Here is a 51,426-nt window from a genome sequence, read left to right as displayed (position 1 = left end):
AGGTGCCGCTGGCCGTAGAACACGGACACGGCCGTGACGGCCTGGTCGTCGCGGTCCAGCTCCAGAGCGAGCGCGGTCGCGGAGTCCATGCCGCCGGACAGCAGGACCACGCTGTGGTCACGGGCTGTACTCACGTGGGGGTTCCTTCCTTGCGGGGCTGCAGGGCGGCCCAGGCGCGGGCCGCCGTCTCGTGCTGGTCGATGTCGGTGAACGCCGCGTAGACCTTCGTCCCCGTGTCCCTGCCGCGGGCGAGCCCCGGCGGCGCCGAGACGCGGTGGCGACGGATCAGGTAGTCCTCCAGCAGGGCGCGGGCCCGGCCGCCGGCCTCCATGACCCTGTTGCGGTCCTCGATCCAGCTGCGCTCGGTGGACATCGGGTCCATGAAGTGCGGGTCGGCGAGGTCGGCCATGCTCACGCCGTGGCGCGGCAGCAGCCGGGCCACCTGCTGGCGCTCGGCGGCCGAGCGGTACTTCGGCTGGACGATCTGGGCGCGGTGGGAGTCCCACAGCCACAGGCGCCCGTAGCGCACGCACGCGGTGACTGCGGAGGAGTCGCAGGAGTACAGCGGCACCGCCGCCGTGGCGCCCGAGGTGACGCCCAGGGCGTGCACCCGGGTGCCGTAGCGGCCGGCGATCTGGGTGTGGAACGACAGCCACGTGCCGATCTCGTGCCGCCGATGCTTGAGTGAGACGAGGCCACCGAACGCGACGTACCGCTCCCTCTCGCACATGCGGTGCAGGTACTCCAGCGGGCTGTTGGCGTGGAACACCGGGATCAGCGGCACGCCGGTGTCCTTGGCCAGCAGCCGGGCGTGGTTGGCCGCCGACGCCTTCGGGTCACCGATCGAATCGAGGGTGAACGCTGCCGTCGCCCAGGGCTGCCACGAGCGCAGCCACGCGGCGTACTCGTCGACGTCACTGCGCGCACCGATCGTCATCGCCGAGAACGCTCCGGAGTCGAGGATCATGTCGGGCCGCACGCCGCCGGCCGCGGCGGTGATGCGCTCGACGACCTCGGCCGGGTCGTAGCGGCGCCCGCGCTCGAAGGAGAAGAGGTGCCTCGAAGGCATCGCGGCGTCACCCGGCCCCGGCGATGCGCGACTCCGCGGCGAGCATGCGCCGGGTCTCGGCCCACGCCTTCGCCGCGGTGACGTGCTGCGTGATGTTGACCATCGCCGAGTACACCTTCGTCCCCGGGTCCCGGCACAGCCGCAGCGACTTCGGCGGCTCGACCTGGTGTCGGCGCGTGATGTAGTCCTCGAACCAGGCCCGGCAGTACCCCGCCGAGCGCAGGATCTTCTCCACGTCGGCCGGGTAGCTGCGTACCGTCGACCCGGGCTTCATGAACTCGGGGTTCGCCAGCTCCGCCATCGTCAGGCCGTGGCGACGAAGGAACGGCGCGACCTGCTGGCGGTCGCGCGGGTCGCGGTACATCGGCTGGAGGGGGACCTTGCGGTGGTGGTCCCAGATCCACAGGCGCCCGTAGCGCACCGTCGTGGTCGACGTGCTGGAGTCGCAGGAGTACAGCGGCACGTCCATGGTGGCCAGCCCGGACACGCCGAGGGCGTGGACCTTCGTGCCGTGCCGGGCGGCGATCGCCGCGTGCCAGGCGATCCACTTGCGGATCTGCTCGCGGCGCTGCTTGAGGTTCGCCAGGCCGCCGAAGGCGATGTAGTCCGCGGACTCGCACATCTTGTGTAGGTGCTCGACGCCGCTGTTGGCGTGGAACACCGGCAGGATCGGCACGCCGGTGTTCTCCGCGAGCAGCCGGGTGTAGTTCAGCGCGCTCGAAGCCGCGTTGCCGATCACGTCGAGGTTGAACGCCACCGTCGCCCAGGGCTGCCAGGAGCGCAGCCACTTCGCGTACGCCTTGAGGTCGATCGTCGCGCCGATGTTCATCGCCGAGAACGCCCCGGAGTCGAGCATCATGTCGGGCTGCACGCCGCCGGCCGCCTCGGTCAGGCGGCCGACGACGTCCTGGGGCGGGATGTCCTTGCCGTAGTGGTACGACAGCAGGTGCCTGGGGCGCGAGGTCATCTCATACCCCCGCGGTCTCGTCCCATCCGGCCTTGCGCAGCAGGTCCAGGAAGCGGGCCGTGTCGGTGTCGTCGTCGGCGTCCGTCGTGAGCTGGAGGAAGCCGTCCCGGGCGTGCGGGGGCACGCGGAACTTCAACTCCGGCCACAGGTCGGACTCCTGCGGCACCGCGTCGTCGCCGGCCGCCCCGATCGCGTCGTCCAGATCCATGGCCGGCGCGAGCAGCTGCTCCAGGTGCATCAGGTCGCCCTGCTCGTAGCCGGTACCGGCCAGGCCGCCGTCCCCCTCGCTGATCTGTGCGAGGAGGTCGTACAGCGCCTGGTCGTCGTACGTCGACAGATCGCTCGTGCGGTTCGCGGCAGCGACGATCTTGCGGGCGGCAGCGTCGTCGACGTCCACGAACGCGACGGCGATGTCCTTCGAGCCCAGGTCCTTGACGGACTCCCAGGTGTGGTTGCCGTGCAGGATGTGCCCGCTGGAACGCTGCACGATGACGGGCGCGAACATCCCGTTCTCGTCAAGAGAAGCTCTGATCATTCCGGTATCGCTGCGCCGGGGATTCCCCGGGAACGGCTTGATGGAATCGACCGGCACGATTTCGATCTTCTGAGCCAGGAACCGCATGTCCGCCTGTCCTACACATCGCTCCGAAAAGGGCCGATCACCTTGACGGCCCATAACGGGACGGTAGAACCGGAAATTGTTCACTGGGGGGAGGTACGGCCATACGAGCGAAGTACCCTCGTGTCACGGAAAACACGGTGGAGATCAAATTCCGGAGATCAAAAACAGGCCGGTTGATCAATTCCTGAATTTGATCAGAGAATGCCTTCCGCGGCGCCCCTCATGATTCCTCGACCGGAAACGAGTCAGCGCGCCGCGCCGGGTTCAGCACCCCCTCCAGCTGCTCCAGGTACACCCGCTGCCCGATCGCGTTCGGGTGGTAGCTGTCCGAGGCCGGCAGCACCATCGGGTTCACCCACGGCTGCGCCGAGCACACCGCGTGGTCGCCCCACTTCTGCCGCGGATCGAGGAAGTCGGCGCCCTCCATCACCGCCGCGTCGCGCGTCACCGTGTCCAGCATCTCGGTGGCCTGGTCCAGGGCGGAGCGCTTGGCCAGGCTCAGCGACGCCGGGCACTCGGACTGCGTGTCGAACAGCAGCGGGTAGCCGACCACGATCAGCCGCGCGTGCGGCGCCCGCTCCCGCACCGCCCGGTACAGCGGGCGCAGCAGCGCGGGGAACTCCTGGCGCATCCGGTTCTGGAGTTCGTAGCTGATGGCCTGGCAGTCCTCGTCGGTACCGAAGGTGCACCGGGCCACCACCGGCACGAAGGCCGCGTCGTTGCCGCCGGCGCTGAGCGTCACCATCGTGGCGTCCGGGGACAGCTGCGGGACCTGCTCGTCGAGGACGTCCTGCACCAGCGCCCCGGAGCAGGCCAGGAACTGGAACGCGCCCGCATGGTGGGCGCCGGCCCACAGCGGCCCGTACGCCCGGGGCGAGCGCAGGCAGTTCCCGGACGTCTCGTCGTAGCCGCCGCTGCCGGTCCCGGCGCTGAAACTGTCGCCGAGCGCCGCGTACTTCACCTGCGGTTCGGGCGTCGAATCCAGCACGTGCGGGAGAAACCCGGCCAGCACCACGGTGAGCATCCCGACGACAGCGGTCACGAAGAACAACAGGCCACGGCGCGGAAGGCGAGCAGGCAGCACCACGAGAAGGACTCCTTCGGTCGACCGGGCCGCCCACCCGGTACCGCCAGCATGACCCAGTCCGAGGTCAGCGCCGCCGCGCCAGATCACGCCGGTGTTCCGACACCAGGGCGTAGCAGCGCAGCGTCTCGCTGACACCCGGGTCGAAGTACTCCTCCAGCACGGCGAGCCGTTCGTCGTCGGCCCACGACCCGGCGCCGGCCGCCGACTCCGGGTCCGGTTCGTGGCCGCTGACGCACGTGTAGGCGAACGCGTGCGTCCACGCGTTGGCCGCCTCCGGTGCCGGCGGCCGCCAGGCCACGAGCCGCAGCCGCGGCCCGCACCCGAGGATCCCGAATGTTGCCGCTGCGCAGCGGCGCGCCGTCACGGCGGGGTCGGTGTTCGGCGCGACGTCCGCGACGTCCAGCGCGGTGTACTGCGCCCCGTGGCTGCCGCGCCAGACCCAGATGTCGCGGCTCTCGTTGGTGACGATCAGCGCGATGCGCCTGCGCTGCGCGGGGGTGGAGGGGAGGGTGGTGGGGGTCGGTTGGACGCTGGTCCACGGCAGGGTGTTGGCCATGATCCAGAACGTAACGGGGTGCCGTGGCATGCCCCGGACGGGCGTGTGGGTGTCGCTGCGCTGACCGGGAAGGTAGTCCGTTCGGACGATTCTGGTCAGCCTGCGGCGAACGTCGCCGGCACGTTGGCGGCCTCCCCGGGGACGCCGTTCCAGAGGCCGACGACGCACCGCTTGCCGGTCGAGTTCAGGTTCCCGAAGTAGATGTTCGACACCAGGGGGATCAGGCCGGCACGGAGCTTGCCGTGCTGGAGGCCGCGGCCGAACACGCCCTCTTCGGACGGCGAGGCGAAGACCAGGTCCTCGTGCACGTCGAGGCACGTCGCCCCGATGCTCTCGTAGAAGGCGACGGCGCCCTTGTCCTTGGGGCGGAAGAACCACACCATCAGCCGGTAACGGCTCGTCAGGCATGCGTGGACGGCGGCCTCCATCAGCCGCAGCCCGATGCCGCGCCGACGATAGGGTTCTTCGACGGCGATCTCGGACAGCTCGGCGACGACGCGCGGGAAGAGGTCGGCGTAGTGGTCCCCGAGCAGGGGCCGCGCCTTGGTGACGACCTCGTGTGCCCACCTGGCGGCGGCGGGACCCACCATGGCCGCGCCGACGAGCCTGTGGTCGCTGGCTTCGGCGACGACGATGTGCACCAGCGTCTGTCCGCCGGCGGCGGGGTCCCCGGCGCGCAGCAGGGTGCGCATCCCGGACGCTGTTGCGAGGTGCTGGGGTTCGGCGATGCTCAGCAGTTCGACGACGCGGTCGGCTTCTTCTGCTCGGGCGCTGCGGATGGTGATGTGGTCGGTGTCGCTCATGGGGGTCAGCGTGGCAGAGCGCACCGTCGCGTTCCAGCGCTTCGGGCGCCGATACGCTCGGCTGGTATGAGCGATGACGTACGCGACCCTTGGCCGTTGTGGTGGCTCTCCTTCTACGGGGAGAAGCAGCACCTGGGCGTCGCCATCGTGCCCGGCCGCTCGGTCTCGTCGGCTGCCGCGCTGGCCTGGGAGATCGAGGTGCACCCCGGCGGCCAGGTTCTCGGTGTTCCGCTGCCTCCGGGGTCGGTGGCTCCGAAGTGGCAGGGGCGGCTGATGCCGTACAGCGAAACCGAGGACATCCCCATGCAGAGGGTGGAGCGGCAGCACTGGTACGGCGCCCTCGCGCAGCTCCAGGAGCCGGACGTCGACGGGCGCGTGCTCGACGACTGGGTGCTGGACGCCGTGTACTTCCCGCTGCCGCTGTGGCGCCTGGATGGCGACGAACGCGTGAAGGTCGGTGAGGTGCTGGATGCCGAGTGGGACGGCACGCGCTTGCAGGCCACCGGGGTGCTCGGCGACGACGCTGCTGCGACGCTGGCCGTCGCGGCCCACAACGGCGAGTTGAGGTATGCGCGTGCGGAGCTTGGGCCGGGCCCGGCCGAGGTCAAGAGCCTTGTGCTGTGCGGTGTCACGCTGACGAACGCGGCGCAGTTCCCCGGCGATCCGTACTGCCGGTGGGGAGTGCTGTAGCAGGGCGTGCCCGAGGGGGTGCACGGCCGGCGGCCGTCCCGGGGCGCCCGGTGCTGCTCGCGGGTCAGAAGGGGGCTTCCTCGGGCTGCGGCTCCAGCCACTGGCGTACGTGGTCGAGGGAGAGCAGCTTCTCGACGTCGGGGCGGTCCCTCTCGGGCGTGGGGTGCAGGGTCCAGGGCGTCGAGTAGCCCGAGCCGGTCTGGCCGAGGACGCCGACCACGGGCCCGGCTCCGATCCAGGTGTACCACTGGTTGACGAGGCCTCCGGAGCGCACCACGAGATCGCGGTGGACGTCGTCGTCGGTCGCGATGTCGGAGCGCAGGCAGTCGCCGTGGGTGGGGTCCTGGAAGTAGGACAGCGGCCGGACGGCGAGCAGGCGGCCGGCGAACTTGGCCGGGTGGAACAGTCGTGTACGGGTCATGCTCGAACCGGAGCACCAGGTCGTGATCGTCTCAGCTGGACACGCGGCCCGATCACCCGTACGGCGGCGGTTCCGCGGCGCGGGACTCTGGCGCGCTCAGCGCGGGCTCAGACTTCCCCCCAGCCGTCGCGCAGCACACGCCGCAGCCCTTCCACCAGGGCGACGCCGTGGCTGGCGAGCGAGTCGAGGTCCCACTCCTCGGAGCTCGGGCCGGTGCGCTGCTCGTCGTAGTCGACTCGCAGGACGCGCCAGCGGGATGAGACAGGGTCGTCCTGCGCCTGCGGGTCGTGGCCCAGGCGCAGAAGCTGTTCCTCCCAGGCCGTCAGGGTCTCGGACGGGTTGGCACCCTGCATCTGCACCACCTGTTCGCGCTGGATGGCGGTGACCGGGACGTTGGTCTGGGCGGCCAGGAGGTAGAAGGCCATCGCGAGCGCGGACGCCGCGGCCGCCAGTTCGCCGTCACCGTGGGCCATCTCGTAATCGAGCGGCCCGTCCTCCCAAGCGGGTCGGGTGCTCAGAATCATGCGGGTGCGGTCCCATGCGGCGTCCCACGCAGCCGGGCCCCCCGCGCCCTGCCAGGCGGCGGACTTGATCTCCAGAGTCGTCATGGCGCGATCCTCCCACCGCCGCAGGGCACACTGGTAGTACCGCAGAGGGACGCTGATGTCGGCGTTCTGCTGCCGGGTCGCAGCTGCGGAAGCTAAGGTCCGCGCGTGGACGACTTTTTCTCCCGCGTGCAGCAGCGCGAACACGCCTGGCCGACCGGTCGCCGCGACCTGCATTGGCACATCCTGCCCCAACCCCAGGCCGCCGAACAGCTCGTCGGCCCCTACCGGGACATCGCCGCGACCCCGGGCCTGCACCCAGTGCCGCCGCAGTGGCTGCACATCACCGTCCTCCACGCCGGCGTGGTGGACGACGTGACCGACAACGAACTCACGGCGATCGTCGGCCGGGTCCGGGATCTCGCGGCCGACATCGAGCCCTTCGATCTGATCCTGGGCCGCGTGTCGGTCGGCAACGTCGCGCTGGAGAGCGCTGGCTACCCGGGCGCGCCCGCGCGGAGGCTTTGGGAGATGACCGCCCGTGCCAATCGCGAGGTCGTCGGCGACCGGTGGCCGCTCATCCCCACCCAGTGGTACCCGCACAGCTCGATCGCCTACGCCGGACCCGATGGCCACCTTGCCGACCGCACCACGCTGAAAGCCCGCTTGTCCGATGTGGAGGCAGCCCCCGTTACTGTGCCCGTCACCAGCATCTCGCTGGTATCCCAATGGCACGACGGCCACTCCTCCATCCGCTGGAGCCACCTCCTCGACGTCCCGCTCGGCGCTCCCGCCGGCACCCCCTGACCCCGACCAGGACGGACCGCCCCATGCTCGTGCTCGACGTCCTGTACGGCTGCCGCGCCACAGCGGCAGTCACCGGCCCGGCCCTATGGGCACAGGCTTGGGACCGCGCCCTCGTTCTCGTGACCCCGATCTGGACCGGACAACGGATGACCATCGAGGGGCCCATCCTCGCCGATGGCGGAGAAGCCCTCGCTCTCGGCCTCTACCTGATCGCCGCCGAGACCGATACGGCACCTTCGCAGGTCACACGCTCCCAGATCGAGGACCTTCTCAACCGCCACGACGGCACCGGCCGCGACATCACCACCGTCTGGGACACCCGCCTGCAAGCCCTCGGTCACGACCTCACCGACACCGCGGATCCCATCACCACCACCTGGGCTCGACTGCGCCGCGACTGCAGTCCGCCCCTGGACGCTCCCGACGCTGTCTGGGACGACTCGTTCGCCCGCTTCGGCCCGGCGTTCCTCCAAGGACTCCGCTACACCCTGGCGCCGCGCTACCAACTGGCGTTCTGAGACCGACATTCGCGCGCCCATCCCGGCCGCCGGGACAGGGCTCCGCTGCGTTCAGCGCCCGTTCCTACCGAGGTCCCCAGGCCCCTGTGGACGGCGGCAGCCTTGTAGTCCGCCTAGCCGGTGAACCGCGCGACGCGAGGGGGAGCGTCGCGGCCCGGTGTCATGGGAGATCCTGCGTCGGGACCAGGAGCAGGCCGCCGGACAGGTCCAGTGCGAGCAGTCCGCGACGTGCCTGGTCGTGCAGAATCCAGGCCGCGGAATCCGGATCGATCCAGTCCGGTACGAGGACTGTCGCCGGGTCCGCGGGGGTGGCTGGCGAATCGTTCCGCTCGCCCGGCAGTGGCGAAATTTCGGCGAGGACGGAGGGGACCTTCTTCATGCCACCAACGGTAGTTCGACGGAGGTCCGTGCGCCGGGTGAGCGGCCCGTGGTGGGGGCGTGATGTGCGACTTCTGCTGACGCATCATCCGATTCGGTGAGGTTGGGTCACGGGTTGCAGCTCAGGGAGCGCTTTCTAGCTCCAACGCTACGAAATCTTCGCCGAAAAGATCGTGCACGCCGGTAAGTTGAGAGGTATCCCGAAGCAATCTGGGGACAAGCGGTCTGGTTCCGAAACTGGGGTTGAACGGGATGCCTACCGTTGGTGGACCGCCTTCGGCGAGCGCGTGCTTCCCAGCTTCGAAGACGAGGAAGAAGGCGTAGTCCTGGGTGTCGTCGGTCGCGCGGTACACGAGTTCGGGAAGGCCGGCGGCCGTGAGGCCGAGGGTGTAGGTCAGGCCGCCCGGGTCGGTGATGACGGCAAGTCCGAGTTCCGCGATGCACCGGACCGCTTGGGCCCGGGTCGTGTTGGTGGGGTCGGTGGGTAGCCAGCGCACGAGGTCCATGGCCTCGGCCTGGGGGTACAGGTGGCACAGCTCTGGGAGAGTGCAGGTGCGACGAGGTCGCAGGCGCGCGTGCATGGGATTCGGTGGTGGCAGGAGTTCAAGGACGGTTCCGGCAACGGCGTTTCCGACGTTGGCGAGCAGCACTTCGGCGGCCTGGTTCAGGACGCTCTCGTTGAAGGCCGAGTCCTTGGAGTCGATGGCCAGTTCAGGCATTCCGTACTCCGTGAGGCCGGCGGTGTAGGAGGTTTCGCTGTTCGGATCGTGGAGGACGATCCAACCGCGCGTAGCGATGGTCATGCGGGCATGAGCGGGTGACGTGTGGCTACTCTGCGTGCACGTCAAGCCCCGGTTTTGCCCTTCGCTGTGGTGACTGGGCATGACCGAACGATACGGGGGAGTTGATCTGATGTCAGGGCTGGCGCGGTGTGGCGAAGGTAAGGTTGACGCTAAAATTCTAGGTACCTAGAGTTAGACGTTATGCATGGTCCACGCATGACGCCGCACGTCCTTTCGGTTCTGGAGACGTTCGTGGGGCTCGGATCTCGCCGTTTCGGCGAGGAGTTGGTGAGGGTCACGAATCTGCCCTCCGGAACCATCGTTCCGATCCTCTCGCGCCTGGAGCGGGCCGGCTGGCTGGCCGCCTCCTGGGAGACCCCCGAGGAGCGTGAGGCGGAGGGTGCCGGCTGGCGTCCGCTCAGGAAGTACTTCGAGCTGACGAACGAGGGGCTGGCAAAGGCGACGGTCGCGCTCCTTGAGCGCAAGGCATGTCAGAAGAGCCGATCATCTGTCAAGACTTCGAAGCAGCGGATTCTGCGGTCCCGCTAGAAGTCAAGATTTCAACATTCCCCATCAGGATCCTGAGTAAGGATCACAGTGCAACATTGAACAGACTCCTGACCCGCGATTAGCAACTCAAATCGAGGGCGACAAAAACGGACTTTCAGACCTTCCGGTCAAACGATGACCTATGCGGACAACATGATGGGCGCTGGGCTTGACAACCCACCATCCCACTGTCCGACAAGTACACGAGACTGACCACGGCACCACCGCACCACCCGACGATCCGATGACCACACCAGAGGACCAGACGATGACCACGCTGACCGCCCCCGAACTCCGGCCGGCCAAGGACTTCCCCTCCGACCCGGCCGACCTCGCCATCCTCGTCACCGGCGCACAGCCCCTCTTCGCCCGCGACTGCGCGGACACCATCGAGCGGTGGGACGTCCAGATCCGCTCCGGCTACATCGAGGAACTGGAACTGGACGGCGACGAGATCGGCAACCTCACCTTCTACCGGCTGCGCCACGACGGCGACAACCCGATGTACACGGCCGCCGCCGACGAGTCCGAACTGCTCGAACACGCCGTACGCGACGTCGTGATCCACGAACCGGTGAAGCTGGCGACCGGCCGCTACCTCCGCTACACCAACCAGTTCCAGGGCACCTTCGCAACCTTCGTCAGCGGCATCAGCATCAACTGCCAGGACCTGCTGATCCTCACCTACATCGACATCGAGAAGCGCTGGGACGGCTTCGGGCTCGAGGAACTGGCCATCGCCGAAGCCGTCCGCAAGCTCGGATCCGGCTGCTGCGCCGTCCTCGCCATCGGCGCCAGCGACGACGACGAGCACGCCGAGAAGAACCGCCGCACCCTCTCCCACAGCGGCTTCCGGACCTACCACGGCGACATCCTGGTCCTCGACCCGCGCACCTCCGACGCCCAGGGCCGTCTCCTCACCCAGCGCGCCCGTCTCGACCGCATGGTGGAGCAGTGGAACGCCCGCGACCGCGACGAGGAGTGCTCCGACTGTGGCTGACCTGACCACGTCCGACCTGGAACGTCGCGCCACCGCTCCGGCCCAACTCGCCGAGTGGGAAGCGAAGTACGGGCCGGACGCGGCTGCCCGCCTGGCCGCCGCCGAGGAGGCCAAGCGGGCAGCCCAGAAGGCGATGGAGAAGGGGAACACCACCCGCAACCGCACCACCGCCTTCCGCACCTGGGAGCGCTACTGCGCATGGGCCGGCACCCCCGTCGAAGAGGCAAGCGGAGGCGCCGTCGCCGTCTGGGTGATGTGGATGCACCGGCAGGGCAAGCTGGACGGCACCGGCATGGCCCCCGGCTCCGTCCAGACCATGCTGTTCGCCGCCGTCTCCGAACTGCGCGATCGCGGCATCAAGGTCTCCCGCGACGACGTCGCCGATGCCAAGGCCATCGCCACCGCCCTCGCTGTCGAACTGGCCCAGGCCGGCGAAGTCCGCGGCCGAGGCCAGGCGCCGGCCGCCACGGTCGAGGGGCTGCACCAGATCGCCGAGGCCGCACCCGACAACCTGGCGGGGCTGCGCGACAAAGCCCTCGTCTTCACCGGAGTCAACTACGCCTCCAGGGCCTCCGAAATCTCCGACCTCCGAGACGGCCACGTGTCCTTCTTCCCCGAGGGCATGAAGGTCAACGTCGTCTCCGGCAAGACCCTCCAGTCCATCCGCCACCCCAAGATCCCCTACGCCAAGGAGAAGGCGATCTGCCCGGTGCGCAGCTACAGGAACTGGCGCGAGGAACTCGGCCGCCGCGACCCCACCGACCCCGCTTTCCACAGCATCGACCGCCACGGCAACGTCGGCCACGGCCTGCGCCCCGGCGGCGTCACCGAAGCCATCGCCCGCATCGCTGCCTACTCAGGCATCGAACTGCGGTGGACCGGCCACAGCCTGCGCGCCGGCCTCGCCACCATCGCCCGCCGCGCCGGCAAGACCATCGAACAGATCGCTGCCCAAGGCGGATGGTCTCCCACCTCACGCAAGCTGTTCTCTTACCTACGCGAAGTCGACGGTTGGACCGACAGCGCCGCTGCCGGACTCGCCTGACTCGAACAGCGAGCAGTCCAGTAAAGTGACCTGGAACGACCGCATAGTTGAGAAGAACTGCTGGTCAGGAATTTCCAACCCGCACGCGCGGGGATCCGGCCGCTCAGCAACTCACCGAGTGGGGCAAGCTCGGTTCCGACCCGCACGCGCGGGGATCCGCCTCGCGCTGATGCTGCGTCAAGTTGATCTAAAGTTTCCGACCCGCACGCGCGGGGATCTGCCCTCTGCCACGGGCCACTGACAACGAGCAAGCTCTTCCGACCCGCACGCGCGGGGATCTGCCCGTACCACGCCCGTACGGGACGGGGATGCGGATGCCCGATCCGCACGCGCGGGATCTGCCGGAAGGAAGCAGCGTTCCGTGACTGGACGGCCTTCCGACCCGCACGCGCGGGATCTACCCGCGAGACCGAGCTCCAACCCGGTCTTCTCCCTCTGACCCGCAGGCGCGGGAATCCGCCCACCAGGCGCTGCCTGACCTGGCGAAGCGGTCCTCCGTCCCGCACGCGCGGGGATCTGCCCCACGCCGCCCTGGCGCGTGCACGCACCCTGGCCTCCGACCCGCAGGCGAGGGAATCGACCGAGGTAGGGGCCTGCCGCTGGTGAGTGCGGCATCTCTGTCCCGCAGGTGCGGGATCGCACAACCGTGGCACTTCGGGACGTCCTCTACCGCGTCCGGGCCCGCAGGTGCGGGATCGGTCATAGGATTCCGACCCGCACGTGCGGGGATCTGGCGAGGGTTCGTCGTAGAGTGTGCCGAGGATGTGTCTCGGTTGAGTCCCCGTCATGCTGTCGACGGGGACTCTTCCTTCTTCTGCGCGGCCTGTTGCCTGGCCTTCGCGCGTCGGCGTTGCCGTGGGGTTTCGCCGCCCCACACCCCGTGGTTCTCGCCTCCCAGGCGCCCGGCGGCGCGGCACATCTCCAGCAGCGGGCAGCGCGGGTAGCCCTCTTCGTCGCCCCGGCAGCGTCGTGCGGCCAGTTCGAGGTGCTGCTGACGGGTGGAGTACCAGATGTTCGGGTCGTAGCGGCAGGCCAGGTACGGCTGGACGATGGCTTCGGCCATCAGCTTGAGCAGCACGGCGGCAGCGCGCGACCGCTGGCGGCTGCCGGCGGGGGGCTTGCACGCGGTGCTGGTCATACCGCGATCCTGCAACGGACGCGGGACAGGACGGCCCCGGGGAGGCTGTCCTGCTCGTTCGCGGCGCCCCGAGCTGACGGGCTATGGTTTCCGTCTGCTGTCGGCCGTCTGTGTGGAGGGGGTCGCGATGCCGAAGCCCAAGAAGCCGTTCGTCCCGACGCGTCGGGAGCCGCACCGGTGGTGCTCGCTGCTGCACCGGATTTCGGGCGCGGCCGCGATGGTGATGTGGGGACCGATCCTGCTCCAGGGGTTCGCCGCGTTGCTCTTCGTGGTGGCGATCGCTGTCGGGTTCGTCGTCCTGGTCTACCTGCGCAAGCTCATCCACGCCAGGCCCAACCAGCGCCGTGGGCAGATCGACCTCCTGATCAAGCCCATCGGTGAGGCGGAGGTTCCCAAGCTCCCCTCGGAGACCACGATCGCACGCAAGGGCCGGGAGCCGGTGGACCCCGCCCTCGTGCATGCCGGGTGGGCTCGGGCGGCGGCCGTCATGGACATGGTGCCTCTCGCGGGCATCCCGGTGGCCGTGAGCGTGCTGATCCCTTCGGGGCCGAACAGCGTTCTGGACTTTCCAACCGGTGGTCTGCTTGGCCTCGTGGTTGGCGTCGCCGTCGTCTTCATCGGGTCCACGTCCTACGCGCACCACAGGGCGACCGAGCCGCGGCGTCCGCGTCGGGTGAAGGGGCTCGTGCCGCAGGCCAACGGGTCCTGATCAGCCACAGTCGGCGATCCCGGACACGGTCGGGCGGTGGATCGGACTCGGACGTGGAGGCTACGGTCGGCGCCACGAGGCCGGCCGCGCGGTGCCGGCCGCCGCTGCGAGGAGGAAGCCGTCGTGGGCGAGCGGGACAAGCGCGGGCGGGTGTGGGCGGCGACTGCCGTGTGCCCGTGCTGCGAGGGGCGGCCGTCCGAGATCGGGTGCCTGCACTGCCACGGGCAGGGGATCACGGACGACGTGGCCGGGTGGGAGCCGCACGAGCTGGAGGAGCTTCCCCGGCCGAAGGCCGTGATGCCGGGGCGCTGCGGGGACTGCGCGACGCGGTTCGGGTCGCCGGAGGAGGAGGGCGGTGATCCGGCGTGCCGCGACCTGACGAGGCCGTTCTTCTGCCACTGGGGCGGCGGCTTCCGGGAGGTCGAGGGCCGCTACGTTCCGGTCGCGCAGATGCCGGACGGGACGCCGGTCGGGGCGCTGGTGTGCGCGGGCTGGTGGAATTATCTGACGGGGCGTCAGCACGACGACGATCGGGGGTACCAGGAGCCGGGGGAGCAGCGGGCCGGCGCCGAGGGGGATGTCCCGCGGTGACGGGGGCGTCCCGTCACTGGCTGCCTTCGCCGGGGAAGGGGCGCAGCGGCGGGATGCGGGGCGGCTGCTGGACGAGGCCGCGGGCCGCGCGGTGCGGTGCGGGGTTGTGCGGTGAGCGGGCGGCGGTGGCGTAGGTGGTGAGGGCGGCGAGGACGATCTGGGCGTCCTCGTCGTAGAGGTCGCCGAGGTTCAGCCAGTCCGTGCCGATGATGGCGGCGGCGCGCAGCAGGGTGATGTCGGAGGTGCTGGCGGCGGGGAAGATGGCCGGGGCGGCGGGGTGGCCGGCGGCGGACAGGATCCGGTGGAAGCTGATGGCGCGCTGCCCGGTCTCGGGGACGTACACGGTGTGGGGGAGCAGGGACAGGACGAGGGCGGTGTCGGTGAGCCAGCGGCCGTGGCGGTCGAGCAGCAGCAGGGCCGGCCGGTAGCCGGGTCCGGCCTGCGGGGGGATGGCGCGGCCCAGGGCCCGGCCGGCCTCGCGCAGGTCCTCACTCACCGGTGCGCCCGGGGGCAGGGGCGTTCTTGCGGGGACGCCCTGGCCCTCGCCGTGGCGGGGGCTGGTCGGCGAGGGCTTCGCAGGCGGCCTGGAGCTGCGCCTGCCCGGCGCGTACGAAGACGTCGGCGGTCTCGTCGTCGAGGGGGGTGGGGCCCAGGCCGCGGCGCAGCGAGTTGGTGAAGTGGTGCAGGGCGCTGGAGAGGTGCCCGGTGATGGCGATGGTGCGGGTGTTGTCGTCGCGCAGGAAGGCGGAGACGGGCAGTGTGGCGAGGGTGCTGGCGGCTTCGTGGAGGGAGGCGGCGACCATGGCCCGGATGCGCATGATGCTCTGCGGGTCGTCCAGGTCGAGGCTGAGGAAGCTGGCCGGGGGCGGGTTGCTCTTCACCACAGTGGGGGCTCCTCGTGGGTGGCCGGCGGGGCGGCCTGGTGGCGGCTGCGGTGGATGGGGCAGTACGTCTGCAGGGGGGCCTTGTCGAGGACGAGCCAGCCGTCGCCGGTGAGACGCCGGGCGACGTCGAGGGTGAAGCAGGGCTCGGGGAGGACCACGCTGGAGGCGCATTTCCCGCCTTTTTCGCGGTGGTTGCAGGTGATGACGATGGTGACGCTCATGATGCTTCTGCTTTCGCATTCCACGGGTGGCAGGAATGCTGACACAGGGCATTGCAGAATTTGCAGGTGTGGCGGCAGCGTCCGCACAGCCAGGATCGGACGGCGGCGAACCGGTTGAATCCGAACCGGCCGAGGACCCGAATTGAGTGGTCGCATGCAGTTGAGGTGTAGCAGTGGGATTCGCACATTTCCAGGACGGATGCGGGGAGGACTTCGTCGGTGGACCCGGGTGCGCAACCTGGTTGTGTGCGTTGCCAGTTGGAGGCGTGTTCCAGCAGGTGGAGGTACTTCTCCTCGGTGGTGTGGCCGTCCCAGATGTTGTCCGGGTCGTTTTCCTCGGCGTCGGGGACGTGCCCGAGGAGATCGAGGTCGTTGATGGAGATGTGCCAGAAAAGCCAGCGTCTTCCGATATAGATTCGGAGGAGTTTCCAGTTTGGGTCTTCGTCTTCGGAGGGTTGCAGTGCGGAGGGGTAGAACCGGGTGAGGTACGCGCAGAGGTATACGCGTTCGCGGTAGGCGCCGTCGAGTTGTTCCTGCGTGATGGTCATGGATTTCCTCGTGGGTGTGGGGTCCGCCCGTTTTCCACGGTAGAGGGGTGGCGCGGCGCCCTGGCCGCGGCGGCGTGGCCCGGCGCGTCACGGCGTCGGGGAGGATCGCAGCGGTCGGTGGCGTCACCGCGGTGGGCGCCGTGCGGGCGCCGGCAGGGTGCGGGGGGATGCGGGGCGTGAAGGGTCCGAGCGCGGCGGGGCCGGCCCGTTCGCGGTGCTGCTGCATCCCCGGGGGCGTCGGCCGCCGGGGGACGGCGGCGGCGCGGGCTCGGTGCGCACGCGGGGTGCGCTCTACCGGTCGAGGAGGGGGAGAAGGTCGTGCTGGGGGGCTTCCGTGGCGGCGCGGTCGCGGCAGCAGCCTGACGGCGTGTCAGCGCCGCCGGTGCACGGGCCGAGAGAAGGCGCGTTCTCGTCGGTCTCGCAACTCGGCTCGGGCTGAGCCCGGTTGAAGTCGGTGACGAGCTTCTGGACGGCGGCGGCGGCCCGCTTGAGGCTCCCGGCGGTGGTGTCGGCGGAGGCGAGGGCCATGCAGAGCTCGCGGACGGCGCCGTCGCGCAGGCTCAGGCGCGTGACGTGGCCGGCGGGGGTGTGCATGACCTCGATGGAGTGGTCGATGCCGTGCGCGCCGAGCAGCCCCACCAGGTGGATGGCGGCCATGGCGGGTTCGTCGGTCAACTCGCCATGGTCGTGGGCGTGTTCGGCCAGCTCTCCGGCGAGCTGGTGGGTGTAGGCGTCGTCCTGCTCGGGCATCGGTGTCTCCTCGTGATCACTTAGCTCCGAACAGTAGCGGAGGGGCGTGACACCTCCCGGGGGGCGGCGAGTCGCAGGCGGGTGCGGTGGCGGGTGGCCAGGCGCAGCGCGGTCGCCCGGTCGGGTCCTTCGTAGACGGTGTGGGGTCCGACCGTCACGGCGGCGTCCGCGCACAGCAGGGTGGCGAGGCACCCGGTGAACCAAGTCCCGTCCGGTTCAAGGACGGTGAACACCGGGCCCTCGCTCTTGTCGTTCTGGTCGTCGTCGGGTGGCACCGGCGCGGGAGTGCGCCGGTGCGTCACGTCGGGTCCTGGTCGAACAGCGGGAGCTGGTCGGCGGTCGGGCAGCGCCGGCCCCGGCGCCCGGAGGCCGGCCGTGCGCGCTCGCGCGGCGCGCTGCGCTGGGGGGCGATCCGGGCGACTTCGAGCTTCGGCTTGGCGTTCCAGACCTCTATTGCCGCACCGATGTTGAGGTAGCCGTCCGGCGGGATGAGCAGGGTGTAGTACCCGAAGCGGCTCCCCGGGTCGCTGACGTCCTCGCGCAGCAGCCCGAGGGCGACCAGGAGTTGGAGCGCGACCGTCGCCCGGGAGGAGGAGATGTCGCTGAAATCGCACGGGTCGTCCCAGGCGTAGGGGACGTGGACCGTGCGGTTGTCCGGGCGGATCGACACGTTCCAGCCGACGAGGAGGATGTCCGCGGTCGGCAGGACGCGCAGCTCGCGCCGGTAGTCCTGGAAGAACGCGCCCAGCAGGTAGCGCCACTCGGCGGCGTCGACCGCGTCCGGGCCGGGGGCGGCGTGCGTGTCGAGCTGACGCGCCGTCGCCCCGGCCGGCACGGACATCGGGGAGGGAAGCACCCGCAGGTGGCGGCGCCCGGCCATCAGCTGATCATCCCCTCTCTGGTCCCGGTGACGTCCGCCTCGGCGCGTAGCTGCGCGAGCCGGTCGGCACGCTGCTGGCGCTGGAGTGTCTGCTGCTCCAGCTGCTCCGCGGTGAGCTTACGGGCCCGGCGCCCGCTGGAGCCGAGGGTCAGGATCTTCTGGGGCTCCAGGGCTACGCCGTTCGCACGTTCGCCCTGGTCAGGGGCGCTTTCAGGGTCCGTGGAGGGGTGCTGTTCCATGACTTCTTCCGGGTGAGATGCGTCGTTGTCCACTGACGCGCGGTCCCCGGGGAGCTGAGCTTCTCCAACTACATCAGCCATATAGGGGTCCTGGTAGTGGTCAACCTGGTTAGGCCCGCACGTGCTGGCATCAAACCCCGCACGTGCGGGCAAGTGGATGTCAGCACGTGCGGGGTTCTCCGCTGTTTCATGATCATCCGTGTTGTCAGCACGTGCGGGCATCGGGAATCCCGCACGTGCAGTCATCTGCGCGTTGTCCACAGCTTCGTCCACAGGCGGGTCGTCCTGGTGGTCGATCAACTCGCTCGCGTGTTCGCCTGCGCGGGCCTGGCGGGCTCTGGTGGCCTCGCGCTCCAGGCGCCGGCGGTCCCCGCGAAGGACGGGCAGCGCTTCGTTCCAGTCCGGCTTGGCACCGGCCAGCACGGCGTACCCGCGGATCCGGCCGGCCTGGGTGCGGTTGAGGGCGACGACCCCGGCGGCCTCGGCCGCGAGGTAGTACCGGGTCACGGAGTCGGGGGAGACCCGGGTGGCCTTGGCGAGCCACCGGCCGCCGACGGTGTTGGGCCCGATGTTCGTGCCGTCCGGGTTGGCCTTCTGGCCGAGCTGCATCAGGAACAGCAGGAAGGCGGGGCCGAGCGACCTCCACTCCCCGCCGTTGGGGATCTCCTGCGCCCACTGGCCGACCTTGGTGCGGAACTGGTTGGCGGGACTGCTGTTGTTGACCACGTCCGGCCAGGTTGTTCCCGGGCCTCCCCAGTACTCCGGTCCGGGGTGCGGTGCATCGCTGGGCTGGCGTACGCTCGTCACGGAACGTCCGCTCCTTCCATCTCGGTGGTGAGGGAGTGGCAGACGACTTGGCGGACCATGGGCGGAACACCCAGTCGTTCACCTCGGAGGCCCCGGCGCGTGCCGGGGCTTCCGCGTTTTTCGGGGGCGCAACCCGTACAGTGAGGCACCCCTTCGTGCTGGCCACCGAGACTACTTCCGGTGACTGATCAACTACGGTGTGGATCATCCCCACGATACACCCAGCTGACACGGCGTCCGCTCACCAGATTTTCTGAACGCTGGCATTTTTGAGCGATTTTCTCCATCATGTAGCGCATGACTACCGTCGATACCCCATGCGGAACATCTGCGGAACTTCAGTTCCTCCCGCTTTCCCAGCGTTTCACCTGGTCTGTCCACGCCGTGACGAAGGCCTTCGCCATCACGACCGCCGACCTCGCGCGCCTGCTCAAGCTGTCCCCACAGGCCATCAACCACCGCTTCGGCGGCCGGTCTGACTGGTCACCGGCCGACATGGACCGCATCGGGCAGCTCATCGGCATCGACCCCGCCGAACTCGTCCGCGGACCCGACTCCTGGTTCCAGCGGCTCCTCGCCAACGGCCAGCACGCCGCCATCCGGCAGCGCCTCGACGACCTCCCCGCCCACGGCGACACCACCGACGACAAGGACCAGCAGCAGTGAACCCGCCGCCCCTCACCCCGACCGCCGGCGCCGGCCGACCACGCCGCGCCCCCGACGACGCCGAACTCAGCGGCTGCGCCTACACGCTCTACCAGCTCGCCTCCCAGGAGCAGATCGAGGAGCTGGTCAACGTCGCCGTGGGCTGGAACCTCGCCTTCGGCCCCCCCGGAATCGCCAACCTCTGCGCCCTGCTGACGATGGGCATCCTCGAGGGAACGCCCGCCGACCAGCGCAGCCGCGGCGGCGTCCCCCAGCTCCACAAGATCAACGCCGCACCGGACAGCGTCGGGCGCGCCCGCAACCTCCTCGCGGTGAAACTCGCCGAGGCCGGCCGCCCCGTTCCCACCCTCCGCGAGGCCAACGACGCCCTCGTCTCCGGCCAGCAGGCCACGGCGAACGCCCAGTCGATCATCGACCTCATGGCGCCCCCGGCCGCCGGCCCCGCCTTCACCGCCGCCCCGGCCGGCAACCCCGCCGACCCCGGCCGCGACGTCGCCCTGCGCATCGCCACCGCCAGCGAAGCGGACGGCATCAACCTCGTGCTGCGCCTGGCCATGGCCCTGGGAGCGCTGACATGGTCCTCCTGATCACCCCCGGCGAACTGCACCGCGCGCTCGACGGGCTCCTCGCCGGCGTCCACCGCGCCAACCCCGACATCACGATCCAGACCGCCTACATGTGGCACCGCACCCACGGGCCCAGGGGAACCGCGTTGCTCCTCCAGCGCCTGGTGACCATGCTCGACACCCAGACCCCCAAACGGCTGCGCGACAAGGACGACCTTCCCGACCTCGACCGCATCCTGCCGCTCGCCGTCACCGCCGCCGAGGCCCGCGAGGACATCGCCGCCGTCGTGGAGATCAACGAAGCCGCGCCGCCCGTCCCGACCCTGGACGAGGCCGCCGAGGTGATCGAGCGCCAGGCCGTCGAACGCGGCCGGATCCGCGAGCTGCTGCGCCTGCACCACGACGACAAGCCGCAGCGGGTGATCACCCGCGGCACCGAACTCGCCGCCGACACTACGACCGCCATCGCCCTGCTGGGGATCTGCGCCACCCTCGTGGCGCGCGCCGGCGTCCTGGATTCCTGACCGGGGAGGGATCATGATCGTCGGAACGGGCACCAGCGGCGACGACGGGCAGCCGCTGCTGCGCATCGGGCTGCTGGACTCGGAGGTACGGGCCGTCCTCGGCGGCGGGCACGTCTGGCAGTGGGTGCCGCCCATCGGCCGCGCGCCCGGTTTCCACCTGCACCTGCACGGCGGAGCCACCGAAGCCGACCTGGTGCGCGCCTTCGCGCCGACCATCACGGCCGACACCGAGGTCGTCGACTACACCGCAAGCCAGTCAGAAAATCAGCCCTGATGCACCGGCCGCTCTGCCGGCCGCCTTCCGCAGGGGGGTGGCGCGGGGAGAGCGAGGGCTGTCCGCCGGGGGGTGGCGCGCGCCGTCCGCGCGCTACCCCTTCCTATCGCAACGCGCCCCTTCGCGACGAATCCCGGTACCGTTTCCGGTGTTTGGCCGTCACGGCGCGTTCAGATGTACCAAGGTTGGCGGTTGACGGTGCAACGAACAGCGCGGTGGTTCCTGCCCGCGCCGAAGAGGGGGTCATGGGCGTGCCGGACCGGTCGGGCGACACAAGGAAGCTGATCAACCCCGGCATGACGGAAGCGCAGATCGCCAGGGCCGACGACGAAACCTGCACGCGCCTGCGGCAGGAGGCCGACGATCCGCAGATGTCGTTCAACCGGGCCAAGGCCGCCCTGATGGACGCCTTCGAGGGGTGGATCGAGGAGATCACCGGCGTGGACGGCGAGAAGGCGGTGAGCGTCGGCGGCCTGGCGGACGAACTCCTCGAAGCCGCGTCCGCGGTATCGGCCGCGGTACGCGCGTCGAAGGACACGAACTTCGCGGACGCCTGGGGCCCGGCGGTCAGCTGCCTGTCGAAGGCGGCCAGCCACGTGAGCCTGGCATCGACCGCGAAGAAGGGCACCGAGCTGAGGCGGCTGCAGATGTGCGCGGCGACGACCTGGACGCAGCGCGCCGAGACCGTCGCCCAGGCCGCGGCGAAGGCCGGCTTCGTGATCACCGGGGGCGTCCCGGACCGCGGCCCGGTGGCCGAGGGGAGAATGACCATGGCCGACTTCCGTATCCTCCCGAAGAGTCCTTACATGCCGCGCTACAGGATCTGAGGGGAAGCCAGCCGGTGTACGAGTACGAGGTCAAGCCCGGGTTGCCGGACGTCGCCGCGCTGCGGCAGGCGTTGAAGCTGCTGGAGATCCCCCTCGATCCGCAGATGCTGGAGCTGGACGATCTCGGCGAGGAGGAGACCCGGCTGCGGCTGCTGAGCGTCCTGTCGACGTACGCGACGTTCTACTGGCGCGCCCAGGAGGTCGCCGTCGACGCCGATGACGAGCTGATCGACCGGGCGATTGGTCTCGCGCACAACCAGTTGACACTGCCGCAGCTGGATCGCCGTCTGGCGCTGCACACCAGCTACTCTTTGATCATCACGAATCTGGCGTGGGCCGGCGTGGCGCTCAACAGCTCCGACCCGTACAACCGCGGGGTGCCAGGGGCGGCGGCGCGGATCATCCAGCCGCTGGTGCACCTGCTCGGGATGCTGAGCCAGGCCGCCTACGAGCAGCCGACGACGATGCTGGAGGACTTCGGGCAGACACTGGTCGAGCTGGACGGCGCCGACATCGTCCGGGAGCTGACGGAGCTACGGGACGCGGCCGTGATGCTGCGGGAACGGCTCATCGCCACGCCGGGCGGGTGAACCCGGGCCCTTCCCGGGTTTGGGAGGATCCCAGGGAGAAAACCAGCCCTGATGCCTGCGGCGGCTCACAGCCCCGGCGGCGCGCGACGTGCGCGCAGGCGACACGCCGGTGGCCTGCCGGCAGCCGACCACGGTCGGCAGCCCCGCCCGGCCGCTAGGGTGACGGGCACCGGCCGGGTCACCGGTTGGGATGATCGACAGCAGATCGGTTGCGTTTCCGTCACCCGGCGCGGCCCCGGACCGGCTTCACTCCCCGGTTCGGGGCCGCGCCGGTTGTCGTGGGGTGCCGGCCGCGCTCGCGCCAGCGGCGGTGTGAAGGCGGCGGCGCCCCGCTCAGCGGGGCACCACCGTCCGGAGGCGGCGCCGAAGCGCAGCTGCTCCCATCGGCCGGCCCGCTGGAAGATGTGCGTCTCCCGGGATGGCCGCGGCCACCTTACCGGCTCGGCCCCGGGGACGGGGAAGGGGCCCCGGCTTCGGCCGGGGCCCCTTCGTGCTGCCCGAGGGCGCGGGGTGCGTCAGGCGCGGCGCCCGCCGCCCTTGGTGATCGGCTTCTGGCCGCCGATGGGCTTGTTGTTGCCGGTGTTGGCGACCGGGCCGCGGCCCTTGGCCTCGGGCGAGGACGCGGTCGGGCCACGGCCAGCCGGGTTGCCGGCGCCGTGCCAGATCGGCATCCCGTCGCCGTGACGCTTCGTCTTGTCCCAGGTGACCTTGCCGCCGACGCCGGTCTGGGAGCCCTTGCGGTGGTCGGGAAGGTTGATCTTGGGGTGGGTGGCCATCGGGGCCTCCATGCTGGTCGGGGTCCGCCCGCTCCATCATCGCCTGCGGCCCCGCGCGCGGTGTCCAGCGGCACCCGGCCGCCGTCGCTACGGTGCGGGCATGAGCGAATTCGAGGAACTGCTGCTCGCCGCGCTGTCCGACCCGGCCGAGGCCGGCGCCCCGGTCCCGCAGGTGGTGGTGGTTCCGGCGTGGATGGACCTGGCGGCCATGGAGTGGATCCTGCGGAACCTGCGCCGGCGCGGGGCGGTCGACCTGTCGGCCAGCGGGCTGCTGGTGATGCCGGCCGTGGTGGGGAGGCCCCCGCTGCTGCGGCGGTTGGCGCGCGCGGCAACCCGGCGGTGCAGGAGGTCCTGGAGGTGGTGGTGGCCGGCCTGGAGCAGCAGCCGCAGGCGGGCCTTCGCGGGACTGTCCGTCGTCGGGCGGCCGGGTCCCCGGCGTCCCCACGCCCCCGGCTGAGCGGGGCGGAACTTCCGGACACTTCGAGCGGGTACGGAACTCACGGCACACCCCCGGCTGAGCGGGGCTTGTGCGGGGTCGGAACCCGTGGGGAACCCTCCGATGGGCACACCCCCGGCGAAGCGGGGAACCCGGTGCTTCCAGTGTGGATCTCCACGGGCGCCGGCGCCAGGCGAGGGACCGGGTGCCGGCACCACCTCATGATCAAGTAGGTTCCGGGATCCCCCACGGATTGCTCACGAGGGGTAGGGCACCGCCGCCGCGCCGCGCGGCGGAAAGCGGATCGGGCGGGGGTGCGGGGCGCGGGGCGTGGCGCGCACCCCCGCTGAGCTGGGGTGATGCACCGAGTAGTGACAGCGTGGGGCGTGGCGCCCCATGATGGTGACCATCAGCTTTGCTCATCACGAGACGGACGGGACGGGGACGCGATGAACGCGACGCACCACACCACCACCGCGCAGCACCACCACGGGGGCGGCGCCCCCACCACCACCCCGGCGGGTGGGCGCGGTGCGGTGCGGGGCGGGCGCCCCGGGGTGCGGGCGGCGGCGGTGGCGCTGGTGCCGCTGGCGACGCAGGCGTTCGAAGCGCACGTGGGGCGCGAGTGGCGGTTGGTCACGTTGGTGCCCGTGGTCGTGATCGTCGTGTGGTGGGCGGCGGCGAACTGGTGGGCGGCGCGTCAGCACCGGATGGTGTGCGTGGTGCGGGGGCTGCGTCAGGCTCCGCCCGTGGTGGTGCCCCCGATGCCGACTGAGCCGCCGACCGTGGGTATGCCCGTGGTGCGTCGTGGGGCGCAGCGGCGGCGGGGGGCGCGGGTGGTGGTGCGATCGCTGGCGCCCGTGGCGCCGGTGCAGCTGCCGTTGTTCGTTGAGCCGGTGTTCGCCGAGTAGTGACCTACCCCCGCCCCTTCGATAGCGTTTGCTCATCACCAACCGATTGGAGTCCTGAAATGCCGAAGCCCACCATGACCGCCGCCGAGCGGGACGCGTTCGAGCTGGTGCAGGAGCGCGTGGACGAGATGCTGTGCGACGGTCTCGCGGAGAACGTGCTGGCGGTGCGCGCCCTGGCGCTGCCCGCGTCGCAGAAGCTGGCGATCCTGGCGAACGTGCGGGGGCTGCGGGACATCCCCGCGCTGGCGGAGTTCGGTTCGCTGGCGGCCGTGAGCGAGAGCGCGGAGCAGGAGCGGGCGTCGGCGGGGTTCCACGCGGCGCAGGCCGCGGAACAGCGCGCGCTCGTCGAGCAGTGGACCGAGCGCGCGGAGGACGCGGAGAAGCGGGCGGAGCGCGCGGGCAAGCAGTCGGTGAAGTGCACGACGACGCGGGGCGCGAACGCTGCGCTCACGCGGCGGGACATCGCCCGGGGCGAGGCGGCGGCGGCGCGGGAGAGCGCCGAGGACGCGCGGCGGTCGGCCGCGTGGCACGCCCGTGAGGCGGTGCGCGTGGGGGCGGTCGCCGACCGCCTGGGGGAGATCGCGCGGGTTAAGCGGTCGGAGCTGGCGGGGTCGGAGCGGGCGGCGCAGCGCGGCGGGGAGCGGGAGCGGGCGGCCGTGCTGGCGGGGATGGCCACGGGGACGGCGCCCGTGGGCGCGGGGCGGCCGGTGGGGCGTCCGGCGGAGCGGGAGCGCGCCGGCAGTGAGCGGCGGTCGGCGGCGGGGGCGTTGAAGCGGGCGCACGAGCGGGCGGCGGCCGAGCTGTACGCGGACGCGGAGCGGTTCGACCGGTGGGCGCGCGGCGCGGACACGGACGCGATGCGGGCGGTGAACGAGCGGCGGGCGCGCAACGCGCAGGAGGCGGCCGAGCTTCACGAGCTGGCGTCGCTGGGGGAGGAGGTGGGGGAGTCGGTGCCGGAGCTGACCGACGCGCAGACCGCGCGGCTGGCGCCGGTGGCGAACACCCCGGAGTGGTTCGCGCCCGTGGTGACCCGTGCGCGGGTGACTCCGGCGATGATGCCGAAGCGGCGGGCGCTGGCGGTGGTCGGTGCTGCGCCCGTGGACATGGCGCGGCCCGCGTGGGTGACGGCCGCCATGGTGGAGCTCGCGGCCGAGCTGGGGGGCGCGTCGACGGCCGCCGAGTGGCGCGTGGTGGCTGACATGCTGGCGCTCGCGGCGTAGTGCGCCGCTGGCGGGGCGTGGCGCCCCGCTGTGCGCCCCCGTGGGGGCGTGGTGGGCGCCTGGGGCGTGCTGCGCCCCGTGGGGCCGACACGGGGCCGTGTGCGGCTCCGGGGTGGCGGGTAGGGCGCAGCCCCTGCCGAGCGGGGTAGTGACCTACCCGCCGCCGATCGATAGCTTTTACTCATCAGGAAGCGCGGCGCACCGGGCGCCGCGCGGAACATGACAGCGATTCAGGAGCACCGATGGCCCGCTACACCCGCACCGCCCGCACCGCCCCCGAGCCGCTCGCCCCGAGCGTGGGCGCCGGACGCTACGCGCTGAACGGCCGCGCGTACCGCATCGACCGCCCCACCGAGGGCCGGTGGGCCGGGTACGTCTTCGCCGCCGACATCACGGACGGCGACACGTTCGAGGCGCCGAAGCTGGGACGCGACGGGACCGCCGTCACGCTGGCGCTGCTGGAAGCGCTGGGGGAGGCGGGGATCGCGGCCGCCGCCGCCACGTGGGCGGCGAAGAACCCCAGCGCCGAGGAGAAGCCGCTGCCCGAGATCCCGGACGGCCGCTACGCGCTGAACGAGCGGCTGTTCAAGGTCACCAACGGCAAGAAGCCCGGGATGGTGTTCGTCGACGAGATGACGAGCGCGCGCGGCGGCCGCAAGACCAAGCTGCCGCTGACGGCCGCGCGGATCGTGCTGGAGGACATCGCGGCGGCCGGCATCAGGGAATGCTCGGTGGCGTTCGGCAAGCTGTGCGGCGTGTGCGGGGCGTGCGGGCGGGTGCTGACCGACCCCGTGTCGATCAAGCGGGGCATCGGCCCGATCTGCGCGGAGAACCTGGGCATCGACTTCGACGACGACGCCGACGAGGACCAGGACGACGCCGACGAGGACGACCTGGACGAGGACCAGGACGAGCTGGACGACGAGGACGACGAGCTGGAGTACGCGCTCGTCTCCGACTACGAGGACGGCGGCGCGCTGGACGCCGACGCCGCGTGGGACAAGCTGCTCGCCGAGTTCGGCGTCGCCACCGGCGGAACCGACCTGCCCGACGACGACGCGGACGCGGACGACGTGCTCGGCGACGAGGAAGAACCGGAGCCGCTGCCCGTCGACGGCCCGTCGAACGCGCTGGTGCTGCGCCCGCGCGGTGACGTCGAGCTGTGGTGGGGGCTGCGCGCCGCCGCCTCCGCCGACACCGCCGCGGACGCGGCCACGGACGGGGACGGGGCGCAGCAGGACGAAGCCCCCGCCCCCGGCGCCGACAGCGCGGACGACATGGCCGACGCCACGCGGGCCGAGCTCATCGCGGAGATCAAGCGGCTGCGCGCCACGGTCGCCGAGCTGAGCGCGGCCAAGCCCTCCCCGGCCCCCAAGTCCAAGGCCGCTCCGGCGCCGCGCACCGCCGCGCCCAAGCCGGCCCCGGCGGCGACGGTCGTCCTGGGGGAGAACGCGACGGTCGGCGACTACGTCGCCCACCGCGTGGCCAAGCTGGGCATGAACACCAGCACGAACCGCAACACCCGGGAGATCGAGCGCCGACACCGCGTGAACGTCGCCGAGCACGCGGACCACATCCCCATGCGGGAGATGACGGCCGACCGCGTGGCCGCGATCGTGCTGGCGATGCGGGCGAAGCGCCCCACGATCGCCATGGCCACGCACAAGGCCCAGACCGTGCAGCTCGTCGCGGTCTGCGGTCTCGCCGGGGCGGACATCGCCGGGTGGCGCAAGCTGGTCGACGCCGCCGAGTAGGACGCCGACCACGGGGCGCGGGCAGTGACCCGCCCGCGCCCCACCGATAGCCTTTACTCATCACCAGGGGGCGCGGCGAACGGCGCTGCGCCCCACCACGGACGGAGCAACGATGACCCCCCGCACCACCCCGGCCCCGCTCACCACCCCCCGCGCGTTCGTCCTCCAGCCCCCCGCCGGCAGCACCGCCAAGCTGCTGCGCGCCCCCGCCGAGTGGACGTTCGAGCCCAACGACGTGAACTGGATCAGCATCACCCACCACGACTTCTCCGGCCGCCCCGCGCTGTGGACGCTCCACACCGACGTCGCCACCACCGCCACCCTGGTGACCGTCAACGCCGAGCTGCACGCCGCCGAATGCCTCGAAGCCGACCCGTTCCTGCGCGGCGCCGCCCGGGTGGACGCCGTCAGCGTCGAGCACGCCGTGCACGCCGCGTGGGGCACCGACCGGGGCATGGAGTTCGCCACCCCCGACAGCCCCGACCCCGGGGACGAGCCCCACGCCTACGTCCGCTACGTCCTGCTCCACCGCTGCGCCGCCGCCGTCCTGCCCGTGCTCCACACCACCGACCCCGGCCACCACGGGCGCGGCACCACCCGCACATGGCACCACGACGTCATCGCCCGCTGAGCCGTCCCGCCCCGCATGGTGCGGGACGCAGCACCCGCCCCACCCGGGCCCGTGCTGCGCCCCGCGCCACGCGCGACGGGCCACCGCCCGCCCGACGCCCGAACACCACCGACACGAACGGAGCAACGAGCATGCCCACCATCACCGTCGTAGCGCGCCACGCGGACGCCGTCCCCGAGGACGCCGTCGTCACGTACCGCCCCCTGGTCTACGCCGAGATCCTCCACATCGAGGACTGCGCGCACCTCGCCGCCGCCGGCACCGCCGACCTGGTCGCCAAGCTCGACACCGACACCGCCGACATGCTGCTCGGCGACCCGCACAAGGACCGCACCGTCGGCGCCGAGAAGTTCGGCCACCACACGTGCATGGCCGCCGTCGCGTGGGGCCCGGCCGCGCTCGCCACGTTCAGCCAGGCCCCGCTGACCGACAGCTGAGCCGTCCCGCCCCGCATGGTGCGGGACGCAGCACCCACCCCACCCGGGCCCGTGCTGCGCCCCGCGCCACGCGCGGCGGGCCACCGCCCGCCCGACGCCCGAGCACCACCGACACGAACGGAGCAACCACCGATGATCCGCAGCCGCATCAAGGGCATCGTCTTCACGGCCGCCGCCGCCGCGCTGGCCGTCGCCGCCTTCACCACCCCCGCCGGCACCGCCCCCGCCGCCGCTGCGCCCCGTACCGAAGCGGTCGCGTTCGGCCCCACCGGGGCCCCCACGTTCGACGTGCTCACCACGGGGCGCACCACGCCGAACACCCCCCACCACACCAAGAAGCCCAGCAAGCCGAAGAAGCCGACCACCGCCCGCGGCGCGTCCCGCGTCGGCAAGCCCCACCCCCACAAGGGCGGGACCCGCAAGCCCAAGACCACCGGCTGACCGGGCCGCGCCCCGCGCCGGGTAGGGCCGAGCCCCTGCCCGGCGGGCAGTGACCTACCCGCACCCCATCGATAGCTTTTACTCATCACCAACCGGCGCAGCGAACACCGCCGCGCCCCACCACCAAGGAGCACCCGCCATGGACACCACTCCCACCGTCGCCGACCTCCTCGACCTCCTCGGCATGCCCGCCGAAGCCGACCAGGCCCGCACCGACGCCCCCTACGACCAGGCCGCCGACGAGATCGCCAACCGACTGCAGACCACCATGCGCCAGCTCGCCCGCGAGATCGCCCACCACAGCGTCAGCCCCGAGATCGTCACCGACCACCACCGCGCCCGCCACATCGCCGACCGCGCCATCAAGACCCTCACCGCCGTCCTCACCGACCACACCGCCGAGATGATCGCCCGCTACACCGGCGCCCCCACCATCACCGTCGCCCCCGCCACCGTCAGCCTCACCAAGCCGACCACCCCCCGCGTCTCCCTCCGCAAGCGCACCCACTGACCCGCTGCGCCCCACGCCGGCCGGGCCCCCACCCCCGGCCGGGCCCCCACCCCCGGCCGGCCAAAACCGGCCCCGACCACGCACCGAGTTGACCCTTTTTCACGGGCCCCCGACCACCCTCCCACCTGCAAAGATTCAGGCATCAGGGCTGGTTTTCTCGGTTGGTGGAACGGCTTCCCCGCGTGGGCGCGGGGCGGCGCGACGGCTGTCGTGTTGACCCCCCGCCCGCGCGGCGGCCCCGCACGGGCCCGTGAAACGCCCTGTGCCGCTCGATCAGAGCCCGCGCGCCCCATCCGGCGCGCGGGTTGTGACCGGACCGACAACGGGTGCTGCAGAAGGTTTCTGCCGCATGCTCAGCGGGCCGCGGCCCGCACCAACCACGAGGACAGGAGACGGAATGGACGAGCAGGAGCGCGAGCGCGGCCGGCAGCGGGCGCGAGACCTGGCGGTGGAGCGCCAGCGCATCCTCGGCTTCGCCGCGCTGTGGGCGCGCGAGGCCGAGCGGCTGTCGCTCAAGGCCGATCTGCACCGCCGCGCCGCCGACCGCTGCCTGAGCGAGGACAAGGACGCGCAGCACCGGGCCGTCGCCGACGACCTGGACGAGCGTGCCACCGACAAGATGTTCTGGGCGCAGGAGGCCGAGCAGCACGCGGCCGGCCTCGCCCAGGAGGTCCTGGAGCTGACCGACCGGCTCGGCATCGTGCCCGTGCCGGCGGCGTCCGGCAGCGGGAAGCGTCCCGCGGCGGCGCGCTCGGCGCGGCAGCACGAGCCCCGGGGCGAGCGGACGGGGACGGGCACCCGGGTGCCGACCACCGCGGCGAGCGGGTCCCCCGTGTACGCGCGCGCGGGCTCGGCCGCCCATCACCGCGCGGTGGCCATGGTCGGAAGCGTGCTCGCCCCGTAGGACCGACGTCCTGGGCGCGGGCAGTGACCTGCCAGCACCCACCCGATAGCGTTTACTCATCATCAGTCGGGGCGCCCGCCAGGGCGCCCCGGGTCAGATCACCTGGAGACACCATGGCCGGCATTCCCGACTCGTACACGAGCCCCGGCGGCGCGCTGCGTCTGCCGACGCTCACCATCCCGCTGCCCGAGGGCTGCGCGGCCGAGCCCGTCCAGCGCTACGAGACCGGCCTCAAGATGGCCAACACGCTGCTCGACGAGATCCTCGGCGCGACCGACACGGGCTACCGCGACGACCTCGACGACGTCCTGGACGTGCTCTTCGAGACCTCCGGCCACGACGGCTACATGCACGCGGCGGCGATCGCGTACACGCTCGACTCCGAGCTGGACGCCAACGACCCGGCGTTCCTGCCGTACGCCACCGTCGCGGTCGGCCACATGATCGCCCACATCCGCCACGCCCAGGCGCAGCCCGAGCTGACGGCGGAGGACGTCGCCGCGGCGCAGGGCCCGCGCCGCTGGCGCATCGCCGGCCACGCGGCGGGCGGCGCCGACGTCGCCGCCGAGCTGGCCGACGAGGTGCGCGCGCTCGGCGAGCGCATCGCGAAGCTGGCGGCCGGCCACAAGAACGCCGGCGGCTTCGAGGACGCGCAGCGGATCTCGGCCGAGGCGATGTCGGAGCTGACGGCGATCCTCCGGCGCGCGGCCCGCGCCGAACTGGAGACCATCACCGCGGTCTGATCCGGCCCCGGCGCAGGCAGGATTCCCCGGGCGCGGGTAGTGACCTACCCGCGCCCATCCGGTAGGTTTTACTCATCACCAAGCACCGGAGGGAATCCATGGAGCTGAACGTCAACCCCGACGTGAAGCAGCAGTACGCGCCCGGATGGGCCCTGACCCTGACCATCAGTCCGGCCGACGACTCGGCCTACCTGACCTGGTCGCCGAGCGGCTACGCGGAATCCGAGACCTTCGAGATCCGCCTGGGCCGCGACCCCCTGGACGCCGGGACCATCGCTCGGCTGCGCAGCGCCTTCGAGGACTTCCCCGCCCTCGCCACCATCCGTGGCGCCCGGTGGGAGTACGCCCACGACCAGGGGTGCCACCGGTGGGCGGACGGCCCGTGGCACGGCGCCGTCGCCGACCTCGAAGCCCGGCTGTGGGGCGCGCTCGAAGCGCGGTCCTGACACCGGCACCACATCCGCACCACACCCCGGGGCGCCCCGTACAGGGCGCCCCGCACCATCCCCAGCGATCGGAGACCCGATGTCCGTCCTCACCGCCGGCCTGCACGAGCTGCCGGCCGACACCGACCTGCGCGCCCTGGCCCTCCAGCTCGACGGCGGCGCCGTCGAGCTGGCGCGGCGGGCCGCGGTGCTGGCCGCCCCCGTGCTGGGAGCGCCGAGCCCGTTCGCGATCGGCGCGGGGGCGGCCGCCGAAGTGTCCGTGCTGGCGCGGCGGGCGGTGCGCGCGGCGCACCCCGGGGCGCAGCTGCCGCAGACCTGGTCGCAGGTGTCGTCCTGGCTGCGCCGGATCCTGGAGGACGAGCAGGACGCGCAGAAGGAGATCATCACGCTCTGCGCGGATCCGCTGGCCGGGCGCGCCGCGGGGGAGAGGGAGGGCGTCGCGCACGCCGACGAGCTGTGGCAGCGGGTCACGGGCTGGTCGTCGGTCCCGGCGTTCGTGGAGATGCCCCCGCGCGCCCTGGCGTGCGGGCACACGGCGCCGGCCGCCGCGTGGGCCGAGCAGGTTCGGTGGCTGGCCGCACACCTGCGCGACGACGCGTAGGACCGACACCCCGGGCGGCGGCAGTGAACTGCCGCCGCCCAATCGATAGTGTTTGCTCATCATCAGCGGCGCGCAGCGGGCGCGCCGACAGCGAACGGAGACGCCATCGTGGCGGTGCATTACCACGGCAGCCTGCTGCCCGACCGGACGGACATGGCCGGTCTCGACGCCGAGCGTCACGCCTTCGAGACGGAGCGCTTGAAGTCCTACGAGACCGTGTGGCGCGAGAACCTGCCCGACCGGATCACGAGCCGGTTCCCGGGGATGCCGGCGGCCGCCGTCGAGACCCTCAAGGTGAACCTGTTCCGGAGCTGGATGGCCACGGCCGGCAACATCCACGTCTACAGCGACACGCCCCCCTGGGTGCCTCTCGCCCTGATCGGCACCCCGTGGAGTGCGTGGCTGGCGCTGCCGGGCGGCTCGGCCCCCGACCGGTGCGAGCGCGTCTTCCTCGCCGCGGCGGAGTTCCTGGGCGAGGAGGAGGGGAAGCGCTACGACGAGGACGGCGCCGTGTCGGCCTGGGTGATCCGTCACCAGGAGCGCGCCGTCATGGAGTGGATCCTCTACCACGGTGCCCGGCGCAATGCGGTCGGGCGCCGCGAGTGGGCTCTGGTCTTCGACAAGGCCGAGGAGAGGTTCCTGGAGCTCGTGGACTACCCCGCGGACCAGTACTTCGAGGACCAGGATCTGGTCTGGGACCTGTAGGACCGAGCCCCTGCGGCGGCGGCAGTGACCTGCCGCCGCCCATTCGATAGCTTTTGCTCATCACGAGCGGCGCGCAGCGGGCGCGCCGCCCATCACGGCAGATCGGAGTACCGCATGAGCGAGCAGTTCGAGAGCCTGCGCGTGCCGCGCCCCTTCGCACTGGCCCTCATCCACCGGATCGGCTTCGTGCGCGACGTCGAGGAGCTGGCCGGCGTCCCCTCGCAGGACGCCTTCGCCCGCCGGATGCGCCAGGCGGTCGGCTACACCTACCGGCACGCCGACAGCGGCCTGTACGGCTGGGTGTCGGACACCGGGATTCTGACCGGCCCGGCGTACGCGAGCGCCGGGGAGGCCCGCGGCGCGCTGGCCGTCTCGGACCCGGACGGCGTCTGGTTCCACTCCGCCGTCCTGTGCCCGCCCGCGCGGTGCTCGCGCTGCGCGCGGGCGATGGGGCGCCGTCTGGTGGGGCTGTCGGTGCGCGAGGCGCCCGGGTGCACCCACCCGCGCCCGCGTCCCGTGCACTCCGAGGCGACGGGATGGCACGGCCGCTACGCCGCGGTCTCCGCGCTGGAGCGCATGAACCTCGCCTACTTCTCGGTGACCGGAACGCGTCAGCGCGCGATCTGGCTGCCCCGGGCCGACGTGCCCGCAACCCCGTGACGACGACCAGGAGGAAGAGCATGACGACCGAGACCAACGACACCGTCCCGCCGTGGACGCTCGCGCCGCCGCCGGCCGCCGACGCCGCGGTGCTGGTGTTCATCGCGAACCCCGGGCGCAGCACCGGCAAGGTGCGGGGGCTGTGGCTGATGAAGCGGGCCGACGCCCAGCGGGTCTGCGACGACCCGCGCACGGCCGCGCGCGGGCACATGCTGTGCTGGTCGAGCCCCGAGCGGCAGGGCGCGGAGGGCGAGGACTGGACGCTCGTGCGGGACAAGGGCCTGTACGACGACGTTCTCGACGCGCTCAAGGTCACGCCGCTGCGGCGGCGCCGGCACAGCCGGTAGGACCGAGGCCCTGGCGGGCGGTAGTGACCTACCGCCCGCCATTCGATAGCGTTTACTCATCACTAGAAACGAGAGATCGGAGTCCGGCATGACCGGCGAGACCATCGCCCAGCTCACCGCGCGCCTCAGCGGGCGCCCCGACACCGGCCACAGGAGCAGGACCAGGCGCGACGGCGACGGCCGGTGGATCGGCCCCGCCGCCACGTTCATGGAGCGCGCCGCCCAGGAGACCGCCCACGAGGGGGGCGCCCGGGACTACATCCTCGGCACGCTGGCCCGGGACTTCACCCTCCTGCACGCCATGCGCGAATGGACCATGCAGACGGCACTCGAAGAAGCGCCGCCCGGCGTCCCGGCCCACATCGCCGACCTCGCCGTGCACTCGCCGTTCACCACCGCCGACGACGCGTGGGCCTCCTACACCATGCTGTCGCTGCTGGACGGCGCCGACCTCGGCGACGACTTCGACCCCGAGGACGAGACGGTGCAGCAGTGGCTGTCGGACGCCGCCGACCAGGCCTACAACCTGTACATCCTGGCACACGGCCGGCAGCTGGCGATCTCGTCGGTCGAGGGCTGGGAGGCGGTCTCGTTCCTGGCGAGCGCCCGCTCCGACATCGACGTCGCGGACCACCTGCGGTGAGCGGGCGCGGCACTCCGATGACGGAACAGATCATCGCGCTCGCCGCGCGGGCCGGCCTCAACCCGCACCGCCAGGAGCCCTACGCCGGCTCCTACCTGGTCGGCCTCGACGCCAAGTCCGGTCCCGACTCGTGGTGCGGCAGCATCACGGTCGGCGCGAAGTCCGGCCGCATCCTGCGCGCCCAGCTCGTGAACCCGGGCAAGGGCCTCGTGCGCGACTACAAGGGCGCCGTCGCGATCCGCAGCGCCCTCAAGGCGTACATCGAGCTGCAGAAGACCGGCGAGTTCTAGGCCGCGTCGTCCTCCCGGCGCCGCGCGGCGTCCGGCTCGCTGTCCTCGGGCAGCGGCCGGCCGCCGCGGCGCCAGGCCTCCAGCCGGATCGGCAGCGGCGGCCGGGTCCCGGCGCCGTCCGCGTTCCACAGCTCGATGAACGCCCGCCAGTCCCGCTCGGCGCCGAAGGGGCGCAGCGGGCGGCCGGTCTTGTACTTCTTCCCGAACCGGTGGTTGGCCCAGGTCGTCACGAACAGGTGGTAGACCTCGCCGCCGGACAGCGGATCGACCAGGGAGCGCCGTACGGGCAGCCACTTCTTGAGGAGGTAGCGGATCTCGTCGGTCGCGTAGACGGTCTCCGTCAGCAGGCCGGCGGAGGTGCGGCCCTGAGGCCGGCGCACCAGGGCGTGGCTGCGCCAGCCCGGCTCGAAGTCGGTGGTGCGCAGTTCGCAGAGCTCTCCGGGACGGGCGCCCCACTGGCGGGACATCGTGGCGAACAGGGCCCGGCGCACCTCCACCGGCGTGGCGTCCCGGTGCCGGGCCTGCGCCCACAGAGCATGCAGGACATCGCGCGCTTCGTCGTCGGTGACGATCGGGCGCGGGTAGCGGTCCGGGTGCCAGACCGGGACCGAGCCGGGGGTTGACCCCTCCTCAGGGGGCGTCGATCCGCCGGAGGCCGGATCCGGTTCAGGCATCGGGGCTGGTTTTCTCGTGGTCACGGGAGCGGGTGTCTCCGGCTTCGTCGGGGTGCTCGTCCACCTATGTTGACCCTTCGCGCCGTCTCGGCGCAGCAGCGGGGGTGATCTGCCCCCGCGGCACGCGGGCGGCCGTGGGGCCGAGCCACGTGGGGTGCGGACCGATGACGGGCGCTGTCGCGGCGCTTCGGGCCCTTCGGGGGCGGGGCGGCGTGCTGTGCGGCGGCAGGGCCGAGGCCCTGCGGGGGCGTAGTGACCTACCCGCCGCCGCCCGATAGCTTTTACTCATCACGAACGAGCGGGCCGCAGGGCCCCGGAGCGAAGAGGAGCGCGGCATGAGTCACGCCGAACGGACGGGCGCCGAGCGCGCCGCCCTGGCCGACCTGATCCTGCGCAGTACGGAGCCGTTCGCGCCGGCGGTGCTGCGGTTCAACTTCCTACGGCACCACTGCGCGGTCTGCTCGGAGCTGGCCTTCGAGTGCGCCGAGCTGGTCATCGGCGACGACGGCCTCTACGGGGCGCCGGCAGCGTGACGCGGCGCGGCGGGAGGTGATGGACGCCCTGCCGTCGAGCAGTGCGCCATCACCTCCCCCTCCGATAGCTTTTACTCATCACCAACCGAACGAAAGTGAGGACACCGTGTCCGACACCATCACCGTCCCCGCGCCCGAGGGCATCCACCCCGAGCGCGAGAAGTTCCTGAGCGGGCTGATCACGGTTCCCGAGCGCACCGAGACCCGCGTGATGAACGGCAGCGCCACCAGCTTCCACCTGCTGGCCGCGATCGAGGCGAAGGGCTGCACCACCACCGCGAAGTACGTGCCGACCGAGAAGCAGGCGCAGGCGCTGGACTACTGGTCGATCTGCTCGCCGTGCGCGGTGTGGGTGCTGCGCTCCGGCAGCGAGGCCGCGGCGCGGCTCAAGTCGGGGGCGTCGCGGATCCAGCACGAGGTGACGGCCGCCGACGCGGTGCTGCTCGCCCAGGGGCTGCGGATGTTCGCCGACGACGACGTGGTCACCCACCGCGTGACGCACAAGACCGCCACGATCCTCGGCGCGGCGACGCACCCGCGCACCGGGGACCGCGTCTACACGCTGCGGTGGGACGGCAAGGAGACCACGGACCAGGTCGAGCCGCGACTGCTGGAGTTCGACGCCCCCACGACCCTCGCCCGGCGTGAAGCGGCCGGCATCGACGCGGACGCGGTGCCCGGCGGTGAGCAGGACGAGGAGCCGCAGGACGCGCCGGCCGGCGGGGCGGCAGAGACCGAAGCGACCGAAGCGACCGAGGTTGCGGACTGCTCCGACGAGGTGACGCAGGAGCCGCAGGCGGGCACCGAGCTGGAGCTGTACCGCGGCGGCTCGGACGAGGACGCCGAGGACATGGACGGTTTCGACGCCGAGCCTCCGGTGCTGCCGCTGGAGGCGGAGATCTGGCAGAACGTCGACAAGGAGTCGGGCCGCGAGAAGTGGCTGGTGACCACCGAGGACGGGTTCGGCTACGAGGTCGAGGGGATCCACCCCGGGCGCGAGTCCGAGTTCTGGACCGTCAAGTGGCTGCCGAAGAGCCCGGCCTCGGCGAGTGCGAGCGACGCGCCGAAGTCGAGGACCCGCGAGGACGTGGCGGCGTGGATGCGCCAGGACTCCATGCAGCGGCGCGAGGGCCGCGAGGCGTGGGAGCGCCACCCGGCGCTCACCGGCCACCTCCCCTTCGACACGGAGACCCAGGTCACCGAGCTGGAGCAGGACTACTGGCGGGTGACGCGCTTCGGCCAGGAGTTCCGGGTCATGAAGTTCGGATGGGGGCACGAGGTGCGCGCCGCGCACGAGTCGCCGGACGGCCGGACCCCGGAGCAGCGCGGCATGCGGTTCGAGCAGGCCATACACGACGCGATGGGCGCCGCGCTGGACAACGTCGTGACGACGAAGATGACCGTCGTCGGTCGCGTGGGCGAGTTCGGGCAGTGCGACGGGTGCTCCCTGAGCGGGGCGACGAAGCCGCTGGCGCTCGTGGAGATCGTCGCGGCGGACCCGGTGGCGCTGTGCGTCGGGCACGTGATCGGGTACAACCTGTTCCCGCAGGAGGTCACGGCCGGCCTGGACGACAAGGGCGAGATCCGCAAGGCGGTCTGGAAGTGGGCGGAGTCGCTGGGATCGCACCCGATGCCCGGGGCGTCCGTGCAGAGCGGCGCGCCGAAGGCGGACGCGCAGGACGGGCCGGAGCTGACCCGGGAGGAGGCCGAGAAGCTGTGGACCAAGGGCACGCGGGTGCGCAGCACGAAGGACGGGCGCACGGGTGAGTTCCTGCGGCTGAGCAGCGGCACCATGGCGACGGTGAACACCGCGCTCAAGGGACAGGTGCGGTGGGAGGACACGAAGTCGCTGTCGTACCCGTTCCTGTCGAGCCTGGAGCGGATCGACGCCGAGGGGAACGTCGTCGGCGACGGCGGGGCGCTGGCCGCGCAGGACGACGGCGCGGACGGCGCGGACGGCGCGGACGGCGCGGGTGCCGACGCGCAGCAGAAGGACGAGGCCCAGGACCAGGAGCAGCAGCAGGAGGAGTCGCTGCCGGCGCCGGAGATCGACCTGGACACGGCGACGGAGGAGGAGCTGCGGGCGGAGGTGGCGCGGCTGCGGGAGGTGGTGGCCGGCCTGCGGGTGGCGGCGGCGGGGACGCCGAAGAAGCGCGCGTCGTCGGGTGGATCGCGGGCGCGGTCGACGCGGACGGTCGAGCCGCTTGAGCTGCCCAAGAACCTGGGCGCGGACGCGACGGTCGGCGACTGGGTGGCGTGGCGGGTGGAGAAGCTGGGGATGTCCACGCACCACAACAAGAACACCCGCGAGGTGTGGCGCCGTCACGACAAGAACGTGTCGGAGTTCTCGGACGGCATCGTGATGAAGGAGCTGGACGCGAAGAAGATGGCGCAGGTCGTGCGGCAGATGATCGAGAAGCGGCCGACCATCGCGCTCGCAACGCACCTGGCGCAGACCATCCTGCTGGTGAAGGTGGCCGGCCTGGCGGGGGCGGACATCGACGGGTGGCGTCAGCTCGTCGGCTGACGGCGGCGGAAGGTGGGGGGTAGTGACCTACCCCCCACCTTCCGATAGCTTTTACTCATCGCCGGGTGAACGTGGCGCCCACCGGGGCCCGTTCACCAGGGATGGATGACAGATGCTCAGCATCATGGTTCGATAGTATTTACTCAACTCTGGCAGGCTGTCTTTGGCGGTCTGCGGAAAGGGGGGCGCGCCATGCCGGCCGCAGTCCTCGCCACCTGCGACATCGAGACCGTCCAGAACGTCCCCCGGGGTCCGCGCTCCTACCGCGCGGTGTGCACCGCGCACGGCATCGTCGGCGCCCTGCGCTCGCACTCCGAGCGCGCCGGCCTCGACGCGAGGGAGCACATGCGCCTGGAGCACTCCAGCGCGCCGCGCGCGGTCGACCGCGGGCGCCTGTCGCTCGCCAACGCGCTGGAGAACGCCTACCCCACCCCGGCGCCGGACTGGGTCGTCACCCTCGCCTGGGAGGAGCACGAGGAGCGCACCGTCCCCGCCGAGCAGCGCCGCAGCCCGATCGACCCGTTCGGCGACGTCACCAAGATCCTGATGAACGGCCGGTGGTACCACCCGGCCTGGTACGAGATGTCCCACAACGCGCGCCGGCACGCCGCGACCGCGTTCTCGACCTGGGCGAGCCCCCGGGACAAGGAGCGCGAGATCCAGTGGTTCGCGGCCTGCTACCGCACCGACCCGCGCACCGCCCGGCGCCTGGCCCGCACGGTGTTCCTGCGCCAGCGGCGGCGCACCGCCGCCCACGAGCGGCGCGACCTGATCGGCCGCCTGACCCGCTGGCACAAGGGTTGCATGAAGGACGGCCGCTGCCTGTGCCACCACCTCCCCGCCCTGCCCGACCAGCCCTGAGGAGCCCGCGATGGCCGCCCGCTTACTGGAACGCACGGACCTGCCGAAGTCCCCCGTGTCGGGACGCCACGTCAGCACGTGGGCCGTGGCCTGCGACCGCTGCCCCGCGCTGCTGCTGGACTCCGACACGGGCACCGCGGTGCACCACCTGACCAAGCCGAGCGCGGAGGCCGGCGCGCGGGCGGCCGGATGGCACGTCTCGACCGTGCGCCAGGACACCCCCGCCGCCGTCCGGGCCCGGGGGAACCTGCCGGCGTACGTACTGCGCACGATCACCCTGTGCCCGTCCTGCTGCGGGCCGGCCGGCCTCGCGCCGCACCCGGCCGGGCTGTCGGCGCTGCTGCCGAGTCCGAGCCCGTACCCGGCTCCGTAGGGCGTCGCACGGCGGGGCAGTGACCTACCCGCGCCCATTCGATAGCGTTTACTCATCACCAACCGGGGCGCCCGCACGGGGCGCCCCGGGAACCGAGGAGAACAGCACCGTGATTGTCGACATCCTGCGCCTCACCGAGTGCCCGGCCAAGGAGCCGTGCGCCGAGGACGCGATCAACGTCTACATCCTGGCCGACCCCGGCAAGGAGCCGGACATCTGGGACACCAAGCTCGTGAGCTGCTGCCGGCAGCGCGCACAGGCCTACGCCGAGGGCCACGCCGTGGCGCACTTCAAGGAGAAGGCCGAGCTGCCGCCGATGCCGACCGGGGACCAGCTGGCCGAGGTCGACCGCGCGCTCGCGTACATGCGCCGCCCCGGCGGCCAGGCCGCCCTCCAGCACGACACGCAGCGGTGGGCCGCGGCCTACTGCGCGCTGAACCTCCCCCCGCAGGACGTCCTGGGGCGACCGCTCGGGACCGCGGACCGGTACCACTCCTGGAGGTGGCACCTCAACTCGGCGGCCTACGACCTGCTGCAGGCCTACTCCTGGCGCCAGAAGGAAGTCCGGGAACGGCAGGTGGCCCCGGACAGCGAGCCGTCTGCACGCACTCGATAGCTGTCAACACTGGCCGGGGCGCCCGTACACGGCGCCCCGGCGGACAAAGGAGAACACCACCGTGATTGTCGACATCCTCCGCCTCACCGAGTGCCCGGCCAAGGAGCCGTGCGCCGAGGACGCGATCAACGTCTACTACCTGGCGACCCCCGGCCGGGCGCCGGTCCCGACCGACAACCTGGCCGTCAGCTGCTGCCCCGAGCGCGCCCAGGTCTACGTGGCGCGCTTCACCGCCGCCGCGCACCTCAAGGAGAAGGCCGAGCTGCCGGCGCTTCCCACCGCCGAGCAGATGGCCCCGATCGACCGGGCGCTCGCCGCCCTGCACCGGCACACCGGGGCCGGCATGGCCCTGCGGCCCGAGGAACGCGTCCTGGCGGCGGCGTACTGCGCGCTCACGCTGCCCAAGAAGACGCCCCTCGACCAGGTACTCGGGACCGCCGAGCGCTACGAGGCGTGGATGCGCTACCGCGAACGGACGGACTACGAGCTGCTGCTCATCTACGGGCACCGCAAGGCCGGCCAGGCCCAGGCCGCGGCCCGCGCCGCCCGGACGGGAGAAGCCCGGTGAGCGAGGCGACGATCGTGGTGTCGGTACAGGACCAGGGCGAGCCGGGTGTCCCGCTCTGGGTGGTGTGCTGCTCGGAGTGCGGAGAGGTCGGCCAGGACGGAGACGACGAACGGGCCGCGCGGGACCGCGACCTGCACGCCGAGCGCCACCGCTTCCGCGGCCGGTTCACGGCGACCGAGTCCATGCCGGAGGAGTTCGAGGACCGTCCCCGGTTCCCGGCCGCCCCGTTCTGGGTGGAGACGACCGCCGGCACCCGGGTGCGCATGGCGGCGGTGAACCTGTTGACGGTCGCGCCCGACGACATGGTCTACACGCCGTCGATCCTGAGCTGGGACAACCCGCTGACGACGGTGAAGTACTTCGGGGTGGCCCTGGTGTTCGCGCCCCGCCGTCTCAAGCAGCTGGCGTTCTGGCGCGACATGGCCGGCAATCCGAGGGTCGGCTACACCATGGGGCCGGAGCCGGGGCGCACCGACGATCTGGTGGAGGACGCGTTCGAGGGCCGGTGGGAGACCGTGCTCGTGGAGGCTCCGGGGCCGGCGGTGGTGGAGATCCGCGAGCGCCCCGACGTGATGTCCCCGGTGTTCGTGCACTGCACGGCGTGCGGGCCCGTCGAGAAAGGGCCCCGTGATCGGGTGCGCGGCTTCGGGCGCGTGTTCTGGGAGCGGGTGCGCCGTGAGCACGCCGAAGGGCACCCGGACGCGGTGATGCCGGAGTTCGCGGGCTGGTAGGGCGCGCGTCACCTCGGGAGGCAGTGACCTACCCATGCCCATTCAATAGTGTTTACTCATCACCAAACGGGGCGGCCGGACGGCCGCCCCGTTTCCCGCACCCGAGGAGGAACCGCCATGGCGGACAAGATCGACAAGGACGAGCCCGTCACCGTCTCGCTGCGCTTCCCCAGTGCGACCGCGGCGCTGCTGTGGCTGGAGGGGCAGCGGATCGTCAACCGCGAGGACTTCGGCGGCAAGGACCTGTTCCTGGCCGACGCCCTCGACATCCGGCGCGGCGCCGCGCCGGGGTCCTTCGTGCTGGACACCCTGACCGGCCGCGGCGGCTTCGACCAGTCGCTGCGGACCCTGACCGGCCTGTGACCCCCGGCCGGCCGTGGCCGGCCACGACAACCGAGGAGAGACCGACATGAACATCGACTTCGTGTACCGCAACACCGGCGGCATGTTCGAGGTGCACGCCCAGGGCTGCCGCGACGCCGTGCGCGTCGCCCGCTACTACGACCAGCAGACGCCCTTCACCGCCGAGATCGAGGACCTGATCGCCGCCGCCGAGTGGATGTACGGCGAGACGTCGGAGGACAACAACGTGAAGTACTCGATCGGCTGGTGGCAGGAGGTGCGCGAGGGCGGCCTGCTCGGCGCCGAGTACAAGCCGTGCATGAAGGAGCTGCCGCTGGCCAGCGCCGAGCGCATCGCGCAGGGCCGCGTGCCGCAGCCGTACCTCAAGGACGTCGGGTGAGCGCTCCCGAGATCCCGTGGCAGGACGAACCGGTCGTCGCGGCGCTGCTCACGCCCGCGGCGCCCGGCCGCCCGGTCGTCCTGGACTCCGTGGCGCTGCTCGGCGAGGCGCCGGCCGTGGCCGGCGACGACGCGGGGCGCCTGGAGTACCTGGTGCTGCTCGGCGGCGGGGCGGCGCGCGACGTCGCCCCGCACGGGTGGGGCACGGCGACGGCCGAAGGGGTGCCGGAGGTCCACATTCTCGCGGGGCCGTGGGAGTACCGCGCCCCCGAGGACGGCACCCTCGGGGTCGCGACGCTCGCGGGCGCCGAGTGCGGCCGGATGGTCGAGCACAAGAGCGAACCGGCATGGCAGGTGCGCCCGCGCGGGCCGTGGCGGGCGACGACCTGCCGGGCGTGCGTGCGCGCGGTGGCCGCGCGCCGGAACTGACCGACAGGAGGAACAGGAACGTGGAGGACGAGATGCGCACCGCCGAGGACGAGCAGGACGAGATGACGCAGGAGGAGCGCGCGCAGGCGCTGCGGATGCTCGCGGCGGCGCGGCGTCTGCGGGCCGGCCTGGGGAGCGGCGGCGCGGCTCCCGCGTAGGGGGCGGTGGGCGGCGGGTAGTGACCTACCGCCGCCCACTCGATAGTGTTTACTCATCACCAAGCGGCGCGTCCACCGGGCGCGACGCCCGACCACCAGGAGGAGCACATGGTCTCGACCGAGATCGCACACGGGATGCTGGCCAAGTACCTCGGCATCCCCGTCCACGCCCTGCACGAGGTGACGGTCGCCGACGACCCGTCCGCGCCGAGCCCGCAGTTCGTTCAGGCCGGCATCGTCTTCGAGCACGCCCGCGACGGCGCCGGCACCGGCGAGTTCGGGATCGTCACCGCCAACGGCGTCGTCCTCGTGCCCGGCCTGGAGAGCCGCGAGCAGGCCGAGACGGTCCTGCGGGTGTGGCCGCGCGGCCCCGAGAGCCGCAAGACCGTCCACGGGCCGGCCGACTGCTGGGTCTGCTGCGAGAACGCGATCTACCTCGCCGAGAACGACCTGTCCGTCTTCACCGAGAACCCGGGCAGGTCGACGTTCACGGCGCACCAGCTGGAGAAGTGGCCGGCCTCGCAGGCGGCCGGCATGGACCAGCTGGCCCACTACAACCGGGCCCTGGCCGAGTCCCTGGCCGGCGAGCGCGCCGCTCTGGCCCGCAGCCACGACGAGGTGGCGGGCATCCTCGAACAGCGCGACTGAGCCAGCACCGTAGGCCCGGGGCGAAGTGCTCGCCCCGGGCCCGTCGAACACGAGAAGGAGGACACGATGTCGGAGATGGTGAAGAGGCCGGCGCGCAAGCCCGCGCGGAAGATGTCCGCGACCGAGCGCGCGGCACGGGACGTGCTCAACGCGATGGTGCGCGAGGGCGAGATCGACCGGTGGCACGCCAACCGGGTCCTCAAGTTCGCGCTGCCGTTCGTACCGGGGGTGCTGGCCAGGGCGCGGCTGTCCGGGTGGGACCCGGACGACCTGCACGCGTACTTCCAGGAGAAGCTGGCCGACGCCGTCGCGCGGCGCGACGCCGCCGACAACGACGTGAGGAGGCACATGGCACGCGGCCGGGTCGCGGCAGTGCGCATCTACATCGCGATGTGGGCCGGCCTGCGAGTCGACTACGCCCGCTTCGTCGAGGCCCTGCGCGAGGCCGGCGGGGGCCCGGTGCCGCTGAACCGGGCGCAGCTTCCGGCCGAGCCGACCTACAGCTGAGGATCGAGAGGAGAGCGGCGATGACGTACGGGCATCCGTTCATGGGCAACGCGGTGGCGCAGAACAAGGCGCACCGGGCCGACGAGGTGTGGAAGGACATGGGGTCGGGGGTGCACCGGCGCGCGGACGGGGTGGAGATCCGGCGCAACGCGTCGGGGCGGCCGTGGAAGTGGCTGGCGTACACCGCGGACGGCGCGGTGTGGCGCGGAGAGCGGTTCGTTGTCGGCGGCCACTCGCTGACGCTGGCGAAGTACGACGTGTACCGGGAGGAGCGGGTGACGGAGCGCCGGCAGAAGGAGGGCGGCGCGGCCGGGTAGGGGGTGGCTCACCTGCGGGCGGGCAGTGACCTGCCCGCATCCAATCGATAGTGTTTACTCATCACCAAATGCGGGGCGTCCGGGACGGGGCGCCCCGCCCGACCACGAGGAGGCCAGCGTGCTGTTCGAGCCCGTGACCACCGAGAACCACACCAACTACGTCATGCCGAAGGCCGGCGGCGGCTACGAGATCCGCCTGACCGAGCGCGGCGAGGTCCTGGTCACGACGGTGCCCGGCGGCCGGTTCGTGTCCATGGGCGCGCTGTGGCGTGCGACGCCCGTCTCCTACGACCCGGTCGACGAGGGCTGGTTCCACGAGGTGTACGCGGCGTTCGGCGACGACCCGCGCGAGTACTACACCGGCCGGGCCTGGCGCGGAAGCACCGCCGAGCGGATCTCGCGGATGGCCTACGACGACACCTTCGGCTTCGAGCTGCGGGCCAAGCTGTTCCCCGTCGCCGAGATCGACCCGTGCTCGTGCCGCTTCTACCACGGCGAGAACGCGTGCCGCGGCTGCGGGACGCAGCTCGGCGAGCACGGCAGGACCGAGGCCGCCGCGGCCGTCGAGACGGCCGTCTACGGTCCGTACTCGCTGGCCGGCCGCCGGGACTGACCCCGTGCCGCCTGCGTGGCCGGCCGGCCTGGCGCTGGCCGGCCGCGCAGGAGCCACGGGCCACCGGGCCCGCCTCCCGCACGACCCTTCCCGACCCCGTACCGACGAACGGAGACACCGTCATGCCCTCACCCGACATCGCGACCGCCCAGGACCACACCCGGCGCGTCATCCCCGGCCCGAGCGGCTGGCAGATCGCCTTCCCCGACCAGGACCGCGCGCTCACCTGGCCGTGCAACAACCGGCCCGGCCAGTGGGTCGGCAACGGCGCCGTCTTCCGGGTCGGCGAGCTGGAGGACAAGCCGGTGAACGGACGCCGCTGGCACGTCGTGCACGCGGTGATTCCCGGCCGGCCGGGCACGACGGCCAAGGAGCACGAAGTCGGCTTCCTCGTGGAGGGCGGCGACCTCGAGGCGATGGTCGCCGAGCAGGTCTACGACGACCCGTTCGGCTACGAGCTGCGCGTCTCGATGCTGCCGGTGGCCGACATCGACCCGTGCCGCTGCCTCTTCTCCAGCGGCCGTTGCAACGGCTGCGGTGCCCGCGCGAGCGCGGAGGGCTGGTTCGGCGACACCGAGGCGGCCGGCCAGGTGCGCCGAGACCTGTACGGGGAGTACTCGGACGGCACGATCCCGCAGCCGCGTACGGCGCGGAGCTGACCAGCAAAACGGCGCCCGGCCTGCTGCCGGGCGCCGGCACACCATCAGGAGAGGACGATTCGGATGTGGACTGAGGACGGCCGGGGTGTCAGCCGGGCCGGAGTGCTGCGGGTGATCGAGACCGCGGACGGCCGGTTCGTGATCACGGACCCGGGCGAGGGCCAGCCGCTGGTGGCGGACGTCAGCGACCAGCTCCAGGAGGTGCACTACGCGCTCGGCGCGCTGTTCAGCGCCGGCACCGCCTACTACCGCGAGGACCGGGGCGCCGACGTGCAGGGCATGTTCGTGACCTTCGGCGACGGCGCCGTGCGGTTCGTGTCGGAGATCCCGGCGGGGTACCTGCGCGAGGTCGTGGAGGAGATGGCCTGCGACGACCCGTTCGGGTTCGAGCTGCGCGCCTCGGTCCGGCGGGTGGCGGTGCTGGAGGACTGCTGGTGCGTCTACCAGCAGCAGGCTGGGTTCCGGCGCCGGATGGCGTGCGTGGGCTGTGAGGACGTCCTGAACGGCTTCGGGCTGTCCGTCGCGGCCGATGCCGTGTGGCGCAGCGTGTACGGGGCGGCGTCGTTGCCGTACGGGGCGGTTCCGCGTGAGGTCACGGCGGTGCGCGAGGTCGCCGAGAAGGGGCGCGTTCTGATGGCCTCGTGGCAGCGTGAGCGGTGCGCCGTGGCGCAGGAGGCGCGGGAGGACGGCGACGGGGTGCCCGATCTGGGCGGGGCTCGGCGGCCGTTCGAGATGCAGGCGTTCGCGCTGGTGTCGGAGCTGGCCGGGCTCGGCATCCGGGGCTGAGCGGCGGTCGGGGGGTAGGTGGCGGGTCACCTGCGGTGGCAGTGACCTACCCCCCGCCATTCGATAGCGTTTACTCATCACCAAGCACACGGAAGCGAGGATGCGATGAGCACCTTCAAGCGCGTACAGGCCGGGCAGTACCGGCGCGAGGACGGCACCGAGATCCGCAAGGAGACCGGGCTGGCCAAGCAGTGGGCGGCGTACGGCCCCACGGGGGAGCCGATCCGCCGCGAGGACCGCTCCCCGGTGGGCGGCGACACCCTCAAGGAGGCGAAGGACGACCTCGCCGCACACGAGGCCGACCAGGCGCCGGCCGCCGCCGGGCCCGTCGCCCCGGTGGAGGAGCAGACCGACGATGTCCTGCGGGACGCGGCGGCCGACATCCTGGCCGAGCAGCTGGAGGAGATCCGCCGGATCCGCGAGGCGTGGCAGGTCGCGGGCGGCCTCAACGGCTGCCGGGTGCACGTTGAGCGCGAGGTGAAGTACTGGCCGCCGCAGATCGGCGCGGGGCCGCGGATGATCGTGCAGCGCGGCACCGTCACCGAGGTCGGAGCGGCCTGCGTGCGGGTGGAGTGGGCGGAGGCGGCCGGTGTCGCCGAGGAGGTGCCCATCGAGGACGTGCGGCTCGTGCGGCACGAGGACCTGGCGCGGGAGCGGCGGGCGTTCGGCTGGGCGGTCGGGGACCTGGTGCGGCGCGGCCCGCTCGCGGACGACCAGGCGCCGGGCGTCGTCGTGGAGGGCCGCAAGGCGAACAACGTGAACTCGCGGTCGGTGCGGGTGCACTGGCTGGAGGGCACCTGCGTGGGCCGCTCCAGCTGGACCGAGTCCATGGGGATCCGGCACGCCAACAACTACGGCGGCGACTGGACGATGATGGGCGGCCGTCTGGTGCAGCACCCGAGCCCGGAGGAAGGCTCGCGCCGCGAGGAGAAGTACGCGGTGCTGCGCGACCAGTGGGCCGGCCACCAGGGCGCACCGGACGCGGACCTGGCGCGGCAGGTCGAAGCCGACACGAAGGCCGGCGACCCGCAGTTCGTCGTACAGGCGACCCCGGAGGTGCGCAAGAACGAGACCATCGCGGCCTACGGGGTGAACCTGTGGAAGCTGACCACGGCCGAGGGCTTCGCCTACCACCTGCGGTGGCGCTCGCCGGGGCAGGTGCCGACCGCCCCGGAGCCGTGGAGCGCGGTGCTGGCGAAGCCGGTCACCCCGGTCGGCACGGACCTGCACCTGGTCGGGCTGCTGGCCACGGTGCGCGCGGACTCCGAGAACCGCGCGCAGCGGGCCCACAAGGTCGCGGCCGAACGGCGAAGGGCCGAGCGCAACGCGCAGATGGAAGCGGACGCGAACACGCCGGTGCCGACCGGCGGTGACCCGGATCCGCTGGTGGGCCGCGTGCGGATCACCGCGGACGGCCCGGACTTCGGCGGCCGGGCGCCGGTCGAGCTCGGGACGGTGGGGCACCTGATCGCCCGGCACGCCCACCACGGTCTTCTCGGGGTGAGCGAAGGGACGTTCGCGGTGTACATGGCCCGGCACCAGGAGTACCTGGCCGAGTTGGTCGACGCACTGCCGCTGGACGAGCTGACGCCCACCGCGGTGGCCGCGGCGGTCGGGACGCTGGTCGTCGAGCACAAGGTGTCGAAGAAGGCCGCGGTTCAGGCGCCGCTGCTGCTGGCGAGGATCAGCGCCCGGGTGACCGGCCAGGGGCTGTACGAGACCGACCCGGTGAACGGCTTCCGGGCGCTGCTCGGGTTCTGACCCGGGGTTCAGGTAGAGACGGATGCGGGGTCGGCCGCCCCTGGGGACGGGGCGGCCGGCCCCCGGCGACGAGCGGAAGAGGGGTGGCCGCGGTGGGGCGGCGCAGTGCGTGGCGGGACGAGTTCCGGCAGATCCACACCGGGATCGAAGAGGTGTTGAACCGGCAGAACGAGATCGCGTCGGAGACGGGGGTGAGGCTCGACGACCTGCTGGCGCGGCAGGACGACCTGGAGCGCCAGCAGCTGGAGGACCGGGAGCGGTTCAGTGCCGCGCTGGAACGCGGCGAGGAGGCGGGCAGTCTTCGCGAGGACGTGAACGCGGGGGGCGGTTCACCGTGGCGCCGCCGCGCGCAGCAGCACCACGAGGACGGAGCCGAGCCCAGGCGGGGCGACGGCGGCGCGCGCCGGGAGGCGAAGGAGAAGGTGGTGAAGCTGCTCAAGCATCCGGCGGCCCTGGGGGCACTGGGCATGCTGGTTCTGGTGTCGGTGGTGGCGGGGGCGGCCGGTGTCGTACCGCCACCGCCCGTACGGCCGGGGCTTCCGGCGGGGTGGCCGTCGCCGCCGGCGTACCAGGTACCGGCGTGGCCGCAGCCCGTCCCGCCGGCCACGGTGCCGGTACCCACCGCGGTGGTGCCCCTCGGCGGCATGCCGGTTCCGCAGCCGACCGTGACGGTCACCCGCACCGCGCAGGGACGTCCCGCGCCGACCGTCACGGTGCTCGTCACGCCCCCGGCGCCCGTACCGGACGGCGCCGCGCCGCGCGGTCCGGGCGGCACGTACCGCGACTGCGCGGAGGTGCGGGCCGCCGGGAAGGCGCCGCTGCACCGGGGAGAGCCCGGGTTCAACCCGAAGCTCGACTGGGACCACGACGGGGTCGAGTGCACGCCGTCGTGGTCGGCGTCGGGCCGCAAGTAGCCGATTCACAAGGAGAGTCAAGCCATGGGCATGAGGATGACCAAGTACCTGCCGCAGTTCCCCGACCTGGTGGCGGCGCGCCGCCTGGAGGGCGTCGAACCGGAGCCGTCGCTGTTCGGCGAGATCGTGTACCGGGGCAGCTGCGACCTGTGCGATACGCCGGTGGAGGACGGCGACGTGTCGGCGGCGGTGTTCGAGGGCCCGTCGCAGGGCGAGATGTGGGAGCGCATCCGGGGCGCGGCGCGCTCGCGGGGGTGGCACGCGTCGTTCGTGAAGGTCCGCGACCACGACGGGCGGTGGGTCGGCCCGGTGGGGTGGGCGGTGCGCCCGGGGACGGAGGCCGGCACCCTGGTGTGCCCCGACTGCGCCGTGGTCGCGCGGGTCGCCCCGCACCCGGCCGGCCTGTCCGCGGCCCTGCCGAGCTGAGGAAGAATCCGATCATGACGGAGAAGCGCAAGCACAAGATGTACCCGGAGCTGGCGACCGGACTGGTCGAGCCCGGTGACGACACGATGATGTGCACGGTGTGCGGCCGACAGGCCCTGATGTACTCCCTCGACACCGAGCAGCACCAGTGGTTCAGCTGCCCCGAGCACACGGGCGCGGTCCTGCTGCGCCTGATCCGTACGGGGTTCGGGGTGGATCCGCGCTGAGCCGCTGCCGCTCGTGCCGGGCCGCCTCCCCACCGTGGGAGGCGGCCCGGCGGCGTCTTGACGGGCGAACACGGGGACCGTTCGGCGTGGTCGGCGCGGCCTCGGCATCAGGCCGGGACCGGGGCGCGTCCGTTCCGAACGGGAGCGGTGGAACAGGCAGAACCCTTGGAAGGGGTTGATCAGCATGGGTGACGTGGACGAGGCCGGCGGCCTGCGGTACGTGGTGGCCGACCTGTACGTGACGGACGGTACGGGGGGCTGGGAGTTCGTGAGCACCGGACTGCACACGCTGACGCCGGGCCGTACGCCGGAGGAGGACATCCCGGCGATGGAGGCCGCGCGGCGCACCGGCCGGCCTGAGGACGGGGTGCTGCTGCGGGTGCGGAACGTGGAGGAGGTCGAGGGGCGGGAAGCCGGGCGCCGGTTGGTGGCGCGGCGGGAAACGTGGCGTGCTGGCGGGTGACCGTTGGGGCACCGAATCGTGGCGGCCTGCCATGGTGTCGGATCCGCCGCGGGCGGGGTCCGGAGGAGCCCGTGGCGGGGCTTCCGCGCGCCGAAGGCTCCCGCTCGCGGCGGGAGGGCAGTTTCCTCCCCGGGTGGCAGGGGCGCAGCGCAGCGGGCGCGGCACTGCCGGGCCAGGCTTGCCTGGCGCTCGCGGAGGGGGTATCACGCGTGCACGTTTTTGAATATATGGATTATGGCCCTGACCTGGGGTTTTGCTGACGCAAGGGTGCGCTTGCGCACCGCTAGTGGTGCGGAAGCGCACCCTTAGCCGCCCGGGTGCGGGGCGGCGGCCAGCGGGCAGGGTGCGGGTCACCTTGGGCAGGCAGTGACCCCACCACGCCCAATCGATAGCTTTTACTCATCACGAAGCGCCGCACACGGGTGGGGCGCGCAACCGGAGAGGCCGGCCATGACCGAGCAGCAGGACATCGACCAGAAGAAGATCGAGCGCATGAAGCGCAGGATCAAGAAGATCCTCGACCGCGCGAACCACACCGGCCAGTCGAAGGAGGAGGCCGAAGCCGCAGCCGCGCTCGCCCACGAGCTGATGGCGCAGTACCAGATCGAGGAAGCCGACCTGAGGGACGCGGCCGGCGAGCAGCAGCCGGAGGACATCGTGCAGCACACCGTGCTGATCCCGAACCCCGGCAACACCGGACGGCAGCGGCGCGCCGCCTTCGAACAGATCGCCATGGCCTACGGCGGCGTGACGGTCGCCTGGCGCGAGCCCGACGACAACGGCAGCACCGCGCACTACACGATCGTGGCGTTCATGCCAGCCTCCACCGCCGAGTTCCTCGAACTCATGTGGCCGGCCATGGTTCTCCAGGCCGAGGGGATGCTGGCGCAGGACGCCAAGGGGGAACGGGAGTACCTCAGCGGCGCGTGGCGGACCCAGAAGGAGATCAACCGGGAGATGGCGCGCTTCCGCCGGGACTGGTGGGTCGGATGGGGGCAGCGCACCGCGGCGAAGATCCGCAGCGTCCGCGCCAAGGCCTTCGACGAGGCGCGCGGTACCGGCTCCGGCGAACTGGTGCTGCTGTCGGACCACGAGCGCAGCAAGGCCGCACGGGACAAGCGGTTCACCAAGCTGAGGACCGCCAAGGGCCCGAAGATCCAGTCCGGTGCCGGGCTGAACGCCGGCCTCGTGGCCGGGATGCGGACCCTGATAGGCCAGACCGAGCTTGCCGACCAGGGCGCGATGTCGGGTCTCGGAGGCTGATGAGCGGGCCGGCGGTGGGGGCGCGGGGCGGTGGCGCCCCCCCCCCGGCGCCCCGGCGCGGCGCGCCCGGGGGGGGCGGGCCGCCGGATACCCCCCCCGCGGGGCCGCGCGTCCCCGCGGGC

The 51,426-nt window shown here is 72.0% G+C and carries 76 protein-coding genes (1 of these 76 cut by a window edge); 54 read left to right on the top strand and 22 right to left on the bottom strand.

Annotated features, from left to right (window positions below):
• From queC to ACFC1T_RS09460, 7 genes are all read right to left on the bottom strand, one after another.
• Nucleotides 1-134 carry the start of a 7-cyano-7-deazaguanine synthase QueC gene (queC, locus tag ACFC1T_RS09490; protein ID WP_375885700.1) on the bottom strand. The gene continues 580 nt to the left of window position 1, outside the view, so only the first 134 of its 714 coding nucleotides appear in the window; the start codon lies at nt 132-134; the stop codon falls past the left edge of the window.
• The gene (locus ACFC1T_RS09485; RefSeq protein WP_375885697.1) at nt 131-1,069 is read right to left on the bottom strand and encodes a hypothetical protein; all 939 of its coding nucleotides are present in this window, start codon (nt 1,067-1,069) and stop codon (nt 131-133) included. The genes queC and ACFC1T_RS09485 overlap by 4 nt, the downstream gene beginning before the upstream one ends.
• A 7-nt stretch (nt 1,070-1,076) precedes the next feature.
• Nucleotides 1,077-2,036: a hypothetical protein gene (locus ACFC1T_RS09480; RefSeq protein WP_375885694.1), complete on the bottom strand. Its 960-nt coding sequence runs from the start codon at nt 2,034-2,036 to the stop codon at nt 1,077-1,079.
• A gap of 1 nt (nt 2,037) precedes the next feature.
• The gene (locus tag ACFC1T_RS09475; RefSeq protein ID WP_375885691.1) at nt 2,038-2,658 is read right to left on the bottom strand and encodes a ParB N-terminal domain-containing protein; all 621 of its coding nucleotides are present in this window, start codon (nt 2,656-2,658) and stop codon (nt 2,038-2,040) included.
• Nucleotides 2,659-2,878: 220 nt separating this feature from the next.
• On the bottom strand, nt 2,879-3,700 hold the full coding sequence (locus ACFC1T_RS09470) for an SGNH/GDSL hydrolase family protein (protein WP_375885688.1): 822 nt from the start codon (nt 3,698-3,700) through the stop codon (nt 2,879-2,881).
• Nucleotides 3,701-3,809: 109 nt separating this feature from the next.
• Nucleotides 3,810-4,301, bottom strand: coding sequence for a hypothetical protein (locus ACFC1T_RS09465; RefSeq protein ID WP_375885686.1), 492 nt, complete (start codon nt 4,299-4,301; stop codon nt 3,810-3,812).
• A 95-nt stretch (nt 4,302-4,396) separates the two neighbouring features.
• Complete coding sequence (locus ACFC1T_RS09460; protein WP_375885683.1) at nt 4,397-5,104, bottom strand: GNAT family N-acetyltransferase; 708 nt, start codon at nt 5,102-5,104, stop codon at nt 4,397-4,399.
• A gap of 66 nt (nt 5,105-5,170) precedes the next feature.
• Here ACFC1T_RS09460 and ACFC1T_RS09455 point away from each other — a divergent pair, with 66 nt between their 5' ends.
• Complete coding sequence (locus ACFC1T_RS09455) at nt 5,171-5,794, top strand: hypothetical protein (protein ID WP_375885680.1); 624 nt, start codon at nt 5,171-5,173, stop codon at nt 5,792-5,794.
• Between the two features lie 64 nt (nt 5,795-5,858).
• Here ACFC1T_RS09455 and ACFC1T_RS09450 read toward each other — a convergent pair whose 3' ends face one another.
• Entirely contained in the window at nt 5,859-6,215 is a 357-nt protein-coding gene (locus ACFC1T_RS09450; protein ID WP_375885677.1) for a hypothetical protein, read from the bottom strand.
• 107 nt (nt 6,216-6,322) lie between these two features.
• Nucleotides 6,323-6,823 (bottom strand): hypothetical protein, encoded by a 501-nt coding sequence (locus ACFC1T_RS09445; RefSeq protein ID WP_375885674.1) that lies wholly within the window; start codon nt 6,821-6,823, stop codon nt 6,323-6,325.
• 105 nt (nt 6,824-6,928) lie between these two features.
• Here ACFC1T_RS09445 and ACFC1T_RS09440 point away from each other — a divergent pair, with 105 nt between their 5' ends.
• Complete coding sequence (locus ACFC1T_RS09440) at nt 6,929-7,567, top strand: 2'-5' RNA ligase family protein (protein ID WP_375885671.1); 639 nt, start codon at nt 6,929-6,931, stop codon at nt 7,565-7,567.
• Between the two features lie 23 nt (nt 7,568-7,590).
• On the top strand, nt 7,591-8,085 hold the full coding sequence (locus ACFC1T_RS09435) for a hypothetical protein (RefSeq protein ID WP_375885670.1): 495 nt from the start codon (nt 7,591-7,593) through the stop codon (nt 8,083-8,085).
• Nucleotides 8,086-8,245: 160 nt separating this feature from the next.
• On the opposite strand, the gene ACFC1T_RS09430 is transcribed toward ACFC1T_RS09435, so the two are convergent.
• Entirely contained in the window at nt 8,246-8,464 is a 219-nt protein-coding gene (locus ACFC1T_RS09430) for a hypothetical protein (protein ID WP_375885667.1), read from the bottom strand.
• A 121-nt stretch (nt 8,465-8,585) separates the two neighbouring features.
• On the bottom strand, nt 8,586-9,266 hold the full coding sequence (locus tag ACFC1T_RS09425) for a hypothetical protein (protein ID WP_375885665.1): 681 nt from the start codon (nt 9,264-9,266) through the stop codon (nt 8,586-8,588).
• Nucleotides 9,267-9,461: 195 nt separating this feature from the next.
• Between ACFC1T_RS09425 and ACFC1T_RS09420 the strand changes: the two genes are divergently transcribed.
• The 3 genes from ACFC1T_RS09420 to ACFC1T_RS09410 all read left to right on the top strand — a co-directional run bounded on the left by ACFC1T_RS09420 (nt 9,462) and on the right by ACFC1T_RS09410 (nt 11,839).
• Nucleotides 9,462-9,794 (top strand): PadR family transcriptional regulator, encoded by a 333-nt coding sequence (locus tag ACFC1T_RS09420; RefSeq protein WP_375885664.1) that lies wholly within the window; start codon nt 9,462-9,464, stop codon nt 9,792-9,794.
• 244 nt (nt 9,795-10,038) lie between these two features.
• Nucleotides 10,039-10,794, top strand: a complete 756-nt coding sequence (locus ACFC1T_RS09415; RefSeq protein ID WP_375885661.1) for a hypothetical protein — start codon at nt 10,039-10,041, stop codon at nt 10,792-10,794.
• A complete protein-coding gene (locus ACFC1T_RS09410) occupies nt 10,787-11,839 on the top strand; it encodes a tyrosine-type recombinase/integrase (protein ID WP_375885660.1) in 1,053 nt (350 codons plus the stop codon). The genes ACFC1T_RS09415 and ACFC1T_RS09410 overlap by 8 nt, the downstream gene beginning before the upstream one ends.
• A gap of 784 nt (nt 11,840-12,623) precedes the next feature.
• Here ACFC1T_RS09410 and ACFC1T_RS09405 read toward each other — a convergent pair.
• Entirely contained in the window at nt 12,624-12,977 is a 354-nt protein-coding gene (locus tag ACFC1T_RS09405; RefSeq protein ID WP_375885657.1) for a WhiB family transcriptional regulator, read from the bottom strand.
• 127 nt (nt 12,978-13,104) lie between these two features.
• Between ACFC1T_RS09405 and ACFC1T_RS09400 the strand changes: the two genes are divergently transcribed.
• Both ACFC1T_RS09400 and ACFC1T_RS09395 read left to right on the top strand, forming a co-directional pair.
• Nucleotides 13,105-13,686: a hypothetical protein gene (locus ACFC1T_RS09400; RefSeq protein ID WP_375885655.1), complete on the top strand. Its 582-nt coding sequence runs from the start codon at nt 13,105-13,107 to the stop codon at nt 13,684-13,686.
• A gap of 123 nt (nt 13,687-13,809) precedes the next feature.
• Nucleotides 13,810-14,277 carry a hypothetical protein gene (locus tag ACFC1T_RS09395; protein WP_375885653.1) on the top strand — a complete coding sequence of 156 codons (468 nt, stop codon included), beginning with the start codon at nt 13,810-13,812 and terminating at the stop codon, nt 14,275-14,277.
• A gap of 13 nt (nt 14,278-14,290) precedes the next feature.
• Here the strand turns inward: ACFC1T_RS09395 and ACFC1T_RS09390 are convergent, their stop codons facing one another.
• From ACFC1T_RS09390 to ACFC1T_RS09355, 8 genes are all read right to left on the bottom strand, one after another.
• The gene (locus ACFC1T_RS09390; RefSeq protein WP_375885651.1) at nt 14,291-14,773 is read right to left on the bottom strand and encodes a hypothetical protein; all 483 of its coding nucleotides are present in this window, start codon (nt 14,771-14,773) and stop codon (nt 14,291-14,293) included.
• On the bottom strand, nt 14,766-15,161 hold the full coding sequence (locus tag ACFC1T_RS09385) for a hypothetical protein (RefSeq protein WP_375885649.1): 396 nt from the start codon (nt 15,159-15,161) through the stop codon (nt 14,766-14,768). Before ACFC1T_RS09385 ends, ACFC1T_RS09390 begins: the two co-directional genes overlap by 8 nt.
• The gene (locus tag ACFC1T_RS09380; protein ID WP_375885647.1) at nt 15,155-15,382 is read right to left on the bottom strand and encodes a hypothetical protein; all 228 of its coding nucleotides are present in this window, start codon (nt 15,380-15,382) and stop codon (nt 15,155-15,157) included. The genes ACFC1T_RS09385 and ACFC1T_RS09380 overlap by 7 nt, the downstream gene beginning before the upstream one ends.
• Nucleotides 15,379-15,930 carry a hypothetical protein gene (locus ACFC1T_RS09375; protein ID WP_375885645.1) on the bottom strand — a complete coding sequence of 184 codons (552 nt, stop codon included), beginning with the start codon at nt 15,928-15,930 and terminating at the stop codon, nt 15,379-15,381. Before ACFC1T_RS09375 ends, ACFC1T_RS09380 begins: the two co-directional genes overlap by 4 nt.
• A gap of 291 nt (nt 15,931-16,221) precedes the next feature.
• Nucleotides 16,222-16,680 carry a hypothetical protein gene (locus ACFC1T_RS09370; protein ID WP_375885642.1) on the bottom strand — a complete coding sequence of 153 codons (459 nt, stop codon included), beginning with the start codon at nt 16,678-16,680 and terminating at the stop codon, nt 16,222-16,224.
• Between the two features lie 20 nt (nt 16,681-16,700).
• Nucleotides 16,701-16,982, bottom strand: coding sequence for a hypothetical protein (locus ACFC1T_RS09365; RefSeq protein WP_375885639.1), 282 nt, complete (start codon nt 16,980-16,982; stop codon nt 16,701-16,703).
• Complete coding sequence (locus tag ACFC1T_RS09360; protein ID WP_375885637.1) at nt 16,979-17,560, bottom strand: hypothetical protein; 582 nt, start codon at nt 17,558-17,560, stop codon at nt 16,979-16,981. Before ACFC1T_RS09360 ends, ACFC1T_RS09365 begins: the two co-directional genes overlap by 4 nt.
• On the bottom strand, nt 17,560-18,525 hold the full coding sequence (locus ACFC1T_RS09355) for a hypothetical protein (protein WP_375885634.1): 966 nt from the start codon (nt 18,523-18,525) through the stop codon (nt 17,560-17,562). The genes ACFC1T_RS09360 and ACFC1T_RS09355 overlap by 1 nt, the downstream gene beginning before the upstream one ends.
• A gap of 465 nt (nt 18,526-18,990) precedes the next feature.
• Here ACFC1T_RS09355 and ACFC1T_RS09350 point away from each other — a divergent pair, with 465 nt between their 5' ends.
• From ACFC1T_RS09350 to ACFC1T_RS09325, 6 genes are all read left to right on the top strand, one after another.
• The gene (locus ACFC1T_RS09350) at nt 18,991-19,272 is read left to right on the top strand and encodes a helix-turn-helix domain-containing protein (RefSeq protein WP_375885631.1); all 282 of its coding nucleotides are present in this window, start codon (nt 18,991-18,993) and stop codon (nt 19,270-19,272) included.
• The gene (locus ACFC1T_RS09345; RefSeq protein WP_375885628.1) at nt 19,269-19,859 is read left to right on the top strand and encodes a hypothetical protein; all 591 of its coding nucleotides are present in this window, start codon (nt 19,269-19,271) and stop codon (nt 19,857-19,859) included. Before ACFC1T_RS09350 ends, ACFC1T_RS09345 begins: the two co-directional genes overlap by 4 nt.
• The gene (locus ACFC1T_RS09340) at nt 19,847-20,362 is read left to right on the top strand and encodes a hypothetical protein (RefSeq protein ID WP_375885626.1); all 516 of its coding nucleotides are present in this window, start codon (nt 19,847-19,849) and stop codon (nt 20,360-20,362) included. The genes ACFC1T_RS09345 and ACFC1T_RS09340 overlap by 13 nt, the downstream gene beginning before the upstream one ends.
• A 13-nt stretch (nt 20,363-20,375) precedes the next feature.
• Nucleotides 20,376-20,636: a hypothetical protein gene (locus ACFC1T_RS09335; protein WP_375885623.1), complete on the top strand. Its 261-nt coding sequence runs from the start codon at nt 20,376-20,378 to the stop codon at nt 20,634-20,636.
• 245 nt (nt 20,637-20,881) lie between these two features.
• Nucleotides 20,882-21,463 carry a hypothetical protein gene (locus tag ACFC1T_RS09330; RefSeq protein ID WP_375885621.1) on the top strand — a complete coding sequence of 194 codons (582 nt, stop codon included), beginning with the start codon at nt 20,882-20,884 and terminating at the stop codon, nt 21,461-21,463.
• 14 nt (nt 21,464-21,477) lie between these two features.
• Nucleotides 21,478-22,053 carry a hypothetical protein gene (locus ACFC1T_RS09325; protein ID WP_375885618.1) on the top strand — a complete coding sequence of 192 codons (576 nt, stop codon included), beginning with the start codon at nt 21,478-21,480 and terminating at the stop codon, nt 22,051-22,053.
• 515 nt (nt 22,054-22,568) lie between these two features.
• Here the strand turns inward: ACFC1T_RS09325 and ACFC1T_RS09320 are convergent.
• Entirely contained in the window at nt 22,569-22,829 is a 261-nt protein-coding gene (locus ACFC1T_RS09320; RefSeq protein ID WP_375885617.1) for a hypothetical protein, read from the bottom strand.
• Between the two features lie 100 nt (nt 22,830-22,929).
• Between ACFC1T_RS09320 and ACFC1T_RS09315 the strand changes: the two genes are divergently transcribed.
• From ACFC1T_RS09315 to ACFC1T_RS09235, 17 genes are all read left to right on the top strand, one after another.
• Nucleotides 22,930-23,286 (top strand): hypothetical protein, encoded by a 357-nt coding sequence (locus tag ACFC1T_RS09315; protein ID WP_375885614.1) that lies wholly within the window; start codon nt 22,930-22,932, stop codon nt 23,284-23,286.
• A gap of 428 nt (nt 23,287-23,714) precedes the next feature.
• Nucleotides 23,715-24,176, top strand: a complete 462-nt coding sequence (locus ACFC1T_RS09310) for a hypothetical protein (protein WP_375885612.1) — start codon at nt 23,715-23,717, stop codon at nt 24,174-24,176.
• A 59-nt stretch (nt 24,177-24,235) separates the two neighbouring features.
• Complete coding sequence (locus ACFC1T_RS09305) at nt 24,236-25,396, top strand: hypothetical protein (RefSeq protein WP_375885611.1); 1,161 nt, start codon at nt 24,236-24,238, stop codon at nt 25,394-25,396.
• Nucleotides 25,397-25,638: 242 nt separating this feature from the next.
• Nucleotides 25,639-27,150, top strand: a complete 1,512-nt coding sequence (locus ACFC1T_RS09300; protein WP_375885609.1) for a DUF6011 domain-containing protein — start codon at nt 25,639-25,641, stop codon at nt 27,148-27,150.
• Between the two features lie 112 nt (nt 27,151-27,262).
• On the top strand, nt 27,263-27,781 hold the full coding sequence (locus ACFC1T_RS09295) for a hypothetical protein (RefSeq protein ID WP_375885607.1): 519 nt from the start codon (nt 27,263-27,265) through the stop codon (nt 27,779-27,781).
• Between the two features lie 131 nt (nt 27,782-27,912).
• Nucleotides 27,913-28,218 (top strand): hypothetical protein, encoded by a 306-nt coding sequence (locus ACFC1T_RS09290; RefSeq protein ID WP_375885604.1) that lies wholly within the window; start codon nt 27,913-27,915, stop codon nt 28,216-28,218.
• A 132-nt stretch (nt 28,219-28,350) separates the two neighbouring features.
• The gene (locus tag ACFC1T_RS09285) at nt 28,351-28,659 is read left to right on the top strand and encodes a hypothetical protein (RefSeq protein ID WP_375885602.1); all 309 of its coding nucleotides are present in this window, start codon (nt 28,351-28,353) and stop codon (nt 28,657-28,659) included.
• A gap of 139 nt (nt 28,660-28,798) precedes the next feature.
• Nucleotides 28,799-29,170, top strand: a complete 372-nt coding sequence (locus ACFC1T_RS09280) for a hypothetical protein (RefSeq protein WP_375885599.1) — start codon at nt 28,799-28,801, stop codon at nt 29,168-29,170.
• Between the two features lie 397 nt (nt 29,171-29,567).
• Nucleotides 29,568-30,074, top strand: coding sequence for a hypothetical protein (locus ACFC1T_RS09275; RefSeq protein WP_375885598.1), 507 nt, complete (start codon nt 29,568-29,570; stop codon nt 30,072-30,074).
• Nucleotides 30,075-30,187: 113 nt separating this feature from the next.
• On the top strand, nt 30,188-30,817 hold the full coding sequence (locus ACFC1T_RS09270) for a hypothetical protein (protein ID WP_375885597.1): 630 nt from the start codon (nt 30,188-30,190) through the stop codon (nt 30,815-30,817).
• A gap of 98 nt (nt 30,818-30,915) precedes the next feature.
• Nucleotides 30,916-31,263 carry a hypothetical protein gene (locus tag ACFC1T_RS09265; protein ID WP_375885595.1) on the top strand — a complete coding sequence of 116 codons (348 nt, stop codon included), beginning with the start codon at nt 30,916-30,918 and terminating at the stop codon, nt 31,261-31,263.
• Nucleotides 31,264-31,342: 79 nt separating this feature from the next.
• Nucleotides 31,343-31,864 (top strand): hypothetical protein, encoded by a 522-nt coding sequence (locus tag ACFC1T_RS09260; RefSeq protein ID WP_375885593.1) that lies wholly within the window; start codon nt 31,343-31,345, stop codon nt 31,862-31,864.
• A 108-nt stretch (nt 31,865-31,972) separates the two neighbouring features.
• A complete protein-coding gene (locus ACFC1T_RS09255) occupies nt 31,973-32,569 on the top strand; it encodes a hypothetical protein (RefSeq protein ID WP_375885591.1) in 597 nt (198 codons plus the stop codon).
• A 114-nt stretch (nt 32,570-32,683) separates the two neighbouring features.
• On the top strand, nt 32,684-33,229 hold the full coding sequence (locus ACFC1T_RS09250) for a hypothetical protein (protein ID WP_375885589.1): 546 nt from the start codon (nt 32,684-32,686) through the stop codon (nt 33,227-33,229).
• 20 nt (nt 33,230-33,249) lie between these two features.
• Nucleotides 33,250-33,576 (top strand): hypothetical protein, encoded by a 327-nt coding sequence (locus ACFC1T_RS09245; RefSeq protein WP_375885587.1) that lies wholly within the window; start codon nt 33,250-33,252, stop codon nt 33,574-33,576.
• Between the two features lie 88 nt (nt 33,577-33,664).
• Entirely contained in the window at nt 33,665-34,219 is a 555-nt protein-coding gene (locus ACFC1T_RS09240) for a hypothetical protein (protein ID WP_375885585.1), read from the top strand.
• Between the two features lie 17 nt (nt 34,220-34,236).
• Nucleotides 34,237-34,509 (top strand): hypothetical protein, encoded by a 273-nt coding sequence (locus ACFC1T_RS09235; protein WP_375885582.1) that lies wholly within the window; start codon nt 34,237-34,239, stop codon nt 34,507-34,509.
• Here the strand turns inward: ACFC1T_RS09235 and ACFC1T_RS09230 are convergent.
• Nucleotides 34,506-35,183 (bottom strand): hypothetical protein, encoded by a 678-nt coding sequence (locus tag ACFC1T_RS09230; RefSeq protein WP_375885580.1) that lies wholly within the window; start codon nt 35,181-35,183, stop codon nt 34,506-34,508. The genes ACFC1T_RS09235 and ACFC1T_RS09230 overlap by 4 nt on opposite strands.
• Nucleotides 35,184-35,518: 335 nt before the next feature.
• On the opposite strand from ACFC1T_RS09230, the gene ACFC1T_RS09225 reads away from it, so the two are divergent.
• The 23 genes from ACFC1T_RS09225 (at nt 35,519) to ACFC1T_RS09115 (ending at nt 51,304) form a co-directional block, all read left to right on the top strand.
• Nucleotides 35,519-35,716 carry a hypothetical protein gene (locus ACFC1T_RS09225; RefSeq protein WP_375885578.1) on the top strand — a complete coding sequence of 66 codons (198 nt, stop codon included), beginning with the start codon at nt 35,519-35,521 and terminating at the stop codon, nt 35,714-35,716.
• A gap of 106 nt (nt 35,717-35,822) precedes the next feature.
• Nucleotides 35,823-38,243, top strand: a complete 2,421-nt coding sequence (locus ACFC1T_RS09220; protein ID WP_375885577.1) for a hypothetical protein — start codon at nt 35,823-35,825, stop codon at nt 38,241-38,243.
• A 192-nt stretch (nt 38,244-38,435) separates the two neighbouring features.
• The gene (locus ACFC1T_RS09215; RefSeq protein ID WP_375885575.1) at nt 38,436-39,104 is read left to right on the top strand and encodes a hypothetical protein; all 669 of its coding nucleotides are present in this window, start codon (nt 38,436-38,438) and stop codon (nt 39,102-39,104) included.
• Nucleotides 39,105-39,114: 10 nt separating this feature from the next.
• Nucleotides 39,115-39,477 (top strand): hypothetical protein, encoded by a 363-nt coding sequence (locus tag ACFC1T_RS09210; protein ID WP_375885573.1) that lies wholly within the window; start codon nt 39,115-39,117, stop codon nt 39,475-39,477.
• A gap of 109 nt (nt 39,478-39,586) precedes the next feature.
• Nucleotides 39,587-40,093, top strand: coding sequence for a hypothetical protein (locus ACFC1T_RS09205; RefSeq protein ID WP_375885571.1), 507 nt, complete (start codon nt 39,587-39,589; stop codon nt 40,091-40,093).
• Between the two features lie 61 nt (nt 40,094-40,154).
• On the top strand, nt 40,155-40,661 hold the full coding sequence (locus tag ACFC1T_RS09200; RefSeq protein WP_375885569.1) for a hypothetical protein: 507 nt from the start codon (nt 40,155-40,157) through the stop codon (nt 40,659-40,661).
• Nucleotides 40,658-41,392: a hypothetical protein gene (locus ACFC1T_RS09195; protein ID WP_375885567.1), complete on the top strand. Its 735-nt coding sequence runs from the start codon at nt 40,658-40,660 to the stop codon at nt 41,390-41,392. Before ACFC1T_RS09200 ends, ACFC1T_RS09195 begins: the two co-directional genes overlap by 4 nt.
• A 117-nt stretch (nt 41,393-41,509) precedes the next feature.
• Nucleotides 41,510-41,755 (top strand): hypothetical protein, encoded by a 246-nt coding sequence (locus tag ACFC1T_RS09190; protein ID WP_375885565.1) that lies wholly within the window; start codon nt 41,510-41,512, stop codon nt 41,753-41,755.
• Between the two features lie 46 nt (nt 41,756-41,801).
• Nucleotides 41,802-42,134 (top strand): hypothetical protein, encoded by a 333-nt coding sequence (locus ACFC1T_RS09185; protein WP_375885562.1) that lies wholly within the window; start codon nt 41,802-41,804, stop codon nt 42,132-42,134.
• Entirely contained in the window at nt 42,131-42,562 is a 432-nt protein-coding gene (locus ACFC1T_RS09180; RefSeq protein ID WP_375885560.1) for a hypothetical protein, read from the top strand. Before ACFC1T_RS09185 ends, ACFC1T_RS09180 begins: the two co-directional genes overlap by 4 nt.
• 20 nt (nt 42,563-42,582) lie before the next feature.
• The gene (locus ACFC1T_RS09175; protein WP_375885557.1) at nt 42,583-42,720 is read left to right on the top strand and encodes a hypothetical protein; all 138 of its coding nucleotides are present in this window, start codon (nt 42,583-42,585) and stop codon (nt 42,718-42,720) included.
• A 108-nt stretch (nt 42,721-42,828) separates the two neighbouring features.
• Complete coding sequence (locus ACFC1T_RS09170; RefSeq protein ID WP_375885555.1) at nt 42,829-43,368, top strand: hypothetical protein; 540 nt, start codon at nt 42,829-42,831, stop codon at nt 43,366-43,368.
• Between the two features lie 66 nt (nt 43,369-43,434).
• Entirely contained in the window at nt 43,435-43,875 is a 441-nt protein-coding gene (locus ACFC1T_RS09165) for a hypothetical protein (protein ID WP_375885554.1), read from the top strand.
• Nucleotides 43,876-43,895: 20 nt separating this feature from the next.
• Nucleotides 43,896-44,192 carry a hypothetical protein gene (locus ACFC1T_RS09160; RefSeq protein ID WP_375885552.1) on the top strand — a complete coding sequence of 99 codons (297 nt, stop codon included), beginning with the start codon at nt 43,896-43,898 and terminating at the stop codon, nt 44,190-44,192.
• Between the two features lie 118 nt (nt 44,193-44,310).
• Complete coding sequence (locus ACFC1T_RS09155) at nt 44,311-44,805, top strand: hypothetical protein (RefSeq protein WP_375885550.1); 495 nt, start codon at nt 44,311-44,313, stop codon at nt 44,803-44,805.
• Nucleotides 44,806-44,927: 122 nt separating this feature from the next.
• Nucleotides 44,928-45,464 (top strand): hypothetical protein, encoded by a 537-nt coding sequence (locus ACFC1T_RS09150; protein ID WP_375885548.1) that lies wholly within the window; start codon nt 44,928-44,930, stop codon nt 45,462-45,464.
• 63 nt (nt 45,465-45,527) lie between these two features.
• The gene (locus tag ACFC1T_RS09145; protein ID WP_375885546.1) at nt 45,528-46,250 is read left to right on the top strand and encodes a hypothetical protein; all 723 of its coding nucleotides are present in this window, start codon (nt 45,528-45,530) and stop codon (nt 46,248-46,250) included.
• 105 nt (nt 46,251-46,355) lie between these two features.
• Nucleotides 46,356-48,011, top strand: a complete 1,656-nt coding sequence (locus ACFC1T_RS09140) for a hypothetical protein (protein ID WP_375885543.1) — start codon at nt 46,356-46,358, stop codon at nt 48,009-48,011.
• 92 nt (nt 48,012-48,103) lie between these two features.
• Complete coding sequence (locus ACFC1T_RS09135) at nt 48,104-48,925, top strand: excalibur calcium-binding domain-containing protein (RefSeq protein ID WP_375885540.1); 822 nt, start codon at nt 48,104-48,106, stop codon at nt 48,923-48,925.
• 24 nt (nt 48,926-48,949) lie between these two features.
• Nucleotides 48,950-49,351, top strand: coding sequence for a hypothetical protein (locus ACFC1T_RS09130; protein ID WP_375885537.1), 402 nt, complete (start codon nt 48,950-48,952; stop codon nt 49,349-49,351).
• A 14-nt stretch (nt 49,352-49,365) separates the two neighbouring features.
• Entirely contained in the window at nt 49,366-49,578 is a 213-nt protein-coding gene (locus tag ACFC1T_RS09125) for a hypothetical protein (RefSeq protein ID WP_375885535.1), read from the top strand.
• Between the two features lie 184 nt (nt 49,579-49,762).
• The gene (locus ACFC1T_RS09120) at nt 49,763-50,041 is read left to right on the top strand and encodes a hypothetical protein (protein ID WP_375885533.1); all 279 of its coding nucleotides are present in this window, start codon (nt 49,763-49,765) and stop codon (nt 50,039-50,041) included.
• A 450-nt stretch (nt 50,042-50,491) separates the two neighbouring features.
• Nucleotides 50,492-51,304 carry a DUF2786 domain-containing protein gene (locus ACFC1T_RS09115; RefSeq protein ID WP_375885530.1) on the top strand — a complete coding sequence of 271 codons (813 nt, stop codon included), beginning with the start codon at nt 50,492-50,494 and terminating at the stop codon, nt 51,302-51,304.
• Nucleotides 51,305-51,426 lie beyond the last annotated feature (122 nt).

This window comes from Kitasatospora sp. NPDC056076, from assembly GCF_042266305.1.
Lineage (GTDB): Bacteria > Actinomycetota > Actinomycetes > Streptomycetales > Streptomycetaceae > Kitasatospora.
The sequence above is the reverse complement of the archived record's forward strand: the minus strand, read 5'-3'. Positions and strand labels throughout refer to the sequence as shown.

Coding starts and splice junctions, on each gene's coding strand:
- ACFC1T_RS09300 (WP_375885609.1), top strand. CDS start 25,639: ATGGCCCGCTACACCCGCACCGCCCGCACCGCCCCCGAGCCGCTCGCC.
- ACFC1T_RS09145 (WP_375885546.1), top strand. CDS start 45,528: ATGTGGACTGAGGACGGCCGGGGTGTCAGCCGGGCCGGAGTGCTGCGG.
- ACFC1T_RS09185 (WP_375885562.1), top strand. CDS start 41,802: ATGAACATCGACTTCGTGTACCGCAACACCGGCGGCATGTTCGAGGTG.
- ACFC1T_RS09415 (WP_375885661.1), top strand. CDS start 10,039: ATGACCACACCAGAGGACCAGACGATGACCACGCTGACCGCCCCCGAA.
- ACFC1T_RS09240 (WP_375885585.1), top strand. CDS start 33,665: ATGACCGGCGAGACCATCGCCCAGCTCACCGCGCGCCTCAGCGGGCGC.
- ACFC1T_RS09480 (WP_375885694.1), bottom strand. CDS start 2,036: ATGACCTCGCGCCCCAGGCACCTGCTGTCGTACCACTACGGCAAGGAC.
- ACFC1T_RS09320 (WP_375885617.1), bottom strand. CDS start 22,829: ATGGCCACCCACCCCAAGATCAACCTTCCCGACCACCGCAAGGGCTCC.
- ACFC1T_RS09140 (WP_375885543.1), top strand. CDS start 46,356: ATGAGCACCTTCAAGCGCGTACAGGCCGGGCAGTACCGGCGCGAGGAC.
- ACFC1T_RS09130 (WP_375885537.1), top strand. CDS start 48,950: ATGGGCATGAGGATGACCAAGTACCTGCCGCAGTTCCCCGACCTGGTG.
- ACFC1T_RS09330 (WP_375885621.1), top strand. CDS start 20,882: ATGGGCGTGCCGGACCGGTCGGGCGACACAAGGAAGCTGATCAACCCC.
- ACFC1T_RS09150 (WP_375885548.1), top strand. CDS start 44,928: ATGCCCTCACCCGACATCGCGACCGCCCAGGACCACACCCGGCGCGTC.
- ACFC1T_RS09435 (WP_375885670.1), top strand. CDS start 7,591: ATGCTCGTGCTCGACGTCCTGTACGGCTGCCGCGCCACAGCGGCAGTC.
- ACFC1T_RS09465 (WP_375885686.1), bottom strand. CDS start 4,301: ATGGCCAACACCCTGCCGTGGACCAGCGTCCAACCGACCCCCACCACC.
- ACFC1T_RS09235 (WP_375885582.1), top strand. CDS start 34,237: ATGACGGAACAGATCATCGCGCTCGCCGCGCGGGCCGGCCTCAACCCG.
- ACFC1T_RS09170 (WP_375885555.1), top strand. CDS start 42,829: ATGGTCTCGACCGAGATCGCACACGGGATGCTGGCCAAGTACCTCGGC.
- ACFC1T_RS09340 (WP_375885626.1), top strand. CDS start 19,847: ATGGTCCTCCTGATCACCCCCGGCGAACTGCACCGCGCGCTCGACGGG.
- ACFC1T_RS09160 (WP_375885552.1), top strand. CDS start 43,896: ATGACGTACGGGCATCCGTTCATGGGCAACGCGGTGGCGCAGAACAAG.
- ACFC1T_RS09475 (WP_375885691.1), bottom strand. CDS start 2,658: ATGCGGTTCCTGGCTCAGAAGATCGAAATCGTGCCGGTCGATTCCATC.
- ACFC1T_RS09400 (WP_375885655.1), top strand. CDS start 13,105: ATGCCGAAGCCCAAGAAGCCGTTCGTCCCGACGCGTCGGGAGCCGCAC.
- ACFC1T_RS09430 (WP_375885667.1), bottom strand. CDS start 8,464: ATGAAGAAGGTCCCCTCCGTCCTCGCCGAAATTTCGCCACTGCCGGGC.
- ACFC1T_RS09425 (WP_375885665.1), bottom strand. CDS start 9,266: ATGACCATCGCTACGCGCGGTTGGATCGTCCTCCACGATCCGAACAGC.
- ACFC1T_RS09250 (WP_375885589.1), top strand. CDS start 32,684: ATGAGCGAGCAGTTCGAGAGCCTGCGCGTGCCGCGCCCCTTCGCACTG.
- ACFC1T_RS09115 (WP_375885530.1), top strand. CDS start 50,492: ATGACCGAGCAGCAGGACATCGACCAGAAGAAGATCGAGCGCATGAAG.
- ACFC1T_RS09420 (WP_375885664.1), top strand. CDS start 9,462: ATGACGCCGCACGTCCTTTCGGTTCTGGAGACGTTCGTGGGGCTCGGA.
- ACFC1T_RS09120 (WP_375885533.1), top strand. CDS start 49,763: ATGGGTGACGTGGACGAGGCCGGCGGCCTGCGGTACGTGGTGGCCGAC.
- ACFC1T_RS09315 (WP_375885614.1), top strand. CDS start 22,930: ATGAGCGAATTCGAGGAACTGCTGCTCGCCGCGCTGTCCGACCCGGCC.
- ACFC1T_RS09225 (WP_375885578.1), top strand. CDS start 35,519: ATGAGTCACGCCGAACGGACGGGCGCCGAGCGCGCCGCCCTGGCCGAC.
- ACFC1T_RS09335 (WP_375885623.1), top strand. CDS start 20,376: ATGATCGTCGGAACGGGCACCAGCGGCGACGACGGGCAGCCGCTGCTG.
- ACFC1T_RS09190 (WP_375885565.1), top strand. CDS start 41,510: ATGGCGGACAAGATCGACAAGGACGAGCCCGTCACCGTCTCGCTGCGC.
- ACFC1T_RS09370 (WP_375885642.1), bottom strand. CDS start 16,680: ATGCCCGAGCAGGACGACGCCTACACCCACCAGCTCGCCGGAGAGCTG.
- ACFC1T_RS09285 (WP_375885602.1), top strand. CDS start 28,351: ATGATCCGCAGCCGCATCAAGGGCATCGTCTTCACGGCCGCCGCCGCC.
- ACFC1T_RS09360 (WP_375885637.1), bottom strand. CDS start 17,560: ATGGCCGGGCGCCGCCACCTGCGGGTGCTTCCCTCCCCGATGTCCGTG.
- ACFC1T_RS09380 (WP_375885647.1), bottom strand. CDS start 15,382: ATGAGCGTCACCATCGTCATCACCTGCAACCACCGCGAAAAAGGCGGG.
- ACFC1T_RS09460 (WP_375885683.1), bottom strand. CDS start 5,104: ATGAGCGACACCGACCACATCACCATCCGCAGCGCCCGAGCAGAAGAA.
- ACFC1T_RS09450 (WP_375885677.1), bottom strand. CDS start 6,215: ATGACCCGTACACGACTGTTCCACCCGGCCAAGTTCGCCGGCCGCCTG.
- ACFC1T_RS09125 (WP_375885535.1), top strand. CDS start 49,366: ATGACGGAGAAGCGCAAGCACAAGATGTACCCGGAGCTGGCGACCGGA.
- ACFC1T_RS09280 (WP_375885599.1), top strand. CDS start 28,799: ATGGACACCACTCCCACCGTCGCCGACCTCCTCGACCTCCTCGGCATG.
- ACFC1T_RS09165 (WP_375885554.1), top strand. CDS start 43,435: ATGTCGGAGATGGTGAAGAGGCCGGCGCGCAAGCCCGCGCGGAAGATG.
- ACFC1T_RS09375 (WP_375885645.1), bottom strand. CDS start 15,930: ATGACCATCACGCAGGAACAACTCGACGGCGCCTACCGCGAACGCGTA.
- ACFC1T_RS09210 (WP_375885573.1), top strand. CDS start 39,115: ATGGCCGCCCGCTTACTGGAACGCACGGACCTGCCGAAGTCCCCCGTG.
- ACFC1T_RS09270 (WP_375885597.1), top strand. CDS start 30,188: ATGGCCGGCATTCCCGACTCGTACACGAGCCCCGGCGGCGCGCTGCGT.
- ACFC1T_RS09455 (WP_375885680.1), top strand. CDS start 5,171: ATGAGCGATGACGTACGCGACCCTTGGCCGTTGTGGTGGCTCTCCTTC.
- ACFC1T_RS09305 (WP_375885611.1), top strand. CDS start 24,236: ATGCCGAAGCCCACCATGACCGCCGCCGAGCGGGACGCGTTCGAGCTG.
- ACFC1T_RS09290 (WP_375885604.1), top strand. CDS start 27,913: ATGCCCACCATCACCGTCGTAGCGCGCCACGCGGACGCCGTCCCCGAG.
- ACFC1T_RS09445 (WP_375885674.1), bottom strand. CDS start 6,823: ATGACGACTCTGGAGATCAAGTCCGCCGCCTGGCAGGGCGCGGGGGGC.
- ACFC1T_RS09215 (WP_375885575.1), top strand. CDS start 38,436: ATGCCGGCCGCAGTCCTCGCCACCTGCGACATCGAGACCGTCCAGAAC.
- ACFC1T_RS09265 (WP_375885595.1), top strand. CDS start 30,916: ATGGAGCTGAACGTCAACCCCGACGTGAAGCAGCAGTACGCGCCCGGA.
- ACFC1T_RS09275 (WP_375885598.1), top strand. CDS start 29,568: ATGGACGAGCAGGAGCGCGAGCGCGGCCGGCAGCGGGCGCGAGACCTG.
- ACFC1T_RS09310 (WP_375885612.1), top strand. CDS start 23,715: ATGAACGCGACGCACCACACCACCACCGCGCAGCACCACCACGGGGGC.
- ACFC1T_RS09260 (WP_375885593.1), top strand. CDS start 31,343: ATGTCCGTCCTCACCGCCGGCCTGCACGAGCTGCCGGCCGACACCGAC.
- ACFC1T_RS09485 (WP_375885697.1), bottom strand. CDS start 1,069: ATGCCTTCGAGGCACCTCTTCTCCTTCGAGCGCGGGCGCCGCTACGAC.
- ACFC1T_RS09405 (WP_375885657.1), bottom strand. CDS start 12,977: ATGACCAGCACCGCGTGCAAGCCCCCCGCCGGCAGCCGCCAGCGGTCG.
- ACFC1T_RS09245 (WP_375885587.1), top strand. CDS start 33,250: ATGACGACCGAGACCAACGACACCGTCCCGCCGTGGACGCTCGCGCCG.
- ACFC1T_RS09230 (WP_375885580.1), bottom strand. CDS start 35,183: ATGCCTGAACCGGATCCGGCCTCCGGCGGATCGACGCCCCCTGAGGAG.
- ACFC1T_RS09295 (WP_375885607.1), top strand. CDS start 27,263: ATGACCCCCCGCACCACCCCGGCCCCGCTCACCACCCCCCGCGCGTTC.